This is a genomic window from Paracoccus yibinensis (assembly GCF_030846195.1).
GTDB lineage: Bacteria > Pseudomonadota > Alphaproteobacteria > Rhodobacterales > Rhodobacteraceae > Paracoccus > Paracoccus yibinensis.
Genome location: NZ_JAVCWH010000006.1, coordinates 112993 through 170356, shown reverse-complemented (window position 1 = coordinate 170356; position 57364 = coordinate 112993). Strand labels below are relative to the sequence as shown.

Below are 57364 nucleotides of genomic sequence, written 5' to 3'. Positions count from 1 at the left end.
TCCAGGTTCAGCCGCACCTGTTCGCGCAGGAACACCTGATGCGAGGCGTGCGATGTGTAGGTCTGGTTCTGGTCCACGAAGGACGTGGTCATGTTGGTATGCGACGTGCCGTCCGGCGTGGCGCGGGTCAGCGCCATGAACCGAAGATGGGTTGGCAGGTCATCCTCGGTACCAATCACCTTGTCGGCGCCCGCGATCAGCGGGTCGTCGTCCTGAAGCGGGATGTACACCGTCCCGTTGCCGCCCTTGGTGACCAGATCCAGCCCGTGGTCGAAGAACTGGCCGAAGATGGTGAACAGGTTGTTGAACGAGGGCGTCAGGCCGATATCCGGCGAGACGTTCTCGATGCGGATGCCCCCTTCTGGTCCGATTTCCAGCTTGTGACTGCTCAATACTTCTTCGAGGTGCGCCTGGGCCTGTTGATAGCCTTCCAGCGTTGTATGGCCGACGGTCGCTGCATGGGCCTCGGTGATCTCGTTCACGGCATCGGTGGCTGCGGTCCCGGTGATGCCCAGGAGCTTCAGCGCCGCATAGACCGCCGCCGGGTTGCCGGCCGTCTGGTCCACGATCAGGTTCGAGATGATGCGCGGATCCGCATCGACGACACTGCCGGGCTGGCTGTAATCGGTATTCGTCAAGACCGGGCCACCCGGCCCGCCCATCTCGATGCTGTCGTCCTGATCGTTGCCATAGACGGGATCGGTCAGGCGCGGAAACGGGGTTTCGCTCGCTCCCAGGTCGTTTTGCCCCGGCAGCAGATTGTTGTCGCGGCCATCGACTGTCCGAAGACCGGCAGGCATCAGGGCGGCGTCCTGGGCGGACACGTCATAAACCTGCTGGATGGCCTCGACCGTCGTCATGCCCCCGGAATGAAGCTCGGCAACCTTGATCTGCTTCAGGATGAACTGAAGGTCGTGAACATTGACATGGAAACTCGTTGACATGGCTTTTCCTTCCCTGAACCGAGTTGGAAAGCACTTCAGGACAGCAGCAGGGACCGGTCATTCCGTCATCAGGCGCAAGCCCATGGCGCCCGAAAGCACCATCTGGACGGTCGTTTCGGACCGTATTTTTCCGTGATGTTGATGAAGTGTTCTTCCCTGGCGAGAAGGTTAGAAATCATCAAGGTCGCGTGACAATGACGACTGGAGGCCCGGGAAGCTGCAGACTTTGGTCCTAATCCACTGGGCCGAAACGACAGGTGAAAAACGGTCTATTCTTCCAATGCGCTGACATTATTAAGTAATTGGCTTCTGCCGAAATATGCTGAATCTCCTGTTAAAAGAAAAGAAATCCTTCTTTGCAACTTGCAAGAGAAATTAATATAAAGCAAATGGTACGATTTTTTCGTCTTAAGCCGCCTTTTTGACTATATTTTTTGATTTGGCGTTGAGCTGCGCTTGTCTTATTGTCCCAGTCAGAAGTTCGTAAGTGAATGTTGGTCGATTTATGGGCAGTTCCAGTGCAGTCCTCTGGTGGTCGTCACTAAGTCTTTCCCGACAATTCTATGTATTATGTGCAGTTCTTTTGATGCCGAGCATCGGGCTGATGGGGCAGTGGACACTGTTTCGAGTCGAAGCGGCGGTCAAGGAAGATATCGGCAACCGCAACAGTGTCTATTTCAGGTATTTTTTCGCGGATTATCTTTCTGAACTGGAACGCAGCGACAGCTTCTCGGCGGCGACGACACAGGCGATCGGTCAGGAAATCGATGCCTTGGCCGAGGACTTGAACCTGATCGCCGCCAAGATCTGGACCACGGACGGTCGAATTCTTTTTGATACCGACCCAAGTCTGATCTCGAGACAGTTTCCCGTGACCGAGGGTCTGGCCAAGGCGGTCGGCGGCACGGTGGCCGTCGAATTCGAGAACGGATCGGGCGATCATGGGAACTATCCGGGTCAGAAGACGCTCGAGGTCTATGTCCCGCTTCGCCGACATGCCGATGGTCCCGTTCTTGCCGTCGCCGAACTTTACTATGACAGGACATCGCTTCTGGCGACGTTCCAGGGGACCCGGCGGCTGACATGGATGATCGATGCGGTGGTCCTTGCCGTGGTTGCCCTGGGCATTTACCCGATCGTCGCACAGGGCGACAACGTGATCGACCGCCAGAGGGCGGAACTGAAGGAGAAGGTCGAAAGGCTGACGCAGCTTCTTGAGCACAACAAGGCCTTGCGGCTTCGTATCCAGAAGGCCTCCTCGCTCAGCGCCGAGAATGCGGAGCTTCATCTTCGCCGGATCGGGGCCGATCTTCATGACGGAATCGGCCAGCTGCTGACGATTTCCCTTTTGAAGCTGGACCAGCTTTTCCCTGGGGATCAGGCCAGAAGCCGCGACTATGTCATTCTGCGCGAAATGCTGGAGGAGGCCATGGGCGAAGTGCGGGCCATGGTGTCGGGACTGTCGCTTCCCCACATGATGGAGAAGGGATTGACCGATGCGATCGGTCTGGTCATCCTGAAGCACCGGCACCGCACATCGACCACCGTTGACTGCATGATCGAGCCGGACCTGAACGAAGTCAGCAATCCCGTGAAGCTGGCGATCTGCCGGATGGTGCAAGAGGGGCTGAACAATGCCTACAAGCACGCGGGCGGCAAGGGGCAGTCCGTCACCGTTCGCGGGGAAGGGGGGTTCGTGGTCGTGACCATAAGCGACGAAGGTCCGGGCATGCAGCCCCATGCCGTCAGCAACGACATGCAGCAACTGGGGCTGACAGGCCTGCGCAATCGCATCATCAGCCTTGGCGGAAGTCTTTCCGTCGACAGCGTTCCGGGCAAGGGCGTCACCTTGACCGGCTATTTCCCAACAGATGTCTGAGGTGTCCAATGCTCCATCCGATAAGGGTCGCCGTCGTCGATGATCATCCCCTTGTGCGGGAGGGGATCATTCATGCCATCGGCGCCTCTGCCGAAGACATCACCGTGGTGGGCGAAGGTGCCACGGCCGCCGAGGCTGTCGAACTTGTCAGAACGCTTGCCCCGGACATTCTGCTGCTCGACCTCAGCATTCCCGGGCTGGGCCTTGTCGCGCTCGAGGAAATGGCCAGAATGCAGTTCCAGACCAGGGTGATCGTCCTGACTGCTTCGGAAGACAGCGGCGATGTCATGGAGGCGCTGCGTCACGGCGTCAGCGGTTACATCCTGAAGGGCATCCGAGGTTCCGACCTGAAGGACATCATCCGGCGCGTGCATCGTTCCGAACGCTATGTCTCGCCCGAACTGGCTGCGCGCATGCTGTCCGACCTGAGCCGTCCTTCGGTCCGTGCCGATGACTGCCTGAGCAGGCGCGAGGCCGAGATCGTCAGGCTTGTCCGTCAGGGCTGCTGCAACAAGGACATCGCCAAGCATCTGGACATCAGCGAAAAGACCGTGAAGCACTACATGACCACGATCTTCCGCAAGCTCGAGGTGCGTAACAGGACGGAACTGGCCGTGTTGAATCCGGCGTCCCGGCCCGCGCCCGCCCAGGCGGCAGGGCCGGTGATCTAGGGCAGGGTGGCGTCCTTCCCTGAAGGATGTGGCCGCCTCTTCCATGAGTTCCGGCCGCGCAACGATGTCGCCTCCATGCCGCCGGCACCCCGCGCGAGAGGTCTGCCGGGCCGTGTTTCGCGTCCTGCATCGGGATCCGACTGGACTTCAGTCCAGTTTCCCCGACCATGCTCCCGGGGAATGATGGCTCATGCGAGGACAGGAACTGGTTTGCACGGCATGGAACAGGGCATCGCTCGCCACCCGCTTCGGGCTGGCGGGCGGGGTGGTCCTGCTGGTCTTTTCGCTTCTGGCGGGTGGCCTGATCGTCCAGCAGATCCAGCGGGTCGTCGTCCGCAACACGGCAACCGCCGCAGCCTTCTACATGGAGAGCTTTCTGCATCCGCTGGTCGAGGGCTATATCGGCGACGAGGCTCCCTCTCCTGCCATCCGGCGCGCGTTGCAGGAGGTGCTGCCCGCCACCTCGATGGGCGACCGTGTCCTGTCCTACAAGATATGGCGGCCTGGAGGGCTGGTCATCGAAGCCTCGGACGCCGACCTGATCGGAAAGACCTTCCCGCCGTCGGACGAGTTGCGGCAGGCATGGGCCGGCCAGATCGCCGCGACATTCGAGGACGATGCCGAGGAGGAGGACGAGGCCGAACATGCGCTCGGGCTGCCGCTTCTGGAGATATACAGCCCGATCCGCGCCGACTGGACCGGCGAGATCATCGCAGTGGCCGAGGTCTATGTCGCCGACCCGGCCTTGAAGGCCGATCTTGTGGCGGCGCGGAACAAGGCGCTGCTCGGGGTCGGGGGGGCGGGACTGGCGCTTGGATTGCTGCTCTACGCCATCGTCTATGGTGGCAGCCGAACCATCGAGGCGCAGCGTCGCGATCTAGACCGTCAGTTGGCAGACCTGCACAGGCTTTCGTCGCACAACGGAGCATTGCGTCGGCGCGTGCAGGAGGCCGCGGCCCGTGCGGCAATCACGGCCGAGCAGGGCTTGCGTCGCATCGGCGCGGATCTTCATGACGGCCCGGCCCAGTACCTGGCCTATGCCAGCCTGCGCGTGGATGCCCTGGGCCGCGCGATCGAACCGCCGGCGCCAGAACTGGACGAGTTGCGCGATGCCCTGACACAAGCCATGTCGGAAATCCGCTCCATCTCGCGCGGGCTGGTGCTGCCCGACATCGCCGACATGTCGGCCCCGCAGATCGTCCAGCTTGCGGTCGCGGCGCACCAGGCCCGCCATGGGCAGGCAGTGGACCTGACGCTCGATCAGGGCGGTGCAGTGCCCATGAGTCCTGCACTGCAGGTCTGCCTGTTCCGGTTCACCCAGGAAGGCTTGAACAACGCCGCCCGCCACGCCCCCGGTGCGGATCTGGCGGTGGTTCTGTCCCGAGGGCCGTCCAGCCTGAGGCTGGTCGTGCAGGATACCGGGCCGGGATTGGCGTCCGACAGTGCGCCCGGCCTTGGACTCAGCGGCCTTCGCGACCGGGTCGAGGCCCTGGGCGGACATTTCGGCCTTGAACGCAAGAACGGAAGGACGGAACTGTGGATGGAGGTGGAGATATGACAAGGCACCGGGTTCTGGTGGCCGACGACCACCCGCTGTTTCGCGAAGGCGTCGCGCGGACCCTGGCGGAAAGCCCCTTGTTCGAGGTGGCGGGCACAGCCGCGTCGGGCGCCGAAGCGGTCGAGCAGGCCGCGCGTCTGGCGCCGGATCTAGTGCTTCTGGACCTATCGATGCCGCAGGGCGGATTGTGGGCTTTGGAACGGATTGCGCGGCTTGAACCTGCGCCCGTGGCCGTCATGCTGACCGTATCGGAAGACAGCGAAGCCGTCTTTGCCGCGCTCGAGGGGGGGGCCAGGGGCTATCTTCTCAAGGGGATCGGCGGAACCGAACTTGTCGCGATCCTCGAGCGCCTGATGGCTGGCGAAAGCCATGTCGCCCCCGCCTTGGCGGCGCGGATGCTGACCCGGATGCACAAGCCGCAGGCAACCCCGCCCGATCCGCTTTCAACGCTGACAGCGCGCGAGGAGGAGATCCTGCGCCTTGTCTCGGCGGGTCTGTCGAACAAGGAGGTTGCGCGTCGGCTGGACCTGCAGGAACGCACCATCAAGCACCACATGACCCAGATCCTGCAGAAGCTGCACCTGCGCAACCGCACCGAAGCGGCGATCCTGGCACAGCGCAGATGGGGCGACGGCTGACGCCATCGCCCCACCGTCCATCGTTCGCGCCGCTGCTCAGCGAACGATGGCACCAAGGCGGTCATAGTCCTGTCGGGTGGCAGGACGCTCGACCACCGTGCGGTTTTGCGCATCCTTCAGTTCGTACCGGCCGTTCTCCAACTCCTCGCGCCAGCCGTCGGAATAGGTCACCTCGATGCCCCGGTCCGAGCGTTCATAGCGCGCAGGAGTTGCGTCAGGGGGGGTGCCGACCGATCCGCCACGACCCGCGGACCGGCGGCCATGGTCGTCCTTCCCGCGGTCGTCCGCACCGCGGCCACGTCCGCCGTGGTCATCGCCGGGACCGTCATCGCTGCCCCGCCCACGTCCGCCGTTGTCATCGCCGGGACCGTCGTCGCCACCACGTCCCCGCCCGCCGTTGTCATCGCCGCCCCGGCCATGACCGCCGCCGTGGCCGCTGCCGTCATCACCTCCGCGACCGCGTCCGCCGCCATCGTCGCCCCCTCGGTCGCCGCCTCCTCCGTTATCGCTGCCGCCCCGGCCGCCGCCGCCATCATGGCCACCGCCGTCGTCGCCGCCCCGAGCCTGGGCAAAGGCAGGCGACAGCGTCGGTGCCTTGCCGGGCGCCAAGTCGATCGTAACAGGCGCGGCGATCGCCGCCCCGGCCAGCAGCAGCACCATCAATTGCGATCTTGCCGGACGGTGCCGGAATGATGTTTGCAGTCGCATGAACGTGTCCTCTTCATTGACCGGCCCCATGGCCGCTAAACACCCTTGCATTAGAGCACTGCGCGTTTCCTTTTGGATCGAACCAAGGTCCAGTCGATGCGGCGCAAAGGTTCGGCAAGGCCCCTGTCGGATGGACAGTTGCAGGGTAGGTGAAATCGGCCAGCCATGCCTGGTCCGCCCGGGTCCCGCCTGAGGATGTCGACGGCCAGGGCGCCAGATGGCGACAGCAGCGCGGCGTCATCCGCGAAGCTAGATGCCTTCAACTGGCTCGTCCAGCGGTGGAGGCGCTCCTGCGCGCCCTCGTGGAGGCGAGGGTGAAGCCCCCCAACCTTGCCCCCTGCGGCGCGCTTCGGGACCGCCTCTCGGGCCTGTGCCAGCCGACCTATGTCCTCGACATCCCCGGAGGCCACGGCAAGGCCCCGCCGGGACGGCGGTCGGCGACCTGCCTCGGCCCTCCGGCGAAGCGCAGCGCCACCTTGTCCAGGACTGGCGAGAGGCCGTGCACATCTTCCCGCCCGGCCCGGACGATGCGACCGGCTGACCCCCCAGATCCGGCCGCTCCGCATTGGAGCCCCTTTGGGGACCTCCGCAGGCCACAATGGGGCGCATCACGGCTCCTGCTGACGGTCGGCCCAGGGGGCTCGACACTCTTGGATGCGGAGTGCGGCAAGCTGTCCCGCTAGTTGGACGCCAACTGGTCCAGTGCCCGCATCGCCCGGGCCTCCCGTAGCAGGGCGCCGTGGCCCTCGTCAGCCGGGGGGTCCAGATGGGCGTGCTGCATCGGCGCGTCGGACCCCTCCAGCCAGCCCTGCTCGCTCGCCGCCGAGAACACCGTCTCGCCGTCCTTCAGCGTCTGCTCGACACGGATGTCCTTGATCTCCATGGGATCGACCTTCAACGGATTGCGGTCGAGGATGACGAGATCCGCAACCTTGCCTGGCTCGATCGTGCCCTTTCGGCCCTCCTCGAAGTACTGCCAGGCCGCGTGGTCGGTGATGGCCTTGAGGGCGACATAAGGAGAGACCCGCTCCTCCGGGCCCAGAACCTGTCCGCTTCGCGTCACCCGGTTCACCGCCGTCCAGACCAGGAACATCATGTCCGGCGGCACGATCGGGCTGTCGGTGTGGTTGGTGGCCTTGAGGCCGAGCCGGTCCGCCGTGGCCATGGCGCTGATCCGCGCCGCGCGCTCGGGCCCCAGGACCGAGTCGCGGTGCCAGTCGCCCCAGTAGAACGTATGGGCCGAGAAGAAGCTGGGAATGATGCCGAGCTCCTTCATCTCGGCGAGCTGGTCGGGCCGGGCAGTCTGGCTGTGGATCATGACGGGCCGCAGGTCGAGGTCCCCGTAGGTCGCGCGCGCCTTGCGCACGGAGTCGATCATCATCGCGCTCGCGGCGTCCCCATTGCAATGGATGACGAGCTGGACCTTGTTGCGGAAGGCCGCGTCCATCCAGGCGTCCAGCCGTTCCTGCGTGAGCGTGGGATAGCCCCGGTAGTCGGCCGGGGATCCCTCGGGAGGGATGAGGTAAGGCTCCGACAGGTAGGCGGTCTTGCCCTGCGGCGAGCCGTCGAGCGCGATCTTGATCCCCGCGATCTTGCTGTGGCCCACATAGACGCCGACCGGCAGACGACCCGTGGCCGGGTCCTTCAGGCTCACCTCGGCGGGCAGCGGGTCAGGCGGCGTGGGGCGCCCCATGTTCGACAGCGCCGAACCCGGAGCGAAATACTCGATCCCCGACAGCGTCTGCTCGCCGTCGAGCACCTTGTCGAAGTCGACGTAGAGCACGTAGGAGATCAGGTCGAGGCGCAGCACGCCCTCGGCGTTGACGCGCCGGATCTCGGCCAGCGTGTCGGGCCTGCTCAGGTGGTCCGCCGCCGTGGTCAGGCCGTAGCCCGCGTACATGGTCTGGATCTCGTCCAGGCGCGCCACCCAGTCCTCGTGGCTGGGCCGCGCCAGCATGTTGAGGAAGGGCAGCATGGCGTTCTCTTCCACGACCCCCGTCAGCTCTCCGGCCGTGTCGCGGCGCATGACGCCACCGTCCGGGTCCGGCGTGTCCCTGGTGATCCCGGCCAGGGCCAGCGCCGCCGAATTGACGACCATGAGGTGCCCCGAGGCGTGGCGCGCGATGATCGGAACCTCCGCCGAGACCGAGTCGAGCTCGGCACGCGTCGGGTGACGTCCCTCGGCGAGCAGGCTGTCGTCGTAGCCCGAGCCGATGAGGGCGGCGCCGGGCTTGAGCGTCTCGCGGGCGAGCGCCTTGCGAAGCTGGTCCAGGAGGGTGGCGATGTTCGACACCTTTCCCACTGGCGGGGGGCTCAGGTTGGGCTGGCCCCAGGACGTCACATAGTTCGGCAGGTGCCCATGGGCGTCGATGAAGCCCGGCAGCATGGTTCGACCGCCAAGGTCCACCTCGACCGCGAAAGCCGGTGCAGCCGCTCTCACCTCCGCCAGGGAGCCGGTCGCGGCGATCCGGGCATCCTGCACGAGCACGGCCTCGACATAGGCAGGGTTGTCCCCCGCCATCGTCAGGATGTCGCCGCCGTGATAGATGGCGGCCGAGCCCTCGGCCGCGCCTTGAGCCCAGGCCCCCAGCCCCGGGATGGCCGTCGCCGCCGCCAGGGTCGCGAGAAACTCTCTCCGTCTCATGTGGTCATTCTCCCGTTGATGTCGTCGCGACCCGCTTGCAGGGTCATTGCGCGCCTCCGTCGAGGCGCCTTGGTCGATGGCCCGGCCACCTGTCCCGCGGCTGGGCGTCCCGTTCCGGTGAGGCCGGGCCTCACTCCGCCGGCTGGCGCGGCGTGGCGGCCCGCGGCCCCACGGTGTCCAGGTGCCGGTCCGACAGCAGCGCGTTCCAGATCGCCGCGCCCGCCGCCGCCCCCAGGAGCGGCGCCACCCAGAACATCCATAGCTGCCCCACCGCCCCGGTCGACGCGAAAAAGGCCACGGCCGTGGATCGCTCGCGGCGTCACCGAGGTGTTGGTGACCGGAATGGAGATGAGGTGGATGAGCGTGAGCCCGAGGCCAATCGCGATCGGGGCGAAGCCCAGGGGCGCGCGCGCCGAGGTTGCGCCCAGGATGATGATCAGGAAGGCTGCGGTCAGCACGACCTCGACCAGAAACGCCGAGACCAGGCCGTAGGACCCCGGCGACAGTGTGCCATAGCCGTTGGAGGCGAAGCCGCCCGGCGTCCAGCCGGGGGCCCCCGAGGCGATCACGTAGAGCACGATGGCGCCGACGAGTCCCCCGGTCACCTGCGCGGCCCAGTAGCCCGGCAGGTCCGACCAGGAGATGCGGCCCGCCACTGCGAGGCCCAAGGTGACGGCAGGGTTGAAGTGCCCGCCGGAGATCTGGCCCACCGCATAGGCCATGGTCATCACGGTCAGCCCGAAGGCCAGCGAGACTCCTACGAAGCCGATCCCCAGGTCGGGGAAGCCCGCGGCAAGCACGGCGCTGCCGCAACCGCCGAAGACCAACCAGAAGGTGCCGAAGAACTCGGCCGAGAATTTGTGGAGCATGTCGAACCTCACCAGAGATGGTTGATCTGTTCCCGGCGCGCGGCGCGCGCGCCGGACGAATGCGGTCAGGCGATCGGCGGACGCCTGTCGGCCCATGGCTGGATCGCCTCGAAGCCGGCGGCGGCTTGCAGGACCAGGGCGTCGGCATGTCTCGGGCCGACGATCTGGAGGCCGACCGGCACGCCGTCTGCCGTGAAGCCGCAGGGCACGCTTGCTGCGGGATGGCCCGTCAGGTTGAAGGTCGGCGTAAAGGGCATGCGGGCGAAGGTTGGAAGGCGGGTTCCGATGTAGGAGGCGTCCACCCCATCGATCATCGGCACGTCCTGCCCGGTGGCCCAGGCCGGAACGGCGCAGACCGGCGACAGAAGCAGGTCGTGGTCGGCGAAGAAGGCCTGCGCCAACTGGAACATCTTGTCCTTGGTCTCGACCGCCTGGGCAAGCTCGACGCCGGAGATCTGCGCGCCCTCCTCCATCATCAGGCGGAGGCTTTCGTCCAGCCAGGCCTCGTGCCCGTCGAACAGCGCGCGCTTGCCCGCCGCGGTCGTGTACCACAGCGCCTCGAATGCCCGCAGGGGATTCGGCCAGGAGGGATTGACCTCCTCGACCCGGCAGCCGAGTTCGGCAAACCGTTGCGCCGCCGCTCCCACGAGTTGCCGAACTTCCGGGTCGATGGCCTTGACCCAGCCATAGTCGAACGTGACGCCGACGCGCTTGCCCTTCAGGGCGGACTCCCAGGCCGCGACGGCCGCGACATAGTCCTCGGGCGGCGTGGGAATGGACAGGTAATCGGCGTCGAGAGGCCCGGCCCAGACATTCAGCAGCAGCGCGGCATCGGCCACGGTTCGCGTCATCGGGCCGTCATGACCGGTCCCGATCGCGGCCCCGAGAGCTCCGCGGTGCCCGATCCGGCCCACCGACGGCTTCAGCCCGAAGACCCCGCACCGATCGGCCGGGATGCGGATGGAGCCGCCGCCGTCGGTGCCGTGGTGCAACGGCCCCAGTCCCGCCGCACAGGCCGCGCCGGCACCGCCGCTCGATCCGCCGGTGTTGCAGCCCAGCTTCCACGGATTTTGGCAGGGCGGCCCCAGCAGGTTCTCGGTGACGTCGATGTGCGCGAGTGCCGGGAGGTTCGACTTGGCGAAGACGATCCCGCCCGCCGCCCGCGTGTTGGCCACGAGTTCGACATCCTGCATGGCAGGACTGCCGCCGGTGATGAGGCTCCCGTTGGTCGTGGGCATCCCCTTGACGTTGTGCGAATCCTTGATGCTGACCGGGATCCCGTGCAGCGGCCCGAGGCTGTCGCCCCGCATCACCGCGGCCTCGGCTTCCCGGGCCGCCGCGCGGGCCCCGTCGGGATCGACATGAAGGAAGGACCGCAGGATCGGATTGATCCGCTCGGTCCGCGCGAGCACGGCGTCCATCAACTCCACTGGCGAAAGGGACTTGGCGCGGATCATTTCGGCCAATGCCGTCGCGGACGTGAAGCACAGGTCCTCGCCGGAAGGCGCGGAGGGCGATGTCGCCGCCATTGCCGTCGTGGGAAGAACGGCGAGAGCCGCCAGGGCGGCGGCTCCGCCCATCACGTCCCGGCGCGTCCAGAAAGACGTTTCATCGTGCCTGTCCATCAGGATGTCTCCTCGGCTGATGGAGGCATTCTGCCAAGGATGCCGGAGCAAGACCTTACGGAACCCTTACGGTCGGCGGCCGAGTTATTGCCGATAGATTCGAAATGGATTGTTGAGCCATTCCGCCTGACCACCTAAGTTCCTTTCAAGAGCCTGCCCGAGACGTCGATGGGCATCGGAATTGCACGCCCTTCCAGCGCGTCCCACAGGGTTGGCCCTCGGAGGGACTCGACATGGCCGCACGTGGTTTGGCCCGCGAAGGGAAGGGCTCGGTCGAAGAGGGCGACGGCCCTCCGCCGTTTGGAACGGTTGCCGTGTTCGGGGACTTCACCCTGACGAACGGCCTTCTTCGCCACAAGGGCGGGGTCGTGCGCCTGCCGCCCAAGGAAACCCGGATGCTCGCCTGCCTCGTCGAGGCCTCGGGCGCCATCGTGCCCGTGCATCTGCTCCTTGATCGCGTGTGGGGCGACGAGCCCGTCGGGCCGGAAAGCCTGACCCGCTGCATGTCCATGCTGCGCGCCCAGTTGGCCCGCCTCACGCCCGAGCCCGTGATCGAGACGTTCCACCGCCGCGGCTATCGCCTCGTCCTGCCCGTGAAGCATTACGCGGTAGAGCCTACCGGCGTCCTTCAGCCGATCCGGCAAACCCCGTTCCGGCAGGCCGAGGAGCTGTTGCTCCAAGCCCAGCAGCTGATTGGGCGGCGCAGCCGGATCGAGGTCTCAATGGCGAGGGAGCGGCTGGGCAAGGCCATTGAGGTGGATCCCAACTACCTTCCGGCCCTGACCGCGATGGCGGACCTGCACGTCACCTGCGCGATGCGCCGCTACGAGCTGCCACGGCACGCGGGGGCGCGCGCCGCGGCGGTTGCGTCCGATACCCTCGAGCGCTTCCCGGAGGCCGCCGGCGCGAAGGCGGTCCTGGGCTTCGTGCGAACGGTCGTCGAGGGGGAGGTCAACGGGGTCGCGCTTCTCAACGAGGCCGTCCAGCACGAGCCCGAAGGCTGGATCATCCGGTTCTATCGGGGCTGGGCGCTGGGCGGCCTCGGGCGCTTCGACGAGGCCGTGGCCGACATGGAGGAGGGCCTGCGCCTGAGCCCGATGAACCCCGGCCTGGTCGGAGGAGCCTTCGGGCACGTGCTCTTCTGCGCCCGCCGCACGCAGGAGGCCCTGACCCTCCTCCGCGAGGCGACACCGATCCTGCCGCTGACGACGACCGTCCACGCCGTCTTCACCGAGGTGGCAAGTTGGCTGGGCCTCCATGAGGAGGCCTTGGCACATGGCCGGGCCACCGAGGAGCTGTCGGAGGGTGCCTCGAGCCTATCGGTCGTCCTCGCCGATGCGTTGGCGCGCGCGGGGCGCCCCGATGAGGCCCGTGCGACGCTCGATCGCCTGGCCAAACAAGGGGATCTCGGCCCTGTCCCATCGTTCGTTGCCGCTGTGCAACTCGCCTTGGGCCACCGCGACATGGCCCGGGCGGCATTGGCCCAGGCTGACGAGGAGGGTTGCACCTACCGCCACCTCGCCCGATGGGACCCACGTCTGTCGGGCCCGGACCGCCTGCGCTAGACCCAGCCGGGGATTGGCTGAGCTTTCCAGGCGTCGGGCGCTTTCCTCTTCAGCATAGCGCCAACAAAAAAGACACTCCCCCAATAGAGACAGTACGCCTTGGCGCGGGCGGGCGTGGCGGTCCTGACGAGGGCGACCATAACGTAGGTAACGGGCAGGGCGGTGGCTCTGGCGGACGGGCAGCACGTTCCAAGTGACCTGACCATCGGCATCGCCGGATCCCGGCACATGACCGGGTGCGCCATGATCTGCCTGTCGATCCAGACGGTTTCCTGCGCGTCGGACCAAGCCTCCAGGTCGACGGGCATCCGTTCCTGTTAGCGGTCGGTGACTGCGCCGCCATGACGGATGCGCCACGTCCGAAGGCCGGGGTCTTTGCCGTCCGGCAGGCGCCTGTTCTTGCGCGCAATCTGATCGCGCTGCATCGGGGACAGCCGCTTGCCCGTTATCTGCCGCAGAAGAACTATCTCAAGATCATCTCATTGGGGGACACGATGGCACTGGCGGAATGGCAAGGCGTCACATTGCAGGCCTGCTGTGGCACCTGAAGGACCGGAAAGGCTGGACAGCCCGTGCTTGTCACTCCACTCCAGCAGGAGGTGTCGGACAGGGTTTCTATGACGGTTACTTCTAACTTGTCGAAAACAAAAAGGGCGGGAAACCCCGTTATCTGTTTCCTGGTTGCGAGGCGTTGTCGAGGTCGGAGAAGGCGATCCAGCCCATGCGCCAGCGAAGCACGGTGGTAAGCGCGCAGGCCGCGGCAAAGGCCCAGGCCAGCGTTGGAAACCACGCCGGAACCAGGCACATCAGCAGGAAGACGACCAGGGTTTCAAAGCCTTCTGTCAGGCCGCCCAGGTAATAGATGCCCTTTTGCGGAAAGGCCCGCGCCGTCTGCCCGCGCTTGGCAGCGATCGACGCGAAGGCAAGGAAGGACGACCCGGTGCCCACGAAAGCCGCGATCAGGACGGCGGCCGATAGGGCATTCGCCCCCGGGTCATGCAGCGCGAAGCCGACCGGGATCAGCGCGTAGAAGACGAAATCCAGCGAGATGTCCAGGAACGCCCCCCGGTCGGTCGGTCGGGTCAGCCGCGCGATCTCTCCGTCCAGACCGTCCAGGAGGCGGTTCAGTCCAATCAGCGCCAGGGCCGCCCAGAAATGGCCAAGGGCCAAGGCAGGAACGGCCAGAAGGCCCGCAGCAAAGCCCGCGATGCTGACCGCGTCGGCGCGGATGCCCCGGCCGGCCAGGATGCGCGCCACGGGCCGCAGGGCGGCGCGCTGCAGGGGCAGGATGCGGGCGTCAATCATCCGCGCCTCCAGCCGTGGAAACGTTCCAGCAGGGAAAGGACGCGAGGGTTCATGTGGGCGCGGCGCCATGCGCCGGAGGTGGATTTGGCAGCTTCTGACCAGGTCGGATAGATGTGGATCGTGGAGAGGATCTTCCCAAGGCCAAGCCCGTGGCGCATCGCCAGCACGAATTCCGCGATGGTGTCGCCTGCGTGATGCCCCACCACGGTCACCCCCAGGATGCGGTCGCGCCCCGGAGGCGTCAGCACCTTGACGAAGCCCCGCGTCGCACCGTCTGTGACCGCCCGGTCCAGGCCTGCCAGATCCAGGCGCGTCACCTCGACGGCAATGCCCTGCTGGCGCGCTTCGGCTTCCGACAGGCCGACGCGGGCCACCTCGGGGTCCGTGAAGATCGCCCAGGGGACGATCCGGTCGCTGGCCTTCATGCGTGCAAGACCGCCGAACAGCGCGTTCACGCTGGCAAACCAGGCCTGGTCCGCGGCGAAATGGGTGAACTGGAACGGCCCGGCCACGTCCCCGGCCGCAAGGATGTTCGGAAAGCGGGTTTCCAGGAAGTCGTTGACCTCGATGGTGCAGCCGGTGGCGATGCCCAGGTCTTCAAGGCCGAAGCCTTGCAGGCGGGCGCTGCGGCCCACCGCCACGATGATCTGGTCAAAGGCGATGCGCGTGGTGGTGTCGTCACCGGCGACGTCGATCCAGCGGTCGCCGTCCTGGCCGCAGGCCAGGGCGCGGTGGCCGGTCAGCACGGTGACGCCGTCGTCCCGCAAGGCCGCGGCGACCAGGTCGGACACCTCGGAGTCCTCGCGCTGCAACAAACGGGGGGCGGCCTCGATCTGGGTGACGGTCGATCCAAGCCGCGCGAAGGCTTGGGCCAGTTCGCAGCCGACGGGGCCGCCGCCCAGCACGACAAGGCGGCGCGGGGCCTCGTCCCGGTCGGCCAGCCGCGTCCACAGGGTTTCGGAGGTCAGCGGATCGACCAGATCCAGACCGGGCAGCGGTGGCAATGTCGGACGCGCGCCCGTCGCCACGATCACCGCGCGCGTGGTCAGGCGCCGTGTCGCGCCCTGCGGGTCCGTCACCTGCACCGTCCAGGGATCTACCAGCCGGGCATGGCCGCGCAGCACCTCGACCCCAAGGCCGGTATAGCGTTCGACGCTGTCATGGGGCGCGACGCGCGCGATGGCCTCATGGACCCGCGCCATCACCGCGCGAAAGGGCACCGCCGGCGGGGTATCGCGCAGGCCCCAGCGGGCGGCGTTGCGCATCTGCCAGGCCACCGTCGCGCTGCGAATGAGCGTCTTCGAGGGGACGCAACCGGTGTTCAGGCAGTCGCCGCCCATCTCGCCCGCCTCGACCAGGGTGACGCGGGCTTTGGCCGCCGCCGCGACATAGGCCGCGACAAGCCCGGCCGAGCCTGCGCCGATCACCACAAGATTGCGGTCGAACCGCGCGGGCCGGGTCCATCCGCGATAGACCCTGCGTCGCCGGGCCGCGCCCAGGACCGCCCGTGCGACCCAGGGAAAAGCCGCCAATGCCGCAAGCGAGATCACGATGGGCGCGCCCACGATTTCCGACAGGTCGTCCACTTGGCCAAGCTGCGTCCCCGCATTTGCATAGACCGCCGTTCCGGGCAGCATCCCCAGCTGGCTGACCCAGTAGAAGGTCTGCACCCGGATCGCGGTCAGGCCCATCAGCAGGTTCACCGCGAAGAAGGGCACGACGGGGATCAGGCGCAGGGAAAACAGGTAATACGCGCCGTCCTGGTCCAGTTCGGCCTGGATCGTGCGGACTCTCGCGCCCAGCTTCACGCGCACCCAGTCCCGCAGCATGTAGCGTGCTGCCAGCAGGGCCAGCGTCGCCCCGATGGCCGACGCGAAGGACGCCATCAGCAGCCCCTGCCAGAAGCCGAATAGGGCACCCCCCAGCAGCGTCAGCAGCGTGGCAATCGGAAGCGACAGGGCCGTCACCGCCACATAGCTGACGAAGAACAGCAGCATGGTGGTAAGGGGATGCGTGTCGATGCCTGCCTGCAAAACGGCCACTGTCCGTGGTCCCAGGTCCCGGCCGGACAGCAGCCAGGCCGACAGGATGACCAGGACGGCCAGAAGCGCGAACAGCAGGGGCTTCTTCAACGGGCTTCCTTTGCGGGCAGGATGGTCAGCCGTTCGGGTCATTATGCCGACGGCGCGTTCGATGGTACAGGAAACCCGCGGGCTTGGCACGGCTGTCCGCGGTCACGCCCTTTGGCTGCCGCCCCATTGATCAATGATCTGCCCGGCCAGTTCCGTCAGGGTCGCGGCCACCAGGTCGGGCTGCGGGACCGCCTCGTGGGGCAGGGGGGCGTTGACACCGTGCGTGACCAGGGCGCCGCGTCCGCCTAGGGCCTGCAAGCCCATCGTATCCCAGACATGGCAGGCCACCAGGCACATCGCGGAAGGCGCCACCCCCAGGCTGTCGGCAACATGATGATAGGTCGCGGGCGCAGGCTTGAAGACCCCGGTCGGCGCCACGCTGAACTGCCTCTCGAAATAACCGCCCAGCCCCGCCCGGTCCAGGGCCGAGGGTCCGGCGGAGGAGAGGGGAGAGTTCGTCAGCGTGACCATTCGGAACCCGCCATCGCGCAGCATCCCAAGTGCGGCTGCGGCATTGGGATGGGCGGGCAGGGACCTCATGTGCTGACCAAGGGCCGCGATGTCCTGGTCCGTCACCTCGCGCCCTCGGATCGCGGCCGTCATGCGCAGGACAGACCCGGCAAGACTGGCAAAGTCCCCCCGCAACCCGCTGAGCGTCATGGCCTGGGAATAAAGGATCAGTTGCGCGAACCATTGTCGCATCACCCCCGGGTCCCCGAACAGTCGGTCGAACAGTGGCTCGAGGTGGTTCAGGTCAAGAAGGGTCTCGTTCACGTCGAAGACCAGGATGGGGCGCGTCATGGGTCTGGTCGCTCCTTGGAGGGGGAAGGAAAACGGGGGCCGTGGCGTTTCGTGTAACAGAAGGCTTCGGGTGAGGGCGGGTCAAGCGTGCAAGGCGTTGATCGGTGCGATGCATTGGCATATATTGCCATCAAAGGAGAGCCTGAGACATGGTGACACGCAATGTCGTCCTGACCGAAACCCAGGACAAGCTGGTGCAGGCCCTGGTGGCCTCGGGGCGGTATCAGAACGCAAGCGAGGCGATGCGCGCGGGTCTGAGGCTGCTTGAGCAGGAGGAAGCGCAGCTTGCTGGGATCCGGCAGGGGCTTCTGGAAGGGCTGGCGCAGGCAAAAGCGGGCGATCTGGCGGAAGGCAGCGGCGAGGATGCGATCCGCCGGGCATTCCGGCGCGCCCGGACCCCCTTGTGACGCGATCCCTGCGGCTGACGCGTCGGGCCGAAGCAAGCCTTGTCGAGATCGCCAGATGGACAAGCCAGACCTTCGGGCGCGCCCAGGCCGACCTGTACGAGGCCGAGCTTCTGGACCGCTGCCGGGCTGTCCTGAACGCACAGGCCCACAGCAGAAGCTGCGCCGTTCTGGTGGATGACGCCGACGACCTGCGCTTTGTCCGGGCAGGAGAGCATTTTCTTGTCTATCTGGATCGCCCGGAGGAGGTCATCATCGTGGACATCCTGCATTCCCGCAGCGACCTGCCGCGCCATGTGGCGGCGCTGACAGCCCGAAAGAACGCCAAGGGCTGACCGGGCCGGGCCTCAGCGCCACATCACCGCGTGACGGGGCGCATGTCCTTCCGGCCTGGCCGTTGTCGCCGGCATTCCTTCACCGGCGCCGCGCAGCAGCGCCCCGCCTCGACTGAGGCCAGAAGCGCGGCGGCCTCGGGGTCGCGATGCACGGGCCCGAGACCGGTGGCAAGAAGCAGCCTAGCCGCCGCCTGCCGCACTGAACCAAGCTTCCGTCAGGGCCCGCCAACGCCTGGCCAGAGCGTCGATGCCCCTGGCGCGGCTTCATCGGGCCGATGCGGTCAGAGCAGAAAGTCGTCCTCGCTCAGCTGGTGGAGGCCTTCGATCCGTCCCTTGGCCTCGTAGTAGGCATCGCCATCGGTGTTGAGATAGATATAGGTATCGCCGTCATGGTATCGCAGCCGGATCTGGGCGCCGTCGGTGGTAAAGGCCTTCGTGCCTGCGACGCCCAGGAAATCGAACGCCTGATCGCCGCTTTGCCGGACGTTGGCATCTATGTCGCGAAAGTCGAACACGTCGCCGTCGACATAGTTCTTGATGACCGAACCGTGCCAGTCCGATGACGTTTCAAATCCGAAAACCTTGTTCGCGGGGGCCAGGATCGCCGCTGGGGCAGTGTCCGTGCGTCCATCGAAGGCTTGCTGGAATTCGGGTGCGTGGAGCATACCGCGTTCGGAATGCCCGACACCCTTGGCGACGACCAGTTCCCAGTTGAACTCCCACCCCTTTTCTTCGGCCAGTTCCTTGGCTTCGTTGTACACGAAATGGGCGCGTTCAAGGCGGTCGTCGCCCTGCCGCATGGCGGCTGATCCGCCCGACAGCTCCGGCGCGTTCGGATCGTTGTCCGCCGAACCTGCATAGATCGTTATCGGATCGGCAAGATAGTCCCTGAGATAGGCTTCCTGTTCGGTCGCCGTCAAGCTGCCGTCGAAACCGTAAGGCATGTCCTCTGTCAGGCTGGCGCGGACATGCGTGGACGGATTGGCGATGATCATCTTGTCGAAGATATCGGGACCGAACGCCGCGACACGGCTCATGAACTGACCGCCAGCGGAATGGCCAAAGGCGATGGTCTCGATACCGGGAAGGTTGCCTACCTTCGCATGTGCCCATTCAGCGATGTCATCGACAAGCGAGACGGTCCAGTCTTCCTTTGGCAGAAGCTTCCCGTCAGAGGAAAGCATCCCGCCCCTGTTGTAGTCCGAGGACGAGAAATCGTCTTCCTCGAACATCGGTGCCACCACATACAGCCCACGTTCGTTTGCGACCTTGATGGCGGTGTCGCGCGCCCCTTCGGCATTGCGTCCCGCGCCGTGAAAGTTCAGCAGAATCCCCTTGATCTCTCCCTCGGGGCGATAGGTGAAAGTCCTCAGGGTGGTGCCGCCGTAATTGACGGACAATTCCTGTTTGCCCAAGGGGGCGGCAGGCAAATTCAACGTCATGTCTGGATAGTCCCTCAAGTTTGTCGAGCAGGGATGTTTTGTCTTGTCCTGCCCATTGCGAATGAAGCCACGCCTTTTTTTGAAAGCGGGTCCATGTATTACACCATTGCCCGGACAACTCAACCTAAAGTTGTGTTACTCCGGCGTTTCAGGCTTGCTGCGGTATTTCCGGGTTTTCACAAGACCTTTTGTTTGCACGGGTGACGCCAAGGAAATGGCGGACCAATAATCACGCGCGTGACTCCGGCATTGCCGAAGCACTTGATATTGCAATCGGCCAACAGCGATTTTTCACGACTGTCTGCGCGGTCGCCTGAACGCTATTTACCATGAGCCCCATGATGACAACCCGCCGCCCTGCGGGCCGGCAGTTTGATGCCGACCCTGTCCCGCCAATCGGCAGGGATCCGACGATGCCGCCCCAGCCGGCCCGTGATGAAGCAAACGTGACCTTCGGTCGTGCATCCGGGGCGGCCCCGGGGGATCGAGGCCGGATCCGGCGTCCGTCAACGCCGACCGTCTGTCGCATGACCAAGTCCACACTGGACCCGGCCTTCCCGTGGTGACGACGGGACTATTTTTTGCTTGTGAACGTAATATGCTCGGCCATTATGCGTTTCGCGTGTCAGGATGTTGCCCAAGGGTAAGATCATGAAGGTTATGGATGTTCCCGCTGCGTGCCTTGGCCTTTCCATCATCCGGGCCGAGGACCACGACTGCTTTCAGGCGGCCATGGAACAGGCCGACATCAGATCTCATCACTACTATTTTCCGCGCCTGCTTTTCAGCGGTCAGAGAGAGCGGCGCCTTCTTCTGTTTGAACAGGTTTCGGGATCGGTTCTTCTCTATAGCCTGCATCAGAGGGAGTCGGGCCTTGGTCTGAACCTGTATGTGCCGCCCTTTCCGTTCCAGACCCAAGCGCTGCAATGGGCCCAGGACAGGATGCGCGACTTCAACCGGGGGCGCGGGGGCCAGATCGAATGGGTGCAGGAAAAAGACATCCCGCTGATCGAAGGCCATGGCTTTCTGGCCAGTCTGCGCGAACAGGAATTCATCTATGATCGCGCAGCAGTCGTCGCATTGCAGGGGTCGCAATTCGCCAGGGTCCGACGATACCTGGCGAGCCTGAAGAAATACGATGAGCTGGTGGTCCGCAGCTTTACCCCTGCCGACGAGGCAGGATGCATGGCGCTTTATCGGAAGTTCCGTACGCAGCTCAAGGAAAAGGGGATCGAACCGAAGGGCCTTGCTGCCATGGCCAACTGCCTCAAGGACGCGGTGCGGCTTCCGGCGTCCCGGATGCAAGGCGAAGTTTTTGAAGTGGACGGCACCGTTCGTGCCTATTCCTTCGGTGGCCCGATCAATTCGGTCTATGGCTGTGTTTTCCTGACCGTCGCGGATCATGACTTTCCGGGTCTGGCCTATGCGCTGCGCCACCAGATGATGAAGAACTTCCCGGACCTGAGCTATTTCAACGACTCAACGGACAACAACCGCCCTGGCCTGCGAGAGATGAAACAGCGGTTCCGACCGGTGGAAATGCACAGCATCTATAAGGCGCAGGAGGCGAGGAGGGGTTCCAAAGGCAGCTCCCTGCCCCTGTGACCGACGCCGCTGTCATCGCCGTATCGACCGCGGCCAGCGATTTCCGCCGAAACCATGATCGGCCAGCAAGGTGAACAGGACATGAGAATTTTGGCACCTGTCGTGATCGCGCTGCTGGGCATCCTGTTCTGCGGAACCGTGCCGTCGCAGGCAGCTTCGCCTGCCTTGGGGGAAGGACAGGCGACTGCCCGGATCGACGGCCAGAACATCAAGGTCTTCACCTATCGCCCCTCTGGTTGCGCGATGCCGTCCATTCTTCTGGTCTTCCATGGCAGCGGGCGCACGGCCGAGTCCTATCGCGACGCCGCGCGTCCGCTGGCTGACAAGGCGTGCCTGACGATCTATGCACCCCTTTTCGACAGGGACCGCTTTCCGAACTGGCGTTATCAAAGGGGCGGGGTCGTTCGCGAGGGAGAGGTCCAGCCGCAGGAAAGCTGGACCGTCGGGCTTGTGGACGACCTGATCGACTGGGCGCAGGAACAAGAGGGGCGTCCTGACGCGGATGCCTATCTGTTCGGTCATTCCGCAGGGGGGCAGTTCCTGTCGCGCGTGGCCGCCTATGATCCGCCATCCGAAGCCAGGCGCATCATCATCGCCAACCCTTCGACCTATGTCTGGCCCGATACAGAGGAAGACGCGCCTTACGGTTTCGACCGCCTCGACGACGGCGCAACCGAGGAAGAATTGCTTCGCGCCTATCTTGCGGCGCCTGTGACGGTGTTCCTGGGAACCACAGATACGGGCGACGAGGATCTTGTCACCAACGAACCCGCGCAACGCCAGGGCGCCAATCGACTGGAACGCGGCCTGCGCGTCTTCGAGACCGCCCGCCGTGTCGCGCAGGCCAGGGACTTGCCCTTCAACTGGCGCCTTGTGACGGCCGAGGGCATCGGCCACGCCGGCGGACAGATGATGCGATCGCCAGAGATGCTGAATGCGCTAAGGATTGGAAATTAAACGTGCGGCGGGACGGTAAGCTGCGGGGTCTTAAATTCGTGGTCAAAGGCTAATTCATCCAGAAGATGATTATTTTTATTTTACACAACTAATAATTAGAGAAGCTAAAACAGTTATGAACGTTCTTTATCACTCGAAGTGACACATCTTATTTATACTTGCTTTCTTTTCGGATAGCCCTGTTAATCTTGGTTAACGCTTGATGTGCGGCAGATTTCCGAATCTGCGCGATAGGACGACAGCCAGTCCATGAGGGGGGAAGGCCGTGTCTATTAACCAGTTAACGCATAATCGCATAAACAAGGCAAAGCGCGCTTTCAGCACGCGCCGCGTTCCGCCTGACGCCATGGCCACCCTGATCAGCGGCAATGTCCGCCCGGTCGCGGGCGACCTTGTCCTGGCCCGGGTGGATGTCCTTGGGAAACAAACCAAGCTGGAACTGACGGACGGCCGCCGCGCCCACATGTTTCCAGACGACGAGATCATCGTGAGCTATGGCAACCGGTATGCGCCGGACCAGTTCGAGGCGATCGTCGGCGACGATCTGGCGCCCTGCGACCTGGTCGCAGCAGGCGGCGTCGCGGGGGTGGAACTGTCGCGCCATGCGCGGATGCTGCCGCCAACCAGAATTACCCCGGTCGGCCTGATCGGCGATGCAATGGGAAGGCGCCTCAACCTGGCGCAGTTTCGCATCGACGCTTCGGACAGGACCCCGGACATGCCGGTGGTCCTGTCGCTGGGGACATCCATGAATGCCGGCAAGACGCTGACTTCGACCTCGCTCGTGCGGGGGTTCAAGCGTCTGGGGCTGCGGGTCGCGGCCCTTAAGATCACCGGCACTGGTGCCGGCGGGGATATGTGGATCGTGCGCGACGCCGGCGCGGATGTCGCGCTTGACTTTACCGACGCCGGATTCGCCAGCACCTACCTGACCCCCGTGGACGATATCGTGAAGGGCGCCTTCTGCCTGATAAACGCCGCCGCCCAGTCCGGCTGCCAGGTCGCGGTGATCGAAATCGCCGACGGTCTGCAACAGAAGGAAACCGCACAGCTTATCCGCAACGATGCCCTTTGCGCCCTGTCGCTGGGCTGCACCTTCGCGGCCTATGACGCGATGGGGGCAATCGGCGGATGTCACGAACTGGCCGAGGCGGGCCACACGGTCTTTGGCATCAGCGGTCGGCTGGGGCTGTCCCCGCTTGCCGTCAGGGAAGCCGAAGCAGCCACCGGCTTGCGCTTCTATTCGCCCTGGGATCTGCAAAACAGTGCGCTTGTGCCGCAGATCAGGCGCCGTGCGGTTCAGGTGTTTGCCGCCTCGCGGTTCCAGCGTCACTCGTTGCTGGCGCTGACGCGGGAGGCGATGTCGCATGACCCGATGGAGGCCGCAGATGGCACGGGCCGCGAGGATCAGGCGGCTTCCCAGCCACTTTCCGGGGCTTCCGCGCAGCAGGCCAGAGAGATCCTGGCCACGGTGGCCAAACACCTGATGAACCTTGAGGTGGCGACCCATTGCGGGATGCGCCCTGACGAAGCCCATGCCCCCTGCCGCACCAACCGCCGCAACGGCTTTCGGCGGCTGCGGTGGGCCAGCAACCTGGGAAACATCGAGCTTCGGGTCCCGCGGCTGCGGCACGGATACTATACCCCTTCGTTTCTGGGCGCCAAGATTGCGCCAGCCCAGGTCGAGGCTGTGCTGCACGCCGCCGATGCAGCCGCTTGCGAAGAGGCGCTTCAGGACGTTCTGACGTCGGTGGGCGGACCGGGTATCAATCGTGCCGATGCCGCGCCGATCGTTGCCAGCCTGATGACCCTGCTGGGAAAGCCGGCCCTGCCGGTCGTGGATGGGCAAGGGTCCGACCCGGCCCAGCCCATCAACGGCAGCGTCTTCCAGTCCCGCAATCTCTGGCCGGAAGACGAAGAGGCCAACCCCGACCAATCCGATGTGGAAGACGAGGAGGATCCGGGCTTCGCCGACGAGATTGCCAGAGAACCCTCGATCGCCGAGGCCACGGCCGGAGTCAATGTCCTGGCCATGGCCCCACCTCACTGAAGGCGGTCACAAGTGGCCAGACGACGCAAGGCTGGGGACGACACCGCGATCATGGCGGCGTGGCGGGCTTCGCGCGGGGGAATCGTCGCCCTTGTCCTGTTCACGGCCTTCATCAACCTTCTCAGGTTCGCGACGCCCCTTTATCTTCTTCAGGTGCTTGACCGCATCCCGGTCAGCCGCAGCATCGAAACGCTGGTGATGCTGACCGTCATGGTCCTGGCGGCAGTGGCGGCGGGCATGGCCCTGGATGTGGTTCGCCGTCGGATGCTGACCCGCTGGGGCACCTGGATCGAACGTCGGTTCGGGCCGCGCCTTGTCCGGCAGGAACTGTCAAGGCCGGGACCGCGCACTTCCCCGGATCTGAACACCGCGCTTGGCGACCTGGGCAGGGTCCGGTCCTTCGTGACGCGGGGGGCCGCATCCTGGCTGGACGTGGTCTGGACGCCGCTGTTCCTGCTGGGCACCTATCTGATCCATCCGGTCCTGGGTGCGGTGGCGGTTGCGGCCACGGCTCTTCTGGTCGTTCTGGCTATCCTGCAGGAATACACCACCCGCGAGGCCCGGCGCGTGCAGAACGACGCCTCGCGCGAGGCGGGCAGCCTGATGACGGATGCCGAGCGGAACCGGGAAAGCGTGGCCGGGCTGTCCATGTCGTCGGCCCTGACCGACAGGTGGCAGCGCAGCGCGGGCGGACGGCTGGCGGAACGCGAACGCATCGAGGCCCGCCAGAATTTCTTTCAGACGATGATCAGGGGCCTGGGGGAAATCCTGCGCATCGGCATGATCGCCTTTGGCCTGTGGCTGGCCGTCACAGGGGGCATGACGCTTGGCGGCATCTTTGCGGCGCGCGTCATGGCGGGCTTCGGCTATACGCTGGCCGAACGCGCTGCGCGCAACTGGCGGTCCCTGCGCGAAGCGCGCGTGGCCTATGTCAACCTCAAGCAGCGGCTGGCCGAGGAAAACGGGGCCGAGACGTCGGTCCTGCCCGATACGGAACAAGCGCCTCTCGTGCTGGACAAGGTATCCTTCCGGCATCAGGGACAGCGCGACGATGTGATCAAGCGTCTTTCTCTGACCCTGACCGCGGGGGAGGGCCTGCTTGTCACCGGCACGGCTGGCACCGGCAAGACCACCCTGTCGCGGCTTGTCGTGGGCCTGATCGAACCGCGCTACGGGCAGGTCAGGCTTGGCGACGTGGAAGTTTCCCGGATCCCGGCCGAACTCCGGTCGCGGCTGATAGGCTATCTTCCCCAGCACACCGAAATCTTCAGCGGCACGGTCCGCGAAAACATCGCGCGCATGGGCGATCTGCCGTTTGGCGAGGTCGTCGCGGCGGCGCGGCTGGCGGAAATTCACGACCGCATCGTGGCGCTGCCACAGGGCTATGATACCCCCATCGGTCCTGACCTGACGGGGCTGTCGGGAAGCGAGCGCAAGCGGATCGCGCTTGCGCGCGCCTTTGTCGGCAAGCCGCGCCTTATTGTGCTGGACGAGCCGATGGCCAACCTGGATGATTCCACAAGACGGGCCCTGGGGTCGGCGCTGAAACAGCTGAAGGCCGACGGTTGCACCATCATCGCGACCCAGGCGGTTCATTCGACACCGCTCAGCCGCCTCGCGGACAAGTTCCTGATCCTGGGAGGCAAGAGCATGGAGGTGACAGAGGCGCAGTCGGCCAAGAACGACACCGCGTCCGAGGACACCAGCGGCCTGAGGAGCGTGACATGACCGCGCCAGGCGAAGCATCCCCGGCAGACGCCGGTGTCGGCCCGCCGTTCGGCGTCGGCCTTACCCTGTGCGGCTTCGCAATCGTCGCCCTTTTCTGCGGCGCCTTCGCGGCCTGGTCCATGCTGGCCCCGATCGAGGGCGGGGTGGTGGCGCCGGGCGTTCTTGCGGTCGAAAGCAATGTGCGCACGGTCCAGCACCTTGAAGGGGGGATCGTGCAGGAAATCCTGGTCCAAGAGGGTGATACCGTGGAGGCCGGGGATATCCTGATCCGGCTTGGCAGCACGCACCCGACCGCCACCCTCAACGAGATGCAGGCGCAGTATTTCGAAGCCCGCGCCACCGAGGCGCGGCTGATCGCCGAACGCGACGGGCTGGACCGGATCGATTTTCCTGCCGAGCTTCGGGACAAGGTCGGGGACCAGGCCGTGCAGTCCGCGATGGCAGGCCAGGAAAGCATCTTCGCCAGCCGCCGCTCGCTTCTGCGCGACCGGCTTGACATCCTGGAACGCACGCAAAGCGCCCTGACCAACGAGGTCAAGGGGCTTGAAGGCCAGATCGGATCGGCCGAGCGGCAACTGGCCCTGATCGAGGAGGAACTGGCAACCGCCAGCAGCCTGCTGGACCGGGGGTTGACGGAGGCCCCGCGCGTGCTTGCGCTTCGCCGGACCCAGGCAGAGCTGGAGGGCACGATCAGCCAGCACCGGGCGGCGATCGGCGTTGCGCAGCAGCGGTCCGAGGAAGCCCTGCTGCGCATGGCGGAACTCAGGACCTCGATGGCCAACGAGGTCGAGGAACAGCTGCGCGAAATGCGGACGCGCGCCTATGAACTGGGCCAGCGGCTTGCGGCGGCGCAGGACGTCCTGGATCGCACGACGATCCGTTCGCCCATTGCGGGTACCGTGGTCGGGCTTGGTGTCCACACGGTCGGGGGTGTCATCGGGGCAGGGCAGCCGCTGCTGGACGTGGTGCCGCTGAACGACAAGCTGGTGGTTCAGGCGACCATCGACCCGCTGGACATCGACCAGGTCACCGAAGGGCTGCCGGCGACGATCTGGCTGTCCGCGCTGAACCGGCGCACGCAAACGGGGATCGAGGGACGGGTGCAGACGGTTTCGGCCGACCGCCTGACCGACCCCCGCACGGGCCTTCCCTACTATCTCGCGCGCGTCGAGATGGAGGCGGCGGCGGTGGAACGCTCTGCCGTGCCGTTGCAGGCGGGCATGAGCGCGGATGTCATGATCAAGACGGGCGCGCGCACGGTCTGGGACTACCTGTCCGCGCCGATTGTCCGCAGTCTCAGTTTCGCTTTGCGGGAGAGTTGATATGGATATTGCAGGCCCCACCTCGAATTCTGACGATCACGCCGCCTCGCGGGACAGAATCCCCGCCAGGCCGACCAGGTCCCGGATGCTGGCCGCCGGCAACACATATTCACGCAAGCCGGTGATCCGCATGGAAATCCGCCTGGACGCCGGCCACGCTGCGGGCCTGCCCCCCGAGTGGTGGCAGAAGGTGACGCAGGGCCTTCCGATCCTGCCGCCGGCTGTTCTGGATTTTCCCGACTGGCAGCTTGCCCGCGAGGCCCAGGCGCCCATTCCGATCGTCACCGCCATCGAACTTTTTGCGCTTCTGCTGCAACGGTCGATGGGCTGGCCCGTCACGTTCATGGCCAGTTCCCAGGCAGCAATCCGTTCAGACCAGCGTTCAGGCGCATCCCCCGCCCAGCCAACAGATGAGCGACTGGTGGCCGTGTTCGAGACAAGGCAGAAGGCTGCCGGGCTTCTGGCGGGCCGGCTCGCCCTCGATCTCTGCGACAGGCTGGTGCGGGCAGCCGAGGACACGATCGACGCCATCCTTGCCGAGGCATTCGACACCTTCCGGCGCCGGACAGCAGCAACGACGCCCCACCGGTTTGCGTTGTGGATGGCGTCCCGGGCCATGCGGCGGGGCATTCCGTGGACTGCCTTGCCCGGCCAGGCGTTTCTGCGGCTGGGCCGGGGGCGGCAGGCCGAATTGCTGCGGGGCCTCGACACCAGCCTTACCCCCTGCATCGCCGCGGGCTTTGCCAAGCGCAAGGAAATTGCCAGCGGCCTGCTCAGGGCGGCTGGTCTGCCCATTGCCGAGCAACGCTATGCCCGCAGCCTTGCGCGCGCCATCGCCGGGGCACACGAGATCGGGTTTCCGGTCGTCGTGAAGCCACGGGACGGCAATGGCGGGCAGGGGGTGTCGGTGGATCTCAAGACGGATGAGGAGGTCGCCCGCGCCTTCGAAGTGGCGGCCAGAATTTCCCCGGCCGTGGTGATCGAATCGATGATCAAGGGGCCGACCTTCCGCCTGACGGTGATCGGCGGACGCCTGTTCGGCGTCGTTGAACGGCACCCGCCGCGCGTCCGGGGCGACGGCAGCCGCACGGTTGCCGAACTGATCGCCGAGGAGAACAGGAACCCCGAGCGCCAGCCCATCTATATCGCCAGCATGAAGCCGATCATCCTGGACGAGGAGATGCTGGAACTGCTTGCAGAGCAGGGTCTTTCGCCCCAGGACGTGCCCGAAGCGGGTCGCTGGGTGCTGCTGCGCCGGGTGCCCAACCCGCCCTATGGCGACAAGACCGACGTCACCGATCTTGTCCATCCGACGGTCCGCGCCATGGCCGAACGCGTCGCCGCCGTCATGGGCATTCATGTTCTGGCGATCGACTTCGTCGCCACCGACATCAGCCGCCCCTATCAGGAAACCGGCGGCGCCATCTGCGAGGTCAACACCTTCCCCGACCTGGGCGTCCATCTCAAGGTCATAGGGGGGACGCCCCGGGACGCTGCCGATGCCGTGCTTGACCTGATCTATCCGCCCGGCAAGGGATGGGGATTCCCCGTGATCGCGGTTCTTCGGGACGAGGCGGACAGCGACGCGGAAGCCGCGCTGCGGGCCGAATGGGAAGGTCGCGGCTACAAGGTGGCGATCGCGTCGGCCTTGGCCGGGCCGGACGACAGGTCCGGTGCCAGCCCTCAGGCCGCCTTCGAGGAACGCCTGCGGGCCTTGGACCTTGATCCCGAAGCGGACCTTGGCATCGTCGTCCTGTCGCCGCGCCAGCTTCTCGATTGGGGCCTTGGCTACGAAGCGGTGGATCTTGCGGTCGTCCCGGCCGGAGAGGCGGGAAGCAACCTTGCGCGCCGCGCGCGCCGCATCCTGGAACGGGCGGCACGGAACCGGGTCCTGGCGCTTGATGACCCCGACCTTGCGCGAAGAAGCTACGAGGCCCTGGCCCTGGGCCGCAAGCTGCGCAGCCCCAAGGGCTTGATCGAGCCGGCCAAGGTCGTCCCGGCGAAAGGCCCCAAGGGGAAGGCGGCGGCACCCAAGGCACTGCCGAAGGCCGCCATCCAGCACCCGGTCAAGGCCGCCCCCTTGCAACCGCGCAGCGACGGAGACGTGAGGCGCGCGCGGAGCGGACGCCTGCGCGCCGAGGAGCCCCGGCTTTTCAAGGCGGGCAACATCCATGCGCGTCGCCCCGTGATCGAGCTTCCCATCATCGGCGGCGCAGAGATCGTGGTCCCGGCCACCCTTGCGCAGATGGTCAGCGCCATCCTTCCGCCGCTGTCGGGACGGGTCCCGGAATTTGGCGGCTGGCGGCGGGTCACGACTTCCACCGAACCGGTGCCGGTCGCCGCCCTTGTCGAGGTTCTGGCCGTCGCCGTGCAACGCTATGCCGGTTGGCCCGTGCGCTTTTGTTCCTGGCAACCCTCGCAAACGGGCGGCGGCCTGTCACCCGTGGGCCGGGTGCCATCCGCACCGCCCGCACAACCGGCCCGGGATCCGGGCCTTGCCGTGTTCGAGATCGCCACGCCAACAACCGGACGCATCGCGTCCAGGGTGGCGCTTGCGCTTGTCTCGGCGCTGCTTGACGGCGAGAGTCCTGACGAGCTTCAGGCGATGTTGTTGCAGCACATGCACCAGCTGCGGCAAGAGACGGTGCATGAAAGGCCCCATGTGGACGGGCTGGAGATCGCGCGCGAGGCGACCCTCCGGGGCATATCCTGGTCTGTGGTCGAAGGGTCGAACATCCTGAGGCTGGGCCTGGGCCGGTTTGCCCAACTGGTCGCGGGTTCCGAAACGTCCAGATCCCTGTCCATCGGCATCAAGCTGTCGGCCGCCAAGCATGTCACCGCCGGGATACTGGCCAATGCCGGGCTTCCAGTGCCGCGGCAAAGGGTCGTCCGATCCGAGGAAGAGGCACTTGATGCCGCCCGCGCCATCGGCTTTCCCCTGGTCGTCAAGCCGGCCGCAAGTCACAAGGGCCGGGCCGTGTCCGTGGATGTCGCGGACGAATCCGGCACCCTGCTTGCATTCAGGCGGACGCAGGCGATTTCACCCGAAGCGATCATTGAATCCTTCGTTCCAGGGCACGAATACCGCATTCTTGTCGTGGGCGGGCGGTTTGCCGCTGCCACGCACCGGCGGCCGGCGCAGGTGCGCGGAGACGGCGCCAGCACGATCCGCGCCCTGATCGAGCGAGAGAACGCGCGGCCCGAACGCGACCGGCGGCTGGCTGGCCGGGCGACATCGCTAGTGCCGATTGCCCTTGACGAGGAAGCCTTGGCGCTTCTGACCGAACAGGGCCTGACCCCGGACGCGGTACCCGAACCGGGCGCCATGGTGTTGCTGCGCCGTCAATCCAACCATGCCCTGGGGGGTGACACGGTGGACGCGACAGATGACGTGCATCCCTCGGTCCGCGCCATGGCGGAACGCGCCGCGACGGTTCTGGGGCTGGATGTCTGCGGCATCGACTTCATCACCACCGATATCGGCAAGCCCGCACAGGAAACCGGGGCTGCGATCTGCGAGGTCAACACCCGCCCCGGCCTCAAGCTGCATTACGGGGTTTCGGAAGGGAAGGCGCGCAATGTCGCGGGCAACGTGCTTGACATGCTGTTTCCCAAGGGCACTCCAAGCCGCTGCCCGGTGGTTGTCCTTGTCGGAACGGATGCCGAGACGGACAGGTTGCTGCAGTTGGCGGAAAAGGCGGCGGACAGGGCCGGGCGCATCCTGGGGGTCGTGACGGAACCGGGAAAGGCCGGCAACCTTGCCCCGGCGACGCGTCATCTCGGAGACGTGGCCGCAATCGGGTGGAACAAGGAAGTCGACGCGATCCTGGTCCGGGCGTCCGCCCGCGACGTGGCCGAGCGTGGCCTGGGGCTGGACCGGATCGACCTTGCGATCCTGAAGGCACCAGAGGGCGACGCGACCCTGGCTGCGGCGCGCACTGCACTGGCGCGGCTGTCCGGCAACCGCGTCCTTCGGCCAGACGACCCTGCGGCGCGCAAGCGGATGATGGCGGCACTGGGCCTGCCCAAGGCGGGCAAGGCCGGAAAGGCACGCGCTGAAACCCTGCCCGCACCCGCAGAAGCGGAAAGGCAGCCTGCACCCCGGCCTGCCGTTGCGGCCGACCCGGTCGCGCCTCCCCCACCCGGTGTCACGCCCCGGCGCAGTTCTGCAAATGCCACGGTCCTGATGGTCGGCGACATCGGCTTTGGCGAGCCTTACCTGCACCTGCCCAGGGCGGCAGGTCTGCTGCGCCTGCTTGATGAACAGGGCTACGGCTATTCGCTGGCAGGGCTGCAGGGATTGTTGTCATCGGCGGATCTGGTGATCGGCAACCTCGAGGTTCCGCTCTCCTCGCATCCCGACACTGCGTTGCGCGGCCGCAAGAAGAATCTCGGCTGGTCAAATCCCGACCGGACGGTGACGGCCCTCTCTCAGGCAGGAATCGGCGCGCTTTCGCTGGCGAACAACCACTCGCTCGATTGCGGTGCAAGTGGCCTTGCGGAAACGATCGCCCGCCTGAAAGAGGCCGGCATCGCCAGTTTCGGCGCGGGGCCGGACCTTGCGGCGGCCGACCAGCCGCTTATCCGACGCTTCACGGTGGGCGGGCAGGAACGAAGCCTGGTCGTGTTTGGCGGCTTCGAGCATCGCGACCGCTATGAGAGCCGCTTCCGGTGGTATGCGCGGCCACAGGCGCCCGGCGTCAGCCAGCCTTCCCCCGAACGCATCGCGACAAGCATCGCGGTCCTGCGCGATTGCCTGCCCGCGCCGATCTTCGTCGCCTATCCACATTGGGGCGAGCATTATGCCGACGTGAACAACGCACAGCGCGAACAGGCTGCGGGGCTGATCGAGGCTGGCGTCGATCTGATCGTCGGGCACGGCACGCATGCCGCCCAGGCCGTCGAGATGGTGGCCGGCCGACCGGTCGTCTTCGGTCTTGGCAATTTCATCTGGAATGCGCCGGGCCACTACAGCAAGTTCGGCGCCCGACCCTATAGCCTGGTCGCCGCAATCGTCTTCCACGGCAAGAAAGGCGGAAACGGAACATCGCTGCGGCTTTTCCCGATCATGACCGACAACACCCTGACGAATTTCCAAAGCCGTCCGGTGACGGAGAAAGAACTGGCGGACGCGCTTGCCGTCATGGGGCAGGGCGTCGGGACGCAGTTCGTCAGGCAGTCGGCGAAAACAGGATCATATCTGGAAATCAGGCTTGATGATCCAGTCCGATCCGGCGCCTCCGACAGGACGAAGGGAAAGGTACCCGCATTACAGGAAGGATAGCCCCGGCGCGATCCGGTCGCGCACCTGGGCTTGGACATGGCAAGCACCCGTGGGAATGCGGCGCCGCCAACCTGCCAGACGTCGAACCCGAGGGCAGGGGCCGTCACGGCGCGGAATGCAGCCCTTGCAGGAACCGTTGGAGGCAGTCGCCGATGACGGCCACCTGATAGCCCCCTTCCTGGATGACGAGGACGGGAATACCTGCCCCGGCGATGCCACCCCGGCAGAGCAGAAAGCCTCGGTCGTGACCCTGACCAGGCTCAGCGGGTCTTCGACATCGGCGTCGAAGCCCAGGGCCATGGCCTCGGCCCCGAAGGCGCCGCTGGCCGTCAGGCCCGCGATGTCATGCTCGGGCTCATGAAGACCGGCTCTGTCGCAACTTTGTCAGGTCAGTGACAGCAGGCTATGCTCGACTTGAGGACGGACGTTGGGGGATGGGCGATGACCGTGTCATTCAAGGGTGCTCATTTTCCTCAAAGACATCATCCTGCACGCCGGAGACCCTGGACTTCATGCTGTCGAAGCGCCGAAACAAGCCGGCAGCCATCTAGTTCTTGGCCATAGCAATGGATGCCAGCGGCCCGCCGCGGAAGATCGTCATCGACCAGAGTGCGGCCAATACCCACGTCATCAGGGACGCCAACCGAATGCCGAAACGGTTTGGTAGCCCGATCCCAATCGAGAGGGTGGGGATCAAATGTCTCAACAATCCGGTTGAACAGGACCATCGCTTCATCAGGGGTGTGCGACAGAACCGGGCTGTGTTGTCGTCCTTATCCGCCGCTGGGCGCGGTCGCCGCCTCACACGGCGGGCGATCTTCCGGCGGCCGGTTCTGGGAAGGTCACCGCGCGGCGATAAAGGTGCCAGGTGGCATGGCCCAGGATTGGCAGGACCACGATCAACCCGGCAAAGAACGGGATCATCCCTCCCAACAGCGCAGCGGATACGATCATCCCCCAGGCGGCCGTGGCGCCGGGATTTGTTCTTGCCACTGCCAGCGAGGTCGCAAGGGCCAGCGGGACGCCGACGGGCCGGTCGATCAGCATCGGGAACGAGACCATGCCGATGGAAAGGACCAGAACGGCGAACAGAAAGCCGGTGGCGACCCCGAGGAGCAGCATTTCGCGGCCGGGCTGGGTCGTCAGGCAGTCGCGCAGCAAGACCAGAAGGCTGTCATAGGTCTGCGGTCCCAGTGTCGCGGCCCAGATCGCATGGGCGGCGTTCAGCCACAGCACGAAGACCACCAGAAGAAGCAGGCCAAGCATCAGCACCGGCCCAAGCACCCGCCCGCTCAGGGCCGAGAGTGCCGCGCCCCAGTCGGCCGGCAAGCCTGCCTCCCGGCGGCGGCTCATCTCGTAAAGGCCGATGGCCGCGGCCGGGCCGATCAGCGGAAAGCCGGCGACCAGGGGAAACAGCAGGTGAACCTGACCGGCATTCAGGACCCAGACGGCCAGGATGAAGCCGATCACCGGATAAAGCGCCACCAGGACGATGACGTCCGATCGCAAGGCGGCAAAGTCGCGGGCGCCTTCCCTCAGGGCCATGCGAAGATCGGCAAGATCGATCCGGTTGACCTGTGGCCGGGTGATCTGGTGGCTGCCGATCCCGTCGATCGCCTGCCCGACGCCCCGGCCCATGCCGGCCAGCTTCTGCGCGCTCCAGCTCAGCGGGTTGCCAATCGTTTTGTCGGTCATGGCTGCATCCTCCCCGTGCAGGGGGTCGGCCAGAGGTGTCCGCCGGAGGCCCGGCCTCTGCCCCGTTCCAGGGCCGATCCGTCCCGGGAAGCCTAGCACATTTCGGCGATTCTCGCACGCGATGATTGCACCACGCGCCATGCAGGCGTCACGGGCGCAGGCCGAGGGCGCGGGCTTCCTCACGGATCCTGACGCGCAGGACCAGGGCATTCAGGATCGTGAAGACCGCGGCCACCGGCCACAGGCCCAGCACCATCGGGGCCACGGCGATCTCGGCGATCACGACCAGGTAGTTGGGATGCGAGACCCAGCGATAGGGACCGCGCGCGACCAGCGGCTCGTCCAGAACGATGATCCGCGTGGTCCAGCGCGACCCGAGGCTGAGAAGCACCCAGAGCCGCAGGACCTGCAATACCGCAAAGGCGGCAAGCCAGCCCAAATGGACGGGGTTCGGCCAGCCAAGGGCCTGCGGCTGGCTGGCATTCCCGCCGCTACCCGGACCGTCTTGGCCAGCTTTCCGCTGCTGGATCAGCAACCGCCTGCGTCGCAGCGGCCCTGCAGATGGGACTGGGTTTGCAGCGGATCGATCTGGCGGACGATTTGCAGATGCGGGCCATCAACTCCTATCGCCAGGCCGATCTGCCCGAAGTTCCAACGCTGTGGATCGAACTTGCGGGATCGGAAGCGGCGGTTGCCCATGACCTCGACCTGCTGACCGAACTGATGCGGGACGGCGGCGCCAGCCGCATCGAACTGGCACAGTCGCCTGACGACGCCAAGCGGCTGTGGCGGATCCGCCATGACGCGCTTTACGCCGCGCGTGCGTTGCGGCCGGGGATCAAGGGTCTGTCCACCGATGTCTGTGTCCCGATCTCTCGACTGGCGGAATGCATTTCCGCCATCAAGGCAGAGATAGCGCAAACCGATCTTCTGGCCCCGCTGGTCGGCCATGTGGGCGACGGCAACTTCCATCTGGTGCTGCTGTTCGACCCGACCGATCCCGATGAAACCGCCACCGGACGCCGGATCAGCCAGCGGCTGGTCGAGATGGCCTTGTCCCTGGATGGCACATCGACGGGGGAGCATGGCGTCGGCCTGGATAAGAAATCCTACATGGCCGCCGAACATGGCCCGGCTTTGGGTCTGATGCGGCGGCTGAAGCAGGCCGTCGATCCCAAAGGGATCATGAACCCCGGCAAGATTTTCGATACATAAGGCGATCACATGGCACCGACATACGACATCATCCGCCCCGAAGTGGCGGGCTTGCCCGATTACAACGCGGGCCTGGCCCTGGACCGCTTCCGCGAGGTTTACGGCATCGACGCCCGGGCCAAGCTGGACAGCAACGAATCTCCGCTTGGTCCCTCGCCCGCTGCCATTGCCGCGATGCGCGATGCCGCAGCCGGGATCGGGCGCTATCCCGATGCCACCGACAGCAGACTGCGCCAAGCCATCGCCGAGCGTTCCGGCACCGATCCCGATTGCGTCATCCTGGGCAACGGATCCGAGGATCTGATCGGCGCAATCTTCCGCGCGGTGCTGCGTCCAAGCGACCGGGTGGTGACGCTGTGCCCCAGTTTCGGGCTGCACTGTCGATCAACTGCAGCGACTGCGGTGATCGCTGCGCCAATGTCTCAAACATCTTCAACCAGAGGTCACGTTTGGCCCAGCGGCTGAACCGGTTGCAGACCGTGGTGCAAGGACAAACACGTTCGGGCAGATCGCGCACGGTGCCCCGGTCCGCAACACATGGAAAATGCCGTTCACCACCCGGCCGTCGTCCACCAGGGGCTTGCCCTTCCCGGGCCGCGGAAGCACCGGCTCGACAAGCCGCCATTCCGCGTCGCTTGGATCGTATCGCGGCATGACCCCGTCCTGCTCTGAGCAAAGGTGAAGCACGACACATGCCAAACCGGAACCCCCTATTGAGTACGACGCCTAGTCCCGGGTTCCGATTTCGCGGCCAGGCGGCAGGTTTCATCGGCGGTCATGTGGGTCAGGTGGATCAGGGTCCAGCGGCTGTCGGGGGCGCAGTGTTCCAGCACCCATTCGACCGGGCGCAGCCCGCGCGCGGCCAGGACCTCCTCGACCTCGGGGATCTGTTCGGCCAGGTGCATGTGCAGCGGGCGGCCGGGCCGCAGGGCGGCGCAAAGGCGCAGCGCATCCGGGCTGACGGCGCGCAGCGAATGGGGGGCGACCCCGATCCCCGCGTCCGGGGGCAGGTGGCGCAGCGCGCCTTCGGCCGCGTCCAGAAGCCGCACGAACTGGTCGGGATCGGTGCCGAAGCGAACCTGCCCCGGACCCAGCGGACGGCCGTCGCAGCCGCCGAACTGATAGTGGACCGGCAGCAGCGTCAGCCCGATCCCGGTGCGCGCGGCGGCGATGCGTTCCGCCCATCCACCGCTTGGCGAAGGCAACCCAGTATCTCTGGCCGACCTGGCCGCCGATCCGGTGGTGCTGATCAACCTGCCCCATAGGCGAAGCTATTTCCTGTCGCTGTTCCAGATGTCAGGGGTGACGCCCCTCATGGCCGTTGCAACCGCCTCCATAGAGATGCTGGGCGCCATGGTCGCCAACGGTCTGGGCGCGGGCCAGCTCGGGCGACCGACCTTCTGCATGATCTGGCCTATGATTGCGGGCACGTGGGGGGTTGGCGCTGACCGATCGCCTGCCCTCGAAGCGCGTCGCCATCGCGCGCGCCGCGACTCTGCCCCGAACGCTGCGACAGCCGCTTTTCTGCATGTCTGCGTCGAGCCGATGGGAAATCTGCTGGTTACCCTGTAGCTGGCTGATCCACTGGACGAAAGCGAACCAAGACAAGATCGGCCTCACCCGTCAACGTAATCGTTCCCGAATCTGTGGGATTGCACAAGATCGTGTCGCCTGGCCCCAAGATCAACCCGTCGGACAGGCTTGCTTGCCCTTCCCGCACAACGACGGCCGCACCGCTAATCCCTGGATCAAGCGCTGCCTTGTCACGCAACAACACCCTGTCGATCCGCGCAAGGAACCGCCCCCTCCGCAGCATGACGTTCAGATCCTGCACAGTGCCGTCCAGAAGCGTGGAATAGACGGCCTGTTCGCCAGCGAATGTCAGAAGATCGCCTGCCTTCAAGACATGCTCTGCCCTGTTATCCAAGCGCAGGGTGACACCGTTGCCCGACATCAGGATCAGCGTGCGGTCGATGCCCGGAAAGGCCGAGAATGCCCCATCCTCGGCAATGGTGGCGATCGACAGGCGCCAGTCAAAGTCGTTGAATTCCGCGCCTGGAGGAAACGTCGCGATTTCGCGCGTTTCCCCGCCGCCGTTCTTCCAGGGGGTCGGGTTCAGGTCGGAATAAAGGATCAGCTGCATTCGTTCCTCGCCCTGTTCGAATAAGCGTCACTGTGACGAGGACGAGCCGGTGCTGCAATGGCGCCTGCTGGCGGACAAAGGGATCACATGCTCAATGAGCAGAGCGGGCAAGGTCTGGGACGATTCTGCGACGGAAAGCTTCTTCTTGACGCTGAAGATCGAACGGACCGCCCGCAAAGTGTATCGCACCCGAAATAATGCTAGCGCCAATATCTTCGACTGCATCCAAGCGCCTCTGTAACCCGCGGCGCCGCCATTCGAAACTGGGCTACGTCAGCCCAGTAGAGTTCGAGGGACGCTCCAGGCGAGCTTAATCTGCTGTCCACGAAACCGGCAGCAGCTCATCCATTCCCGCGCCGCATCGAGCTTTTTGGAGGATTGCTCCAGAAGCCTTTGTCCCGGGCAGGGCAACCACCTGGGTTCCTTCATCCGGCATGATCTTTGTCAGGGACACCATTCCGCCGAGAACGGTCCCGACGAAATCCACCATGTCGCCGTCCATGAGGATGGTCTGCCGGGGTTCGTAGGACCGGAAGACGCGGATCGCTACAAGCTGACGCAGCTCGTCAGTGCCGCCATCCGCACAGATGCAGCGGCTCCTTTCACAGCAGGTAGGGCAGGATGCTTGAGCATGGCATCCTGAAATTGCGTGCGGTTGCGATTGCCACGAGAGGAAAGATAACCATGCCATGCAACCGGTGGCCACCACTTGCGGGTGAATTATCGATTACTTTCGGTGGCGCTCTGTCGATCAGCGGGTGGCAGACCGAATGTCCCGATCACCTGGGCCTCGAAGTCCTTGTCAGGCAGGCTTCGGCGCAAGGGGACGAATTGCTCGGCCTCGGTGCCGACCATGACGGCAATGTCGCTGCCTTCATCCTCGATGATGGCCTGGACCGCCCTGGCGATTGGCTCGGGCGAGGGACCTTCATTGATCGCCTGGGCGACGATTGGCACGAAATGGCTGACCAGGTCGCGATAGGGCGATGCCTCGCTTGTGGTTGCGGCATTCGCCACCAGCCCCTTCTTGACGAAGTTGGTTCCGAACAGCCCTGCAAGGATGGAATGCACGCGGATGCCAAAGGGTCCGACTTCGAAGCGCAGCGAATCCGTGATCCCCTCGACCGCATATTTGCTGGCGTTGTAATGGGTCAGCAGCGGCAGGCCCATGCGCCCCAGAAAGGACGAGATGTTGATTATAACGCCGCCCCCCGCGTTGCGCATATGCGGCAGGACCTCGCGGGTGGTGCGCAGAAGGCCGAAGACATTGACGTCGAACTGCCACATCATTTCCTCGTCCGTGCCGTCCTCGACCGTGGCCAGCAGGCCAAAGCCGGCATTGTTGACCAGCACGTCGATCCGGCCCGCGTCCGATATCACCTGGGCCACGGCATCGCGGATTGAAGCGGTGTCCTGGACATCCAGCCGGACCGGCGTGATTTGGACCCCCCTGCCCCGTGCCTGCGCCATCAGATCCGCATCATTGCCGCGAATGCCCGCAAAAACGCGATAGCCGCCTTCGGCCAGCAGCAGCGCGGTGGCCAGTCCCATGCCGGAACCTGCGCCAGTGATCAAGACAGTCTTGGCCATGATGTTGTCCCTTTGCCGTTGCAAGGTTGGATAGAACCGGTTCATGGCTGACCCGGCGCTTGATGGCCTTGATCAAAGTCAAGAAGATCAGAGGCGAACTTCAAGCTACCGCTCTGGAAACAGAAGCCGGGCAGATCGCCAGTATCTACGTTACCTGGAACCCTGAAAAGCTGACCAAGGTGGGATTGATCCAGCGAACGTCAGCTTCGTCCACATAGAGACACCTCTCTCAGGTCCATGGCTCATTGCTCCAAAACCTTTTTGGCAGCGTCCGCAAGGAAACGGTTCAGAGGACGCCTGATCTCCCTGGGGACGACTCTCTGTCCGGTGCTGCAAATCCGATCAAGTAAAGTCCTGCATGATTGGTCCAATGATGTTCTCAGGAAAGGGGCGATTACTGTTGCCAGTCGCAGTTGACAGGCACCTGTCGAGAAATCTTGTGTCCGCTCAAGTTGTGGAGGTAGCTACCTGGCTATCTTCTTCAACGCGGCATTTGTGGCGGCCGTCACGGCAACGACAAGCGGACCGTCGAAGGCTGCATCGAGTTGCTCGGGCTTCTCGACAAGCTCTTTTGGATCGCCGGGTGTGACGCGGACACCCTGGCACTGATCTGCGTAGCCAAGATCCCCTGCTCTGGCCTGGAATGACGCTATCAACGCGGGATCCGGGTGATCGTCACGATGGCAAACGAGCGTCCGTCACGAGCCGCTTCGTGGAACACCCCCTTGCCGATGCCCACGACAACGGCATCCGGCAACGCCTTGCGCGACTCGGCAAGACCGGGATCGCTGAAGGCGGAAACGATGAATGCAGCGGAGCCTTCGCTCTCAGCCGCCTGCCGGCCGATCTGACAACCTCTTTGGCGGCCTGGACCATATCTTCAGAGGTGGTCAGAAGCCGTGGAGCAGCGTCGTTTGTCCGTCCCAGGATCCAAGCCTTTTCACCAGCAGCTTCTTGGGCAAGCGCCGTCATGCTTTCGGTGGCGGTGGCATTTCGGCGGCGGCCACGTTGCCTCCGGCAAGGCAAAGCACTGCAACGGCGGCATACGAGATGCGGCAGGATCCGGCGGCGGCCGCGCGGAGCTGGTCTGTCCGGGACATGGCCCGATCCTTGTAACGGGTGAAGCGAAGTGCTGGAAGGGTGATCGTCCGGCCCCCTATGACAGGCCGGACGTCTGATCCTGGGTCAGTTCGACAGGAACCGGCGGGCCGAGGGCAGGGTCTTCATCAGCACGTAATAGGTCACGCCTGCGGGGATCAGGCTGGCGTACCAGGAAATGCCGGAAAAGATCAGCGCGAAGACGATGCCGACTGCCGTAGCGATGAACGCCGCCCAGTTGACACCCTTGTAGGGTCCGTTCTCGTCATAGAGCAGGTCCAGGTTCAACTGACGCTTGCGCAGCACATAGTAGTCCACCACCAGCACCGCGAAGATCGGTCCCAGGAAGGCCGAATAGGTCTGGATGAACAGGTTCAGCCCGGCGGCGGATTCGTCCTTGACCAGTTCCCAGGGGAAGGTCGCGAAGGCCAGCAGCCCCACCAGGACCGCCGAGGTCTTGAAGTTCAGCTTGAAGATGTCCATCAGCGCATAGGCAGGCGGGATCACGTTGTTCAGCACGTTGGTCGTGACCTGGGCGAAGACGATGAACAGAAGCGTGATGATCAGCAGGATCTTGTTGTCCACGGCGCTGGAAAACACCTTGATCGGATCGACCTCGCCCGTGGCACTGGACACCATGAGTCCGATCAGGCCCATGAACAGCGTGGCCGGCAGGGTCGAATTCGCATAGATCACCACCTGCCGCAGCGGCGAGACGCTTTCCTTCAACTCGCGTGAATAGTCCGACACGTTCAGCATCATCGTGCTGTAAACGCCCAGGAACAGCATCGTGGCGGCCCAGAACGGCGCGCCCCAGGTGCCCTCTGCCTGCAGCAGGTTCGCCGAGATCTGGTCGCCGTATTTGCCGATCACGCTGAAGAACATGTAGATCAGCGCGCCGATGATGAAGACCGAGCCGATGTTCTCCAGCCACTTGATGCCGCTGAAGCCCAGGACCGACAGGCCGATCTGCAGGAACTGGAAAGCGATGAACCAGAAGACGATGCTGTCGAATCCGAACAGCGTCACCGACACCAGGTTCAGCGCGCCCGCGCCGATCCAGCTTTGGAAGCCGAACCAGACGATCGCGGGCACCGACCGGACAAGGGCCGGAAGGCGCGTGCCCGCAAAGCCGAAGGACGACCGCGCCTGCACCATAAAAGGGATACCGTATTTATGGCCCGCCGCGCCGTTGATCGCCAGGGCCACCCCGATCACCGTGCAGCCGATGGCGATGGCCAGGAACACCTGCAAAAGGTTCAGCGTGCCCGCCAGGCCGGAACCGACGGTGAACGTCCCGATGGATACGCAGCCACCCAGCCAGGCAAACAGATAGGACCAGGGATCCATGATCCGGTGACGTTGCGGGGCAAGCGTTTCCTCGCCTACTTTCTTGTGATCGGTTTCTATAATCTGGCCGCCGGCCAGGTTTTCTATCGACGACATCTCCTTGTCCTTCCCTGTTGTTGATCTTGGTTTTATTTCTGGTTCGGCTGCGCATAGGCGCAGATTTTGCTGGTCCCGAGGCCGACGGCCGCCAGCCCTTCCACGAACTTGACGGCGACGGTGACGCCGTCGATGACCGGCACCCCGGTTTCCCGCGACAGCCAGTCGGTCAGGTCGGCCATGCCGGCGCAGCCCAGGACGATTGCCTCGCAATTGTCCTCGCGGATGGCGCGGAGGATTTCGTCGCGCACCTTTTCACGCGCGCCTGAACCTTCCTCTTCAAGCGCAAGGACGGGAATGCTGGCAGAGCGGACCTTGCGGCACTGGTGGTCCACGCCATAGCGCCGCGCCAGTTCCTCGATCACCGGGACCGACCGCGGCAGGGTGGTGACGACCGAGAAGCTGGTGGCCAGCATGGTTGCGGCCTTCATCGCGGCCTCGGCGATGCCGATGACCGGCCCGCTTGCCAGTTCCCGGCAGGCGCCGATGCCCGGATCGTCGAAACAGGCCACCACGACGCCGGCAACGCCCTGCTGCTCGGCCTCGCGGACATGGCGCAGCAGGGCGGGCACCGACATCGCCTCGTCATAGTGGCCCTCGATGCTGGCGGGCGATCCTTCGCCCGTCCGGGCAAGGATCTCGACCCCCGGGCCTGCCACACGCCGGGCACTTTCAGCGATCTTGTCGGTCATCGAGGCCGTCGCGTTGGGGTTGACGAGAAGGATTTTCATGAGCGCCTCCGGCTTGCTTCTGCTTCCCAATCGTCGACGATTCGCACATGATGTGTCAACGATTCATCTTTGAAGCATTGCAGGCTTCTTGTGCTGTCCGGATCGGCGGCATAGTTTCCCTCCGGCAGGCAGGAGAAACGCAGACCCATGGCACTGAATGCAGAAAGCCGGATCGTCGACGGGGTGGTCGAGGCCATTCTTGAACGGCGCCTGCGCCCCGGCACCAAGCTAAGCGAGCCGGAGCTGTGCGAGATCTATGATTGTGGCCGGACTGATGTGCGCCGCGCGCTTGTCATCCTGGCGACTCGCAAGACGGTCGAGCTGCGGCCAAACCGCGGCGCATTCGTGCGCGTTCCTACCCAACCCGAGGCGCATAACGTCTTCCAAGCCCGGCGGGCCATCGAAAAGACGCTGGCGCGAAACGCGGCGCAGCACGCGACGGGGACCGATCTTGCGGAACTGGACCACGTCGTGCAGGCCGAGATTCTGGCCCGCCAGAACGGTGACCGCGCCCAGGCAATCCGCCTGTCGGGCGAGTTTCACATGATTCTGGCCAAGATCGGGCAGAACGACGTCCTGGCCGAGTTCCTGCACGAGCTCATCATGCGCAGTTCCCTTATCATCGGGCTGTTCGCGGGCTCGAGCCACGTCCTTTGCCAGGACGAAGAACATGGCGAGATCGCCTCGGCCATCCGCAAGAGCGACGGCGCAAGGGCCAGCGACCTGCTTGAAGCGCATCTGCGCCATATCGAGGCGCAACTGGTCTTCGACACGGTGCCGGAAGCAAGCGACCTGCGCCACATTCTGTGCAAGTAGAGGGGGAGGTTTCTGCGGATCCTGCGTTAACTGATCGGCATCTTGCAGCTACAGCCTTGAGGCCTGTGGATGTCTTCGGGACTGAGGTCAGGAGAATACCCACGGCGCCGCGCAACTATCTGCCCGACACCTGACAAGATTGGCCTGTGCTGACTGAACCCATACCCCGCCACCCTTGCACACTGGCCCGGCCTGATCCGCTTCCTCGGTAATGGCACGCTTGAACTGGACGCCAACCCTGTCGAGAACCAGATCCGTCCGACCTGCGGTCGATCCCTGGCCTGATGCGGCAGGTTGTGGACCTGTTGGACGATTGCCGGGCCTCGTCGGAATGGCTGTCGCAGGCTCGCGACCTGCTGTTCCTGGGTCGCGCTACGCTGTATCGGGTGACCCTGGAAGGGGCGCTGAAGCTAAGGGAACTGAGCTATATCCATGCCGAGGGCTATGCCTAGGGCGAACTGACGCACGGCCCGATCCTGCTGATCGACCGCGATGTGCCGGTAATCGTGCTGGCGCCGCATGACGCATTGTTCGAAAAGACCGCATTGAACATGCAGGAGGTCAAGGCCCGACACGGTCCGATCCTGCTTGTCTCGGACGAAGACAGGCTTTCCGCAGCCAGCCACGGGGTGCAGGCTACGCTGCGGATGCCGTCGGGCGGTGGGGTCTTCCAGCCGATCCTTTATGCGATCACGATGCAGTATCTGGCTTATCATACGGCGGTGGCCAAGGGCGCCGACGTGAACCAGTCCCGCAACTTCGCAAAATCCGTTACGGTGGAATGATCGTGAAAAACAACAGCGAATACGAGATCATCAACCCGCACGTTGATCAGGATTACTACTTCCAAACCTATCCCGACACCAAGGAATACAAGGGTGGGGCAGTCAGCCATTTTATCGACTATGGCTGGAAAGAGGGTCGGAATCCCAACAGCAAGTTCGACACGAAAAAGTACCTGATGAACAATCCTGATGTCGCTGCTGCGGAAATCAACCCGCTACTGCACTGTGTCCTTAACGGCTTGATCGGCTACGACACACACGAAGGTGAAAGTGCGGATGCCGCTGCGGCAAAACATGCCGCCCTGCTGCGCGACCAAATCCTTGAGTTCATCCGGCCGCATGTGGATGAGGATTATTATTTCTCTCACAACCCGGACACTCGGGAATATCCGGGAGGGGCGGTTGCTCATTATGTCGATTACGGATGGCGCGAAGGCCGGAATCCCAGCTTCTATTTCAATACGAAGGATTATCTTCTGAGAAATCCCAGTGTTGCTGCCAACGGAGATAACCCGCTGTTTCACTATGTTACCAACAGCGATCAGACGGAGGTCCAGTCCGATCAGGATCCGATAGACAACCCAGACCTTCGAAACTCGATAGACAAAAGCTATTATTACGCCCGAAACGTTGACATCGCGTTGGCCGGCGTGGACCCAGTGGAGCATTACCTGAAACACGGAGCTGCCGAAGGACGGGCCCCCAACCTTTGGTTCGATGCGTCGTTCTATAACAGCATACGTCCGAGGGATAACCATGCCGACCTGCCTGATTTCATCCACTATATGAAGTTCGGCAAGCGGCAAGGATTGCCAAAGTCATGTTTTTCCACCGGTGCCGCGCCGTTCGATCAGTTCTGCCGGTTGCATGGCTGGCAACCTGAAACCGTCGAAAAAGAGATAGATGAACGGCGGCAATCGATTGTTGATCGCCTCTTGCACGGAGAGTTGGGCAAGCAGGTGGCGATGCTTGCGGACGTTGATCCCCTTATCATGTCGTCCTATGACGCTGCCCTGCAATTCCAGTTTTCGCCATATCGGTCGAGCAATCACCTGTCCTGCATGAGCGCGATGCTGCAGGCAATGAACGCCGCCAATTGGCGACCCGCGCAAGCCGCGATCGTGCTGCCATGGGTCCATATGGGCGGATCGTCAAAGATCGCGGGCGTTGCCTGTCAGGTCCTGGTCGATCGATATGGCGCCGAGAACGTCGTGATCATCCATACGGACACGTCCGAGTTCGATTACGATCAACGGTTTCCCGAAGGTGTTCGCATTATCGACCTTCACGCAGTGCTGAAAGAGGTCGCGCGCGACGATCGGCCGCGCGTTCTGTTCGAATATGTTCGTGCCTTGCGTCCGGCGATCATGCTGAACATCAATTCGGCACTGTGCTGGGACATGGTCGTGAAATACGGGCAGCCTCTGGGTAACTTGTGCAAGATTTTCGTCTACCTATTCTGCCCGGAAAAGAACGTGCGCGGGCATTGGTATGGATACCCGATCGAGTTCTATCACCGGAGCTTGCCCTATATCGATGCAGTTCTTGTGGATAGCCAAGCGTTGAAAAACGAACTGTCCGGCCGTTATCATCTTTCAAGCAAGGCTCTTTCGAGGATCCATGTTCTCGACACGCCAACCGATCCCGACCTGCCGCAGGTGAAAGTCAGGGGTCGCAAGGAAAATCAGCGTCCGAATGTCTTCTGGGGAGGCCGCTTTGCACCACAGAAGCGGATCGACATCCTGACCAAGATCGCCAAGAACATGCCGGAGGTCGATTTTCAAGTTTGGGGCGGTTCAAATTGGCCAATGGAAAAGCCGAGCAATCTTATTCTGAACGGCAGCTATCGCAACATCACCGAAATCCCTCTTCAGGATTGCGACGTCTGGCTCTATACATCGGGCTGGGACGGCGTGCCCAACATGCTCATCGAAGTCGCTACGATCGGATTGCCTTTGGTCAGTTCTGTTGTCGGCGGCACGGGTGAAATTGCAACCGCCGATGCTGCAATTCCGGTATACGATGTCGAAAACATCAATGATTACATCGCCGCCATTCGATCCATTCTGGATGACCCTCGGGCCGCGCAGCAGCGTGCTGATTTGCTTCGCAAGAGAACGCTGGGCCTGCGAACCCCGAGCCACTATTCAGACGCCTTGAATGCGATCATTGACGCCGGAGACTACACGGATCAAGGACATGATTCATGATAGGCAAAAGTGCGGATATCTCGGTCCTGGTCACAGCTCACAACGAGGCTCACCTGGCTGGACCATCCTTGCAAAGCGCCGAACGAGCGATTGCAGCAGCCGAAGCTGGCGGGTTGACAGTGGAAAGGCTGGTGGGCCTTGATGCGCCAACCTTTGAAACTGCGCAGTTTTTTGCCCAGCCGGATATCGTCAGGAACTGGCGCGTCGAACACTACGATTTCAGGGATCCCTATATCCTGCGGAACAGGCTGGTGCGTCAATCGTCCGGCAAATGGCTGGCCTGGCTTGATGGCGATGATCTGATATCCGAGAACTGGTTGATCGCAGCGGTCCGTTTCCTTCAGAAACGTCCAGCCGACAGCTTGGAAATTGCTCATCCGGAATTAAACTGGATCTTCGACGAAGACGCCAATGTCTTTTCCCTCATCGACCAGCTCGATCCCCTTTATTCAAAGGCATACCTTTATTTCAACAATTATTGGGATATGATGTGCATTTGTCCCAGGTCGTTTGCGCTGCGTGTTCCTTACCAAGCACGCAAACCAGACCTGGGCTATGGCTACGAAGACTGGCACTGGAACTTGGAAGTTATGCGTTTTGGGGCCGTTCACAGAGTGATACCCGACACCGTGGTTGCCAAGCGGCGTTGGGGCAGGTCTGTCAGCCGCCAAAACGCGGAAATTCGCGCCGTGTGTCGTCCCAGCGAGACCTTGGCGATAAATCACTACCGGACACTGTAAGCCAGCTGCCGCAAGACAGCCAAAGGACAGTCGCCCTGCACCAAGATCGCGCTACGCATTGCTTTCTGCGGCGGGAAGCCTCGCCGATCTGGGCCGCAGCACGCCGGTCGCAACCCTGCTTGACGGCTTGGCGGAACCGGGCAAGCTGCGCCCGCGCCAAGTCGTGGCCACGTCAGACTATGCAACGGCGATCCCGGCACTGCTCGCCGTTCCGCGGCTAGGCCTTGCAGGGTAATAACTTGTTTCTCCGTTGAAGCCGCGGAAGGGCATAGGCTTGCCACAGGCCCAAGGGCGCCGATGGATCGGCAGCCAAGCGGGTGGGATGTCTGTTACAACCTCAGCGTCGGGTGCGCCGCCGAAAACCCGCCATGAGGGCCAACCCACTTGCCAGAAGCACGGCCGCAGCAGGCACCGGAACGGGCGCAGGGGCTACGGTCACTTGCGAGATGCCGTAACCGTCATAACCCGGCTCGGACTTGGTCGAAAACATGAACTCAGCCGCTGTGATGGCCTTGCCAAAGTCCACGGTCAGCCAGAAGAGATTGCCGTTCTGCTGCTCGGTTGCGATTTCCCAGATGGGCGTCCAAGTGCCGTCTTCGAGGAAAGACATGACGAAATGGCTGTCTTTCTGATCATGTGCGTCGGTTAGGGCAAAGGTCATGGACGAAAAGCTTACCGGGGCCATGACGGTCCACTTCAGCTTGTCGATGTCCTGGCTGTCGATCCAGTAGGTCGAGGGCGGCGGATCAAAGCGGCCAAAGGCGTGGGGCGCGGCAGGGTCCGCCTTCGTCACGACCGAGCAACCATCGTTGACGACGGACCCGCCGCCTCCGCAGTTGCCGAGACGTTCGAAGTCGTCGACCTTCAGGTCGATGGCAGTGCCGCCTGCAGGCCCATCAGGGAGCGTGGTCACGGTAGCGCCCCAGGCAGGCACGGTTATCCAAGAAGCCGACACTATCAGGGCGCCGAAGCACATGCGCAGTTTCGCGAACATCTGCATGATCCTCGTTACGACAAACGGGGTGCTTAACAGATCAGCATCCGAATTGATTGTTGCCCGTTGCTTGCACGTTGGCGACCTGCCAATAAATACAGGATTTTAAGCCTATAAAGTGATGTTTCCTCCCACCCGGCAACCAAGGCGAGTATTATCCAGGCATGTGGGGCGCTTGTATCCGAAGAGACTGCCATGACACGGATTAAGCGACTCACACCGTGCGGGTGGCAGCCGAGGCCGCGCAGCCAGCCTGCGCATGGCCCGGTGGATGCGCAAGCGGCATGAAGACTTCTTGGCCCCGCCGTTCCCGCTCCCGGATGTAATCCTTGATGATCGTGTAGCCGCCGGTGAAACTGCATGCGTCACGCAGCCGGTCGAACACCCGTTTAGCCGTATGTCGCTGCTTCCACGACATGGAGCGGTCCGCCTCAAGCCAGGCCTCGATGATCGGGATGAGGGGATCAAGCTTCTGTCGCCTGACCTCGGCCGCCCGCCGGTAATCCGGCGGCACCGAGAACGTCATCATCTTCGCAACCGTATCGCGGGAGATGTTGAAGGCCCTCGCCGCCTGACGCTGGCTCATACCCGCCGCGCAGGCCTGGCCGATCCTGAGATATAGTTCCACGCTGCCCGCAGCAGCTCCATGCCGCCGCTTCCGTGGACTAGTTTTTCACCGCCGTTCTCAGAGGCCTACTTCACTGTTGCTTGCCAGATTGTTGCCAGCATCGCATGCGCGAAAATTGGTCTAATCACGGTGGGGCGGCCTTACGGCACATGGCGCGATTGGATGATGGGACACGCCCAGGAAACACGATTTTCTTAGGTGCTGCGAAACCGCGATGCGGTTGCTGCGTCCCGTTGACAGGCGCCAACTTTCAATCCGGCAATTCTTCGAAAGCCTGCCGAGGCAGGGCAGCCCTGCCGCCATCACGCGGCAAGGCCTTGGGCGTCAAACCGGTTTGCGCGGGGGGGCCGCGCCGTGCAGTTCGATGTTGATCTCGAGACTGGACATCTGGTCGCCGCGCTCCATGCGGACATCGACATCCTGTTCCCCGATCGGGACATACTTGCGGATCGCCGCGATGATGTCGCGTTGCAGCATCGGCAGGTAATCCGCCTCGGCGGTGCCGCTGCTGCGTTCATGCGCAAGAAGGATTTGCAGCCGGTCCTTTGCGGTCTGGGCTGTCTGGGTCGGGCGCGGCTTGCGGACAAAGCTGAACAGGTTCATGACGCACGCTTGAACAGACGCTGGAACAGGCCGGGGCGGCGTTCGCCCTGGATGCGCATCTCGACCTGGGTGCCGGTCAGCCGGGACACGGCATCCTCGTAGGCGCGCGACGCGGCCGAGGGTTCGTCCAGCACGACCGGCGTGCCCACGTTCGAGGCCTTGAGGATCGCCTTGCTTTCCGGGATCACGCCCAGCAGCGGCACCGCCAGGATTTCCAGCACGTCCTCGACCGTCATCATCTCTCCGCTGTCGACACGCGCCTGGTCATAGCGGGTCAGCAGGACCTGGGCCTTGATCGGCTCGGCGCCCTCGGTCTCGGCGCGCTTGGTCTGGCTGCTCAGCAGGCCAAGGACGCGGTCGCTGTCGCGCACGGACGACACCTCGGGGTTGGTGACGACCACGGCCTCGTCGGCGTAATACATCGCCATCTGGGCGCCGCGCTCGATGCCCGCCGGGCTGTCGCAGACGATATAGTCGAACTCGGCCTTCAGCTCGGCCAGGATCTGCTCGACGCCCTCCTTGGTCAGGGCGTCCTTGTCGCGGGTCTGCGAGGTGGGCAGGATGAACAGCGTTTCCAGCCGCTTGTCCTTGATCAGCGCCTGCTTGAGCTTGGCGTCGCCCTGGATGACGTTGATGAAGTCGAAGACCACGCGGCGCTCGCAGCCCATGATCATGTCCAGGTTGCGCAGACCCACGTCGAAGTCGATCACGACCGTCTTGAAGCCCTGCTTGGCAAGCCCGGCCGAGATCGCGGCGGACGAGGTCGTCTTGCCCACGCCCCCCTTGCCCGAGGTGATCACGATGACCCGCCCCAGGGGCGCGTCCTTCTTGGCTTCCGTTGTCATGCGATTACCTCCATGCGAAGTTTCTCGTTCTCCAGGTAAATGTGGGTGCAGCGTTGGCGCGCGGCGTCGTCCAGCGACTCGCTGGTCTGATAAAGACCCGCAATGGCCACCAGTTCGGCGTCCAGGCTTTGACAGAAGATATGCGCGTTCTCGTTGCCGTGGCAGCCCGCCATGGCCCGGCCGCGCAGGATGCCATAGACGTGGATGTTGCCCGCCGCGATCAGTTCCGCCCCCGAGGCCACCGACCCGATCACCGTCAGGTCGCCCTGTTCGGCCACGATCATCTGGCCCGACCGTACGGGCGAGCGGATGACCTTGGTTTCGGCCGGGCGGGGGGGGGCAGCGGCCTGGACCGGATCGCTTTGGCGGGGCAGAGGGGCGTCGCGCCCCGTGTTCACGGCGATCAGGCCCAGATCCCGCAGCGCCGCCGGGTCGAAACCTGCGGCGTTCTGCACGCCGAAGACCTGCAATTCCTGCTGGCGCAGTTTGTCCACCAGGGTCCGGATGCGGCTGGTGTCATGCAGGCCAGGCGCCTGCCCCAGATCCAGAACCACCGGGGCGCCGGAAAAGAACTGTGGCGTCCGGCCCAGCTGCTCCTCCAGCTGCGCGTGGAAACGGTCATCCGCGATCCCACTGTCGATGCGAAGCGTCAGAACGGTCAGGAATCGGCCCCGCACCTGAAATGCGGCCGTCTTTGCCGGCGGCGCGACGGGCCTGGCACGGGCGTATCCATCTGACACGTCGAACACTCTGCTCCTGCTCTGGCGGATCGCGACTCGAGTCGCGCCGCTCTTGTTGAAGGGGGCATTTCCCACGAAGCGCATGCCCTGCGAAAGACGTCCCCGCGCGTGCCGGCAGGATCCTGCCTATGCCCGCCGGGTGTGATTGCCTTGCAGTGGCGGCCATGTTCGCCCACGATCTCTGTCCGGGACGGATGGGTTGAGAATTCAGGGCCGCGCCCTTGTGTTGCGCGCAAAACAGGGACCCTGGCCAAATGGACAAAATCGAAACCTTTCTAGGGACCGTGGGCGGCGTCGTCTAGGGTCCGTTCCCGCTGATCCCTCTGCTTCTGGCGGCGGGGCGGGATCCAGTTCCTGCGGCTAGGCGCCGCGTTGCGGTTGGCCTGATCAGACGCAAGGACAACAATGCCGAAGGCGACATCTCGCAGTTTCAGGCACTGACCACGGCGATGGCCGCCACGGTCGGCACGGGCAACATCGTGGGCGTCGCCACCGCCATCGGCATCGGGAGCCCTGGCGCGCTGTTCTGGATATGGGTGACGGCGCTCTTGGGCATGGCGTCCAAGTATTCCGATGCCTTTCTGGGCGTCCGCTTCCGCACCACCGACACGGCGGGCGAGAAGTCGGGCGGTCCGCAATACTACCTGGAACGCGGCATTCCAGGCGGCTTGGGCCGCATCCTGGCGCTGTCCTTCGCGATCTTCGCGGTCCGCGCGTCGTTCGACATCGGCAACATGACGCAGGGCAATTCCATCGCCTCGAACCTGGGACGCAGCTTCGCCGTGCCGACCTGGGTCACGGGGGCGGTGCTGGCGGGCCTGACGCTGGTGGTGCTGGTGGGTGGCATCAAGTCCATCGGCCGCATCACGGCAGGCTTCGTGCCGGCAATGATCCTGCTCTACGTGCCGGGGGCGCTGTATATCCTGGGCACCAATATCGGCGACGTGCCCGCAGCCTTTGCCCAGGTGTTTTTCTAGGCCTTCACCGCCACTTCGGCCGTGGGTGGGTTCCTGGGATCGGCCATCGCGGCGGCCTTGGCCCAGACGACGCATCCGGTGCGGCAGGGGCTTGCGTCGATGACGCAGACCTTCATCGACACGATCATCGTGGTGTCCTGCACCGGCCTTGCCCGGACACCCTGCGCGACCGGCGGCGGGGCGGATCGCGAAGACCTGTAAGCGGCGGCAGGCCGGGACCTTCATGACCCTGCGCGCCAGCCGCTTCCTGGTGGCGCTGAAGAACGCGGAGAAACGCACCAAGCCGGTCACGGCGCAGATCGCCCCTGCCCCGGCATGCCTGTCAAACCATCAGCTTCGATCGGGGCGCCGGATGTGTCGATCGCTTCCATCTGCAGGCCGGGGTTGCACGCCGACATGGCTCTGCGAGGCCCAGCCGGCGTGGCAGAAAGATGCGCCCGAGAATGCCAACAGGCAATGGCGACAATGGCCAGGCTTCGACACCGATCCGAACAACCCTGTCGCAGGAAGACCTGCGCAAGCCTCAATGCCACGCCCCGCAGCTGCCCCGGCTTTAAGACGCCTGCAGAGGTGGCAAAGCCAGTCCGCCCGGACGCGGCCACGGATCCGAGAAACCCTTCCGACGACCGAGGCCGCATTGGAGTTGTTCAGGCCGGCCTAGCTCGCTCGTGCCGGTTCGACCTTGAGGCTTCTAGTCCTTCCAGCCCTCAAGAGCCGCCACAAAGGCTGTCAACCAGCCATTCGTCTGGTGGCCGTCAAGAACCCGGTGATCGATCGTCAGGGAAACGTAGGCCATCGGACGGACCTGTATTGTATCGACTCCTCCGACCTCTCGAACAACGACACGCTTTTCCAGCTTGCCGATGCCCAGTATGGCCGACTGTGGCTGGTTGATGATGATCGGAGAGGCGAACAGCGATCCCGAGACGCCGTGGTTCGAAATGGTGAATGTGCCATCGCGCATATCCTCGGCGACAAGCTTGCCGTTCCGTGCGCGCTGCGTGACATCCTGCAAGCGGGACGCAACTCCCTTGAGCGACAGATCCTGCACGCGGCGGATGACGGGCACGATCAACCCCTTGTCCCCCAGGGCAGTGCCGATGCCGATATTCACGTCCCCGAAGATTTCCAACCGGTCCGAATGCCAGCGGCTGTTGACCTGCGGCATCGCCTCCATCGCGCGGGCGGCGGCCAGGATGATGTAGGCGGTATAGGAAAGCGATATCCCGTCGGCGGCGAAGGCATCCTTGTTCCGGTTCCGGTGCGCCATGATGGCGCTGAAATCCGCCTCGAAGACGGCGGTGACCTGGGGTGCCTCCGTGACCGACTTGACCATATTGCGGGCGATGGCCAGTCGCATCTGGTCGTGCGGAACGGAAGTTCCTGCCAGACGCGATCCACTCGCCGGCGTTGCCGTGGGGGGTGGCGGCACTTTCGGCTGGGCAACAGCCTCAGGCTCGGGGTGGAGGGCCGGATTCCGCTCGCGCAGTCTGGCGGCGGCGGCATCCACATCGGCGCGTGTCAGGCGTCCGTTGCGCCCGCTGCCTTCCACCTGCTTCGGGTCGATGCCTGTTTCGGCCAGGGCTTTCCGCACGGACGGCGAATGCCAGGCGGTCATGTCGCGGCCTGTCGAACAGGTGCGCGAAGCCTCGGGGGAAAAGGCGGCCTCTGCAGCAGGAGCAGGCTCGGTCAGGTTGGCGGGGTTCGGATCGGCCGCTTCGATCCGGGCAAGGACAGCACCCGGCAGGGCCTTCTGCCCGGCATCGATCAGGATTTCGGCAAGCCGACCCGAGGAAGGCGCCGGAACCTCGACGGAAACCTTGTCGGTTTCCAGTTCAAGCAGGGGATCATCCTTTATCACAAGATCGCCGACTGCTCGCAGCCAGGACGACACGACGGCCTCGGTGCCTTCCTGTTCAAGCGGAACCAGAACATCGACCATCTCAGAACTCCACCAGATCGTTGAGCCTGGCGCGGATTGCCGACACCGATGGGACTGCCCACTCCAGATAGACGGGATTGTGAGGGCTTGGGATGTCCGGCATCGTCAGCCGCTCGACCGGCGCGTCCAGGTCCGTGAATGCCTCGGATGCCACGACGGCAGCGATCTCGGCCCCGAAACCGGCGGTTTGCAGGTCCTCGTGGACGATCAGGCAGCGATGCGTCTTCGCGACCGAGGCCAAGACGGCCGTGCGGTCCCAAGGCACCAGTGTCCGCAGGTCGATGACATCCACCGACATGCCCGCCGCTGCTTCCTGACACCGATCGACAAGCCCACCCCAGGTCACGATCGTGGCCTGCGTCCCCTCGGCGACCAGCCGCGCCTTGCCAAAGGGAATGGCGAAGTCGTTGCCCGGCCACGGCCGCCGCGCCCAGGAATGGTCAAGCATCGCCCGATGTTCGAGGAAGATCACCGGATCGTTGCCCCGGAGCGCAGTCCGCAACAGGCCCACCGCATCTTCGGCATTCGACGGCGAGACGACCTGCCAGCCGGGGCTGTGGATAAAGGCTACCTCGTTGGTCTGGCTGTGCCACGGGTCGCCGCATTTGAAGAAACCCACCGGCATGCGCACCACCATGGGCGCCGCAAAGCGGTTGTTCGTCCGCCAACGCATAGACCCGCAGTCGTTCAGTTGTTCCGTCGCAGGTTCGGCATATTTGCGGAACTGGATCTCGGGAACGGGCAGAAGCCCGGCCAAGGCCATGCCCACGGCACGACCGATGATCCCCTCCTCGGACAGGGAGGTGTCGAAGACCCTGTCGATGCCATACTTCTCCTGAAGGCCAAGAGTAACGGCGTGCACGCCGCCCTTGGGACCAATATCCTCGCCGAAGATCACCATGCGTGGGTTCGACGCCAGTTCCTGATCCAGGACGCGGCGGATGGCCGTCACCATGTTGATGCGCTGACCCTCGGGCTGGGGCTGATCGGTGGCGGGCGGCGGCGTCCAGCCATGTGTCATCAGCCCGCCGACCTGCTGCATCTCCCCTTCATAGAAGACGTGGCGCAGAACCGAGGAGGGGTCGCCGACAGGCCGCGCTTCGGCCGCCTTGCGGGCGGCTTCGGCACGATCGGCGGCAGTCTTCACCGCATTGTCCCAGTCCGCCTGGGTCACCACATGAGGAACCATGTAGGAATGAAGTTTCCCCCAGGGGTCGCGGGCACGTTCTGCCGCAACGACCTTTGCTGACTTGTAGGCCTGGGTGTCCTGGAAGCTGTGCCCCTGCAGGCGCGGCACGGTCAGCCGCAGCATCGCGGGCCCACGCTCCTCGCGCACATGGGCGACGGCTTCCGCGACAAGCTGCGCCGCTTCCCCGGGTTCGGTTCCGTCGCCCGAGAAGATGCGCAAGCCCGGCCACGAGCCGAGGTTGGCCGCGATATTGCCACCCGGCGTCTGCATGGTGGAGGCGACGGAAATGCCAAAGCCGTTGTCCTCGACATAGAACAGCATCGGCAGCTTTTGCGTCGTGGCGATTGTCAACGCCGACCAGAAGCCGTTGGAGGCGACCGATCCATCGCCGCCAAGCACGACCGCGATCGAGCGGCCATGGGCATCGGACTCCAGCACCTTCGCATGATAGTCCAGGGCCTGTGCCCAGCCGGCGGTCGGCGTGTACTGCGCACCGACGCCGCCGCACATGGGCAGGGCCACGGTGCCGTTCCGATTGGGATGATTGAAGACCACACCGATGTCGCGCCCGTCCGAATAGCCGCCGGCCCGGCCCATGGCCGAAGCCAGCGCATCCTCTGGATCCACGCCCAACGCGATCAGCAGGGGCCGCGAACGATAATACCCGCAGACGGCATCGTGCCGCCCGTTCAACTGCATTCCAAGCAGGATCTGGGCCATGTCGTGGCCGCGCGCGGAAAACTGGTAGAGGACTTTTTTCTCGGGAACGAGACGCGTTTCTTCCATCTCGTCCAGGGCGCGGCTCAGCGCCATGTGGCGCAGCACTGTTGTCCAGTCGACATTCACATCCGGCGCGTTCCGAAGCGCAGCGGCCGCTTGCTGTTTCGCCACGGCTTTTCTCCTCCAGCAACAATCCAGGAAGTATCGTCCGGGAGGAATGAAATTGGGTTTCAATCTTCCCACGAAATGTGGTCAGTATGAAATCCATATTTCACCTTCAGGGCCTAGATGAACACCGTGATCCAACTGGATAGAATCGACCGCGAGATCCTGAAGGAACTTCAGGTTGATGCGGAATTGTCCAATCAGGAACTGGCTGAACGGGTCGGCTCCTCCGCGGCCTCCTGCTGGCGCCGGGTCAAGGCCCTGCGGGAGGCAGGCGTGCTTGGTCCCGCCGTGCGCCTGGTCGATCCTGCTCTTCTTGGCCGGGGGCTGGATGTCTTTTGCGAGATCCGCATGAAATCGCAAAATCGGGAAAGCCGCTCCGCCTTCGAGGATTTCATCGCCCTGCAGGAGGATGTCGTTGCCTGCTACTCGATCAGCGGCGACTGGGATTACCTTCTGCATATCGTCGCGCGCGACATGAAGGATTACGAGAGGGTGCTGATGCGTGGCATCCTGAACCACGACGCCATTGCGAATTCATCCTCGAAATTCGTCTTGCGGCGGATCAAGTTCCAGACATCGATCCCGCTTTGACTGCACCGCGAACATCGACTTCGTGCTGTTCCGCGAGCGCTGGATGGTGGCCGAGCATTCCTTCCGCCCGCCCTGGTATCACAAGAACATCATGTCCGAACTGATGGGCAACATCTACGGTATCTACGACGCCAAGCCGCAGGGTTTCGCGCCCGGCGGCATCAGCCTGCACAACTGCATGTTGCCCCACGGCCCCGACCGCGACGCCTTCGAGGGCGCCAGCAATGCCGACCTGAAGCCCCAGAAGCTGGACAACACCATGTCCTTCATGTTCGAAACGCGCTTTCCCCAGCACCTGACCGAATACGCCGCCCGCGAGGCGCCGATGCAGCCTGAATACATGGAGGTCTGGAACCGGCTTGAAAAGAAATTCGACGGCACGCCAGGGCCGAAGTGACAAGCCGGGGGCTGTCTGCCCCCGGACCCCCGAGAATATTTCAGCACAGAAGATGAGAACAGGATGCCGCTGATCCGGTCCTGGGTGGACAGCGCCAATCGGGCGGGCTGCCCCTTTTCCCTGAACAACCTGCCTTATGGCGTCTTCTCGGTGGGGGGCGATGCGCCGCGCTGCGGGGCGGCCATCGGCGACAGGATCGTGGATCTGGCCGCTGCCGAGGCGCAGGGGCTGCTGGATGCGGGCGGCACCTTCGCGCAGGGGCAGTTGAACGGCTTCATGGCGCTTGGCCGGGCCAGGTGGGACGCGGTGCGGGCGCGGCTGACCGAACTGCTGGCCGAGGATGGCGACCGCGCCCTGCCGCTGGTGCCCATGGCGGATGCCACCCTGCACCTGCCGATCCGGGTGACGGAATACACCGACTTCTATGCCTCCCGGAACCACGCCTTCAACGTGGGCCTGCTGTTCCGCGGACCCGAGAACGCCCTGCCGCCGCAATGGACGCACATGCCCATCGGCTATAACGGCCGGGCTTCCTCGGTCGTGGTCTCGGGCACGCCGATCCGGCGGCCCATGGGCCAGCTGAAGGGCGACAGCGGCCCGGTCTGGGCGCCCTGCGCGCGGCTGGACCTGGAACT

At 64.3% G+C, this 57364-nt stretch carries 49 protein-coding genes and 7 pseudogenes (2 of these 56 running past the window's edge); 30 read left to right on the top strand and 26 right to left on the bottom strand.

The features are described 5' to 3' along the window. Nucleotides 1-944, bottom strand: partial view of a peroxidase family protein gene (locus RAH32_RS14420; protein ID WP_306608642.1) — the 5' end (the start) only. Its footprint begins 4918 nt before the window's first position; the window shows 944 of its 5862 coding nt (coding positions 1-944); the start codon lies at nucleotides 942-944; its stop codon lies off the left edge, out of view. A gap of 604 nt (nucleotides 945-1548) precedes the next feature. Between RAH32_RS14420 and RAH32_RS14415 the strand changes: the two genes are divergently transcribed. The 4 genes from RAH32_RS14415 to RAH32_RS14400 all read left to right on the top strand — a co-directional run bounded on the left by RAH32_RS14415 (nucleotide 1549) and on the right by RAH32_RS14400 (nucleotide 5690). After that, nucleotides 1549-2823: a sensor histidine kinase gene (locus RAH32_RS14415; RefSeq protein ID WP_306608641.1), complete on the top strand. Its 1275-nt coding sequence runs from the start codon at nucleotides 1549-1551 to the stop codon at nucleotides 2821-2823. Nucleotides 2824-2831: 8 nt separating this feature from the next. Continuing rightward, a complete protein-coding gene (locus RAH32_RS14410) occupies nucleotides 2832-3494 on the top strand; it encodes a response regulator (protein WP_306608640.1) in 663 nt (220 codons plus the stop codon). A 190-nt stretch (nucleotides 3495-3684) separates the two neighbouring features. Then, nucleotides 3685-5052, top strand: a complete 1368-nt coding sequence (locus tag RAH32_RS14405; protein WP_306608639.1) for a sensor histidine kinase — start codon at nucleotides 3685-3687, stop codon at nucleotides 5050-5052. Next, complete coding sequence (locus RAH32_RS14400) at nucleotides 5049-5690, top strand: response regulator (protein ID WP_306608638.1); 642 nt, start codon at nucleotides 5049-5051, stop codon at nucleotides 5688-5690. Before RAH32_RS14405 ends, RAH32_RS14400 begins: the two co-directional genes overlap by 4 nt. A gap of 36 nt (nucleotides 5691-5726) precedes the next feature. Here RAH32_RS14400 and RAH32_RS14395 read toward each other — a convergent pair whose 3' ends face one another. The 4 genes and pseudogenes from RAH32_RS14395 to RAH32_RS14380 all read right to left on the bottom strand — a co-directional run bounded on the left by RAH32_RS14395 (nucleotide 5727) and on the right by RAH32_RS14380 (nucleotide 11536). After that, entirely contained in the window at nucleotides 5727-6398 is a 672-nt protein-coding gene (locus tag RAH32_RS14395; protein ID WP_306608637.1) for a hypothetical protein, read from the bottom strand. A 679-nt stretch (nucleotides 6399-7077) separates the two neighbouring features. Continuing rightward, entirely contained in the window at nucleotides 7078-9042 is a 1965-nt protein-coding gene (locus tag RAH32_RS14390) for an amidohydrolase (protein WP_306608636.1), read from the bottom strand. A 130-nt stretch (nucleotides 9043-9172) separates the two neighbouring features. Next, a pseudogene (gene aqpZ / locus RAH32_RS14385) lies at nucleotides 9173-9911 on the bottom strand (aquaporin Z). A 65-nt stretch (nucleotides 9912-9976) separates the two neighbouring features. Then, on the bottom strand, nucleotides 9977-11536 hold the full coding sequence (locus RAH32_RS14380) for an amidase (RefSeq protein ID WP_306608635.1): 1560 nt from the start codon (nucleotides 11534-11536) through the stop codon (nucleotides 9977-9979). Between the two features lie 233 nt (nucleotides 11537-11769). On the opposite strand from RAH32_RS14380, the gene RAH32_RS14375 reads away from it, so the two are divergent. Together RAH32_RS14375 and RAH32_RS14370 are read left to right on the top strand one after the other, a co-directional pair. Continuing rightward, complete coding sequence (locus tag RAH32_RS14375) at nucleotides 11770-13101, top strand: tetratricopeptide repeat protein (protein WP_306608634.1); 1332 nt, start codon at nucleotides 11770-11772, stop codon at nucleotides 13099-13101. A gap of 236 nt (nucleotides 13102-13337) precedes the next feature. Continuing rightward, nucleotides 13338-13649, top strand: a complete 312-nt coding sequence (locus RAH32_RS14370) for an NAD(P)/FAD-dependent oxidoreductase (RefSeq protein ID WP_306608633.1) — start codon at nucleotides 13338-13340, stop codon at nucleotides 13647-13649. A 118-nt stretch (nucleotides 13650-13767) separates the two neighbouring features. On the opposite strand, the gene RAH32_RS14365 is transcribed toward RAH32_RS14370, so the two are convergent. The 3 genes from RAH32_RS14365 to RAH32_RS14355 all read right to left on the bottom strand — a co-directional run bounded on the left by RAH32_RS14365 (nucleotide 13768) and on the right by RAH32_RS14355 (nucleotide 17339). Next, nucleotides 13768-14406, bottom strand: a complete 639-nt coding sequence (locus RAH32_RS14365) for a CDP-alcohol phosphatidyltransferase family protein (RefSeq protein WP_306608632.1) — start codon at nucleotides 14404-14406, stop codon at nucleotides 13768-13770. Beyond that, a complete protein-coding gene (locus RAH32_RS14360; protein WP_306608631.1) occupies nucleotides 14403-16538 on the bottom strand; it encodes a dihydrolipoyl dehydrogenase family protein in 2136 nt (711 codons plus the stop codon). The genes RAH32_RS14365 and RAH32_RS14360 overlap by 4 nt, the downstream gene beginning before the upstream one ends. Before the next feature lie 102 nt (nucleotides 16539-16640). Continuing rightward, a complete protein-coding gene (locus RAH32_RS14355; protein ID WP_306608630.1) occupies nucleotides 16641-17339 on the bottom strand; it encodes a haloacid dehalogenase type II in 699 nt (232 codons plus the stop codon). A gap of 149 nt (nucleotides 17340-17488) precedes the next feature. Here RAH32_RS14355 and RAH32_RS14350 point away from each other — a divergent pair, with 149 nt between their 5' ends. Both RAH32_RS14350 and RAH32_RS14345 read left to right on the top strand, forming a co-directional pair. Then, nucleotides 17489-17746, top strand: a complete 258-nt coding sequence (locus RAH32_RS14350; RefSeq protein ID WP_306608629.1) for a type II toxin-antitoxin system ParD family antitoxin — start codon at nucleotides 17489-17491, stop codon at nucleotides 17744-17746. After that, a complete protein-coding gene (locus tag RAH32_RS14345) occupies nucleotides 17743-18078 on the top strand; it encodes a type II toxin-antitoxin system RelE/ParE family toxin (protein ID WP_306608628.1) in 336 nt (111 codons plus the stop codon). Before RAH32_RS14350 ends, RAH32_RS14345 begins: the two co-directional genes overlap by 4 nt. 281 nt (nucleotides 18079-18359) lie before the next feature. Here the strand turns inward: RAH32_RS14345 and RAH32_RS14340 are convergent, their stop codons facing one another. Next, on the bottom strand, nucleotides 18360-19520 hold the full coding sequence (locus tag RAH32_RS14340) for an alpha/beta hydrolase (protein ID WP_306608627.1): 1161 nt from the start codon (nucleotides 19518-19520) through the stop codon (nucleotides 18360-18362). A gap of 651 nt (nucleotides 19521-20171) precedes the next feature. Between RAH32_RS14340 and RAH32_RS14335 the strand changes: the two genes are divergently transcribed. From RAH32_RS14335 to RAH32_RS14300, 8 genes and pseudogenes are all read left to right on the top strand, one after another. Continuing rightward, on the top strand, nucleotides 20172-21125 hold the full coding sequence (locus tag RAH32_RS14335) for a phosphatidylglycerol lysyltransferase domain-containing protein (RefSeq protein ID WP_306608626.1): 954 nt from the start codon (nucleotides 20172-20174) through the stop codon (nucleotides 21123-21125). 81 nt (nucleotides 21126-21206) lie between these two features. Then, entirely contained in the window at nucleotides 21207-22082 is an 876-nt protein-coding gene (locus RAH32_RS14330; RefSeq protein ID WP_306608625.1) for an alpha/beta hydrolase, read from the top strand. Between the two features lie 346 nt (nucleotides 22083-22428). After that, the gene (locus RAH32_RS14325) at nucleotides 22429-24132 is read left to right on the top strand and encodes a transposase (RefSeq protein WP_306608624.1); all 1704 of its coding nucleotides are present in this window, start codon (nucleotides 22429-22431) and stop codon (nucleotides 24130-24132) included. A gap of 12 nt (nucleotides 24133-24144) precedes the next feature. Then, nucleotides 24145-25860: a type I secretion system permease/ATPase gene (locus tag RAH32_RS14320; protein WP_306608623.1), complete on the top strand. Its 1716-nt coding sequence runs from the start codon at nucleotides 24145-24147 to the stop codon at nucleotides 25858-25860. Further along, on the top strand, nucleotides 25857-27182 hold the full coding sequence (locus RAH32_RS14315; protein WP_306608622.1) for an HlyD family type I secretion periplasmic adaptor subunit: 1326 nt from the start codon (nucleotides 25857-25859) through the stop codon (nucleotides 27180-27182). Before RAH32_RS14320 ends, RAH32_RS14315 begins: the two co-directional genes overlap by 4 nt. Nucleotides 27183-27312: 130 nt before the next feature. Continuing rightward, nucleotides 27313-32466, top strand: a complete 5154-nt coding sequence (locus RAH32_RS14310; RefSeq protein ID WP_306608621.1) for a CapA family protein — start codon at nucleotides 27313-27315, stop codon at nucleotides 32464-32466. A 136-nt stretch (nucleotides 32467-32602) separates the two neighbouring features. Then, entirely contained in the window at nucleotides 32603-32827 is a 225-nt protein-coding gene (locus RAH32_RS14305; RefSeq protein ID WP_306608620.1) for a hypothetical protein, read from the top strand. A 136-nt stretch (nucleotides 32828-32963) separates the two neighbouring features. After that, nucleotides 32964-33251: pseudogene (locus RAH32_RS14300) on the top strand (DDE-type integrase/transposase/recombinase); the annotation flags it as partial. 16 nt (nucleotides 33252-33267) lie between these two features. On the opposite strand, the gene RAH32_RS14295 reads toward RAH32_RS14300, so the two are convergent. Together RAH32_RS14295 and RAH32_RS14290 are read right to left on the bottom strand one after the other, a co-directional pair. After that, nucleotides 33268-34161, bottom strand: coding sequence for a DUF2189 domain-containing protein (locus RAH32_RS14295; RefSeq protein WP_306608619.1), 894 nt, complete (start codon nucleotides 34159-34161; stop codon nucleotides 33268-33270). A gap of 148 nt (nucleotides 34162-34309) precedes the next feature. Then, complete coding sequence (locus RAH32_RS14290) at nucleotides 34310-34696, bottom strand: isoprenylcysteine carboxylmethyltransferase family protein (protein WP_306608618.1); 387 nt, start codon at nucleotides 34694-34696, stop codon at nucleotides 34310-34312. A 26-nt stretch (nucleotides 34697-34722) separates the two neighbouring features. Here RAH32_RS14290 and RAH32_RS14285 point away from each other — a divergent pair, with 26 nt between their 5' ends. Further along, nucleotides 34723-35376, top strand: a complete 654-nt coding sequence (locus RAH32_RS14285) for an FAD-linked oxidase C-terminal domain-containing protein (protein ID WP_306608617.1) — start codon at nucleotides 34723-34725, stop codon at nucleotides 35374-35376. Between the two features lie 9 nt (nucleotides 35377-35385). Then, entirely contained in the window at nucleotides 35386-35841 is a 456-nt protein-coding gene (locus tag RAH32_RS14280) for a hypothetical protein (RefSeq protein ID WP_306608616.1), read from the top strand. On the opposite strand, the gene RAH32_RS21550 is transcribed toward RAH32_RS14280, so the two are convergent. Both RAH32_RS21550 and RAH32_RS14275 read right to left on the bottom strand, forming a co-directional pair. Further along, nucleotides 35809-36030, bottom strand: coding sequence for a transposase (locus RAH32_RS21550; protein WP_373429715.1), 222 nt, complete (start codon nucleotides 36028-36030; stop codon nucleotides 35809-35811). The two genes, RAH32_RS14280 and RAH32_RS21550, sit on opposite strands and share 33 nt — an antisense overlap. A 95-nt stretch (nucleotides 36031-36125) precedes the next feature. After that, nucleotides 36126-36557 (bottom strand): annotated as a pseudogene (locus tag RAH32_RS14275) (formimidoylglutamate deiminase); the annotation flags it as partial. Here RAH32_RS14275 and RAH32_RS14270 point away from each other — a divergent pair. Continuing rightward, entirely contained in the window at nucleotides 36547-36948 is a 402-nt protein-coding gene (locus RAH32_RS14270) for a LysR substrate-binding domain-containing protein (RefSeq protein WP_306608615.1), read from the top strand. The pseudogene RAH32_RS14275 and the gene RAH32_RS14270 overlap by 11 nt on opposite strands. Here RAH32_RS14270 and RAH32_RS14265 read toward each other — a convergent pair. Then, the gene (locus RAH32_RS14265; protein WP_306608614.1) at nucleotides 36938-37519 is read right to left on the bottom strand and encodes a HutD/Ves family protein; all 582 of its coding nucleotides are present in this window, start codon (nucleotides 37517-37519) and stop codon (nucleotides 36938-36940) included. The genes RAH32_RS14270 and RAH32_RS14265 overlap by 11 nt on opposite strands. Before the next feature lie 61 nt (nucleotides 37520-37580). On the opposite strand from RAH32_RS14265, the pseudogene RAH32_RS14260 reads away from it, so the two are divergent. Continuing rightward, a pseudogene (locus tag RAH32_RS14260) lies at nucleotides 37581-37833 on the top strand (integrase core domain-containing protein); the annotation flags it as partial. Here the strand turns inward: RAH32_RS14260 and RAH32_RS14255 are convergent. The 5 genes from RAH32_RS14255 to RAH32_RS14240 form a co-directional block, all read right to left on the bottom strand. Then, nucleotides 37830-38009 carry a hypothetical protein gene (locus tag RAH32_RS14255; RefSeq protein WP_306608613.1) on the bottom strand — a complete coding sequence of 60 codons (180 nt, stop codon included), beginning with the start codon at nucleotides 38007-38009 and terminating at the stop codon, nucleotides 37830-37832. The pseudogene RAH32_RS14260 and the gene RAH32_RS14255 sit on opposite strands and share 4 nt — an antisense overlap. Before the next feature lie 230 nt (nucleotides 38010-38239). Continuing rightward, nucleotides 38240-39109 carry an SDR family oxidoreductase gene (locus RAH32_RS14250; protein WP_306608612.1) on the bottom strand — a complete coding sequence of 290 codons (870 nt, stop codon included), beginning with the start codon at nucleotides 39107-39109 and terminating at the stop codon, nucleotides 38240-38242. Between the two features lie 652 nt (nucleotides 39110-39761). Beyond that, a complete protein-coding gene (locus RAH32_RS21545) occupies nucleotides 39762-39956 on the bottom strand; it encodes an aspartate/glutamate racemase family protein (RefSeq protein ID WP_373429719.1) in 195 nt (64 codons plus the stop codon). Nucleotides 39957-40294: 338 nt separating this feature from the next. Then, nucleotides 40295-41653 carry an NCS1 family transporter gene (locus tag RAH32_RS14245; RefSeq protein ID WP_306608611.1) on the bottom strand — a complete coding sequence of 453 codons (1359 nt, stop codon included), beginning with the start codon at nucleotides 41651-41653 and terminating at the stop codon, nucleotides 40295-40297. Between the two features lie 32 nt (nucleotides 41654-41685). Next, complete coding sequence (locus RAH32_RS14240) at nucleotides 41686-42384, bottom strand: aspartate/glutamate racemase family protein (protein ID WP_306608610.1); 699 nt, start codon at nucleotides 42382-42384, stop codon at nucleotides 41686-41688. 147 nt (nucleotides 42385-42531) lie between these two features. On the opposite strand from RAH32_RS14240, the gene RAH32_RS14235 reads away from it, so the two are divergent. The 6 genes from RAH32_RS14235 to RAH32_RS14215 all read left to right on the top strand — a co-directional run bounded on the left by RAH32_RS14235 (nucleotide 42532) and on the right by RAH32_RS14215 (nucleotide 46935). After that, the gene (locus RAH32_RS14235; RefSeq protein WP_306608609.1) at nucleotides 42532-43200 is read left to right on the top strand and encodes a GntR family transcriptional regulator; all 669 of its coding nucleotides are present in this window, start codon (nucleotides 42532-42534) and stop codon (nucleotides 43198-43200) included. Nucleotides 43201-43353: 153 nt separating this feature from the next. After that, complete coding sequence (locus tag RAH32_RS21540; RefSeq protein ID WP_373429718.1) at nucleotides 43354-43485, top strand: IS66 family transposase; 132 nt, start codon at nucleotides 43354-43356, stop codon at nucleotides 43483-43485. Further along, on the top strand, nucleotides 43485-43652 hold the full coding sequence (locus tag RAH32_RS14230; protein ID WP_306608608.1) for a hypothetical protein: 168 nt from the start codon (nucleotides 43485-43487) through the stop codon (nucleotides 43650-43652). The genes RAH32_RS21540 and RAH32_RS14230 overlap by 1 nt, the downstream gene beginning before the upstream one ends. Before the next feature lie 6 nt (nucleotides 43653-43658). Beyond that, entirely contained in the window at nucleotides 43659-43985 is a 327-nt protein-coding gene (locus tag RAH32_RS14225) for an SIS domain-containing protein (RefSeq protein WP_306608668.1), read from the top strand. A gap of 2 nt (nucleotides 43986-43987) precedes the next feature. Continuing rightward, nucleotides 43988-46195: a glycosyltransferase family 4 protein gene (locus RAH32_RS14220; RefSeq protein WP_306608607.1), complete on the top strand. Its 2208-nt coding sequence runs from the start codon at nucleotides 43988-43990 to the stop codon at nucleotides 46193-46195. Beyond that, nucleotides 46192-46935, top strand: coding sequence for a glycosyltransferase (locus RAH32_RS14215; RefSeq protein ID WP_306608606.1), 744 nt, complete (start codon nucleotides 46192-46194; stop codon nucleotides 46933-46935). The genes RAH32_RS14220 and RAH32_RS14215 overlap by 4 nt, the downstream gene beginning before the upstream one ends. A gap of 337 nt (nucleotides 46936-47272) precedes the next feature. Here RAH32_RS14215 and RAH32_RS14210 read toward each other — a convergent pair whose 3' ends face one another. The 5 genes and pseudogenes from RAH32_RS14210 to minC form a co-directional block, all read right to left on the bottom strand. Then, nucleotides 47273-47929 (bottom strand): hypothetical protein, encoded by a 657-nt coding sequence (locus RAH32_RS14210; protein ID WP_306608605.1) that lies wholly within the window; start codon nucleotides 47927-47929, stop codon nucleotides 47273-47275. Nucleotides 47930-48179: 250 nt separating this feature from the next. After that, nucleotides 48180-48557, bottom strand: a pseudogene (locus RAH32_RS14205) (helix-turn-helix domain-containing protein); the annotation flags it as partial. A gap of 324 nt (nucleotides 48558-48881) precedes the next feature. Further along, nucleotides 48882-49160: a cell division topological specificity factor MinE gene (minE, locus tag RAH32_RS14200; RefSeq protein WP_306608604.1), complete on the bottom strand. Its 279-nt coding sequence runs from the start codon at nucleotides 49158-49160 to the stop codon at nucleotides 48882-48884. Continuing rightward, nucleotides 49157-50005, bottom strand: a complete 849-nt coding sequence (minD, locus tag RAH32_RS14195; RefSeq protein WP_306608603.1) for a septum site-determining protein MinD — start codon at nucleotides 50003-50005, stop codon at nucleotides 49157-49159. The genes minE and minD overlap by 4 nt, the downstream gene beginning before the upstream one ends. Beyond that, nucleotides 50002-50754 (bottom strand): septum site-determining protein MinC, encoded by a 753-nt coding sequence (minC, locus tag RAH32_RS14190; RefSeq protein ID WP_306608602.1) that lies wholly within the window; start codon nucleotides 50752-50754, stop codon nucleotides 50002-50004. Before minC ends, minD begins: the two co-directional genes overlap by 4 nt. A 305-nt stretch (nucleotides 50755-51059) precedes the next feature. Here minC and RAH32_RS14185 point away from each other — a divergent pair. Continuing rightward, nucleotides 51060-51923 (top strand): annotated as a pseudogene (locus tag RAH32_RS14185) (alanine/glycine:cation symporter family protein). A gap of 490 nt (nucleotides 51924-52413) precedes the next feature. Here RAH32_RS14185 and RAH32_RS14180 read toward each other — a convergent pair. Next, the gene (locus RAH32_RS14180; RefSeq protein WP_306608601.1) at nucleotides 52414-53664 is read right to left on the bottom strand and encodes a dihydrolipoamide acetyltransferase family protein; all 1251 of its coding nucleotides are present in this window, start codon (nucleotides 53662-53664) and stop codon (nucleotides 52414-52416) included. 1 nt (nucleotide 53665) lies between these two features. Beyond that, nucleotides 53666-55744 (bottom strand): alpha-ketoacid dehydrogenase subunit alpha/beta, encoded by a 2079-nt coding sequence (locus RAH32_RS14175; protein ID WP_306608600.1) that lies wholly within the window; start codon nucleotides 55742-55744, stop codon nucleotides 53666-53668. A gap of 117 nt (nucleotides 55745-55861) precedes the next feature. On the opposite strand from RAH32_RS14175, the gene RAH32_RS14170 reads away from it, so the two are divergent. The 3 genes and pseudogenes from RAH32_RS14170 to fahA all read left to right on the top strand — a co-directional run. Then, nucleotides 55862-56332, top strand: coding sequence for an Lrp/AsnC family transcriptional regulator (locus tag RAH32_RS14170; RefSeq protein ID WP_306608599.1), 471 nt, complete (start codon nucleotides 55862-55864; stop codon nucleotides 56330-56332). Between the two features lie 4 nt (nucleotides 56333-56336). Further along, a pseudogene (locus tag RAH32_RS14165) lies at nucleotides 56337-56729 on the top strand (homogentisate 1,2-dioxygenase domain-containing protein); the annotation flags it as partial. A 63-nt stretch (nucleotides 56730-56792) separates the two neighbouring features. After that, nucleotides 56793-57364: the 5' portion of a fumarylacetoacetase gene (gene fahA, locus RAH32_RS14160; RefSeq protein ID WP_306608598.1), read on the top strand. Its footprint extends 634 nt past the window's final position; only the first 572 of its 1206 coding nucleotides appear in the window; it begins with the start codon at nucleotides 56793-56795; its stop codon lies beyond the right edge, outside the window.

Coding starts and splice junctions, on each gene's coding strand:
- RAH32_RS14415 (WP_306608641.1), top strand. CDS start 1,549: ATGGGGCAGTGGACACTGTTTCGAGTCGAAGCGGCGGTCAAGGAAGAT.
- RAH32_RS14410 (WP_306608640.1), top strand. CDS start 2,832: ATGCTCCATCCGATAAGGGTCGCCGTCGTCGATGATCATCCCCTTGTG.
- RAH32_RS14405 (WP_306608639.1), top strand. CDS start 3,685: ATGCGAGGACAGGAACTGGTTTGCACGGCATGGAACAGGGCATCGCTC.
- RAH32_RS14400 (WP_306608638.1), top strand. CDS start 5,049: ATGACAAGGCACCGGGTTCTGGTGGCCGACGACCACCCGCTGTTTCGC.
- RAH32_RS14395 (WP_306608637.1), bottom strand. CDS start 6,398: ATGCGACTGCAAACATCATTCCGGCACCGTCCGGCAAGATCGCAATTG.
- RAH32_RS14390 (WP_306608636.1), bottom strand. CDS start 9,042: ATGAGACGGAGAGAGTTTCTCGCGACCCTGGCGGCGGCGACGGCCATC.
- RAH32_RS14380 (WP_306608635.1), bottom strand. CDS start 11,536: ATGGACAGGCACGATGAAACGTCTTTCTGGACGCGCCGGGACGTGATG.
- RAH32_RS14375 (WP_306608634.1), top strand. CDS start 11,770: ATGGCCGCACGTGGTTTGGCCCGCGAAGGGAAGGGCTCGGTCGAAGAG.
- RAH32_RS14365 (WP_306608632.1), bottom strand. CDS start 14,406: ATGATTGACGCCCGCATCCTGCCCCTGCAGCGCGCCGCCCTGCGGCCC.
- RAH32_RS14355 (WP_306608630.1), bottom strand. CDS start 17,339: ATGACGCGCCCCATCCTGGTCTTCGACGTGAACGAGACCCTTCTTGAC.
- RAH32_RS14350 (WP_306608629.1), top strand. CDS start 17,489: ATGGTGACACGCAATGTCGTCCTGACCGAAACCCAGGACAAGCTGGTG.
- RAH32_RS14340 (WP_306608627.1), bottom strand. CDS start 19,520: ATGACGTTGAATTTGCCTGCCGCCCCCTTGGGCAAACAGGAATTGTCC.
- RAH32_RS14335 (WP_306608626.1), top strand. CDS start 20,172: ATGAAGGTTATGGATGTTCCCGCTGCGTGCCTTGGCCTTTCCATCATC.
- RAH32_RS14330 (WP_306608625.1), top strand. CDS start 21,207: ATGAGAATTTTGGCACCTGTCGTGATCGCGCTGCTGGGCATCCTGTTC.
- RAH32_RS14325 (WP_306608624.1), top strand. CDS start 22,429: ATGGCCACCCTGATCAGCGGCAATGTCCGCCCGGTCGCGGGCGACCTT.
- RAH32_RS14315 (WP_306608622.1), top strand. CDS start 25,857: ATGACCGCGCCAGGCGAAGCATCCCCGGCAGACGCCGGTGTCGGCCCG.
- RAH32_RS14310 (WP_306608621.1), top strand. CDS start 27,313: ATGGAAATCCGCCTGGACGCCGGCCACGCTGCGGGCCTGCCCCCCGAG.
- RAH32_RS14295 (WP_306608619.1), bottom strand. CDS start 34,161: ATGACCGACAAAACGATTGGCAACCCGCTGAGCTGGAGCGCGCAGAAG.
- RAH32_RS14285 (WP_306608617.1), top strand. CDS start 34,723: ATGGGACTGGGTTTGCAGCGGATCGATCTGGCGGACGATTTGCAGATG.
- RAH32_RS14280 (WP_306608616.1), top strand. CDS start 35,386: ATGGCACCGACATACGACATCATCCGCCCCGAAGTGGCGGGCTTGCCC.
- RAH32_RS21550 (WP_373429715.1), bottom strand. CDS start 36,030: ATGCCGCGATACGATCCAAGCGACGCGGAATGGCGGCTTGTCGAGCCG.
- RAH32_RS14270 (WP_306608615.1), top strand. CDS start 36,547: ATGCGTTCCGCCCATCCACCGCTTGGCGAAGGCAACCCAGTATCTCTG.
- RAH32_RS14265 (WP_306608614.1), bottom strand. CDS start 37,519: ATGCAGCTGATCCTTTATTCCGACCTGAACCCGACCCCCTGGAAGAAC.
- RAH32_RS14255 (WP_306608613.1), bottom strand. CDS start 38,009: ATGGTGGATTTCGTCGGGACCGTTCTCGGCGGAATGGTGTCCCTGACA.
- RAH32_RS14250 (WP_306608612.1), bottom strand. CDS start 39,109: ATGGCCAAGACTGTCTTGATCACTGGCGCAGGTTCCGGCATGGGACTG.
- RAH32_RS14245 (WP_306608611.1), bottom strand. CDS start 41,653: ATGTCGTCGATAGAAAACCTGGCCGGCGGCCAGATTATAGAAACCGAT.
- RAH32_RS14240 (WP_306608610.1), bottom strand. CDS start 42,384: ATGAAAATCCTTCTCGTCAACCCCAACGCGACGGCCTCGATGACCGAC.
- RAH32_RS14235 (WP_306608609.1), top strand. CDS start 42,532: ATGGCACTGAATGCAGAAAGCCGGATCGTCGACGGGGTGGTCGAGGCC.
- RAH32_RS14230 (WP_306608608.1), top strand. CDS start 43,485: ATGCGGCAGGTTGTGGACCTGTTGGACGATTGCCGGGCCTCGTCGGAA.
- RAH32_RS14215 (WP_306608606.1), top strand. CDS start 46,192: ATGATAGGCAAAAGTGCGGATATCTCGGTCCTGGTCACAGCTCACAAC.
- RAH32_RS14210 (WP_306608605.1), bottom strand. CDS start 47,929: ATGTTCGCGAAACTGCGCATGTGCTTCGGCGCCCTGATAGTGTCGGCT.
- minE (WP_306608604.1), bottom strand. CDS start 49,160: ATGAACCTGTTCAGCTTTGTCCGCAAGCCGCGCCCGACCCAGACAGCC.
- minD (WP_306608603.1), bottom strand. CDS start 50,005: ATGACAACGGAAGCCAAGAAGGACGCGCCCCTGGGGCGGGTCATCGTG.
- RAH32_RS14180 (WP_306608601.1), bottom strand. CDS start 53,664: ATGGTCGATGTTCTGGTTCCGCTTGAACAGGAAGGCACCGAGGCCGTC.
- RAH32_RS14170 (WP_306608599.1), top strand. CDS start 55,862: ATGAACACCGTGATCCAACTGGATAGAATCGACCGCGAGATCCTGAAG.